Origin of the sequence: Dactylosporangium sp. NPDC005555 (assembly GCF_040605635.1) — a bacterium.
In the GTDB taxonomy this organism is placed as follows: domain Bacteria; phylum Actinomycetota; class Actinomycetes; order Mycobacteriales; family Micromonosporaceae; genus Dactylosporangium.
In genome coordinates this window covers 1-57671 of record NZ_JBEXDG010000026.1, presented here as the reverse complement: position 1 = coordinate 57671, position 57671 = coordinate 1, and the positions used below count along the sequence as shown (strand labels likewise).

Annotated in this window: 37 protein-coding genes (1 of these 37 running past the window's edge); 26 read left to right on the top strand and 11 right to left on the bottom strand. The window is 69.3% G+C overall.

The features are described 5' to 3' along the window. Positions 1-235 carry the final stretch of an HEXXH motif-containing putative peptide modification protein gene (locus ABZS58_RS27360; protein ID WP_354786063.1) on the top strand. The gene continues 1046 nt to the left of window position 1, outside the view, so 235 of the gene's 1281 nt are visible here — the last part of the coding sequence; its start codon lies beyond the left edge, outside the window; it ends in the stop codon at positions 233-235. Positions 236-280: 45 nt separating this feature from the next. On the opposite strand, the gene fxsT is transcribed toward ABZS58_RS27360, so the two are convergent. After that, positions 281-3610 (bottom strand): FxSxx-COOH system tetratricopeptide repeat protein, encoded by a 3330-nt coding sequence (fxsT, locus tag ABZS58_RS27355; RefSeq protein ID WP_354786062.1) that lies wholly within the window; start codon positions 3608-3610, stop codon positions 281-283. Positions 3611-4271: 661 nt separating this feature from the next. Between fxsT and ABZS58_RS27350 the strand changes: the two genes are divergently transcribed. Beyond that, positions 4272-5231 carry an S-4TM family putative pore-forming effector gene (locus ABZS58_RS27350; RefSeq protein ID WP_354786061.1) on the top strand — a complete coding sequence of 320 codons (960 nt, stop codon included), beginning with the start codon at positions 4272-4274 and terminating at the stop codon, positions 5229-5231. A 3-nt stretch (positions 5232-5234) separates the two neighbouring features. Beyond that, positions 5235-6758 (top strand): hypothetical protein, encoded by a 1524-nt coding sequence (locus ABZS58_RS27345; protein ID WP_354786060.1) that lies wholly within the window; start codon positions 5235-5237, stop codon positions 6756-6758. On the opposite strand, the gene ABZS58_RS27340 is transcribed toward ABZS58_RS27345, so the two are convergent. Continuing rightward, positions 6741-7676, bottom strand: coding sequence for a hypothetical protein (locus ABZS58_RS27340; RefSeq protein WP_354786059.1), 936 nt, complete (start codon positions 7674-7676; stop codon positions 6741-6743). The genes ABZS58_RS27345 and ABZS58_RS27340 overlap by 18 nt on opposite strands. Before the next feature lie 111 nt (positions 7677-7787). On the opposite strand from ABZS58_RS27340, the gene ABZS58_RS27335 reads away from it, so the two are divergent. After that, the gene (locus tag ABZS58_RS27335; protein WP_354786058.1) at positions 7788-11969 is read left to right on the top strand and encodes a hypothetical protein; all 4182 of its coding nucleotides are present in this window, start codon (positions 7788-7790) and stop codon (positions 11967-11969) included. Between the two features lie 52 nt (positions 11970-12021). Here the strand turns inward: ABZS58_RS27335 and ABZS58_RS27330 are convergent, their stop codons facing one another. From ABZS58_RS27330 to ABZS58_RS27320, 3 genes are all read right to left on the bottom strand, one after another. Continuing rightward, positions 12022-12756, bottom strand: a complete 735-nt coding sequence (locus tag ABZS58_RS27330) for a phytanoyl-CoA dioxygenase family protein (RefSeq protein WP_354786057.1) — start codon at positions 12754-12756, stop codon at positions 12022-12024. Positions 12757-12940: 184 nt separating this feature from the next. Then, on the bottom strand, positions 12941-14521 hold the full coding sequence (locus ABZS58_RS27325; protein ID WP_354786056.1) for a sigma-70 family RNA polymerase sigma factor: 1581 nt from the start codon (positions 14519-14521) through the stop codon (positions 12941-12943). Between the two features lie 2 nt (positions 14522-14523). Then, complete coding sequence (locus tag ABZS58_RS27320) at positions 14524-14760, bottom strand: hypothetical protein (protein WP_354786055.1); 237 nt, start codon at positions 14758-14760, stop codon at positions 14524-14526. A gap of 592 nt (positions 14761-15352) precedes the next feature. Here ABZS58_RS27320 and ABZS58_RS27315 point away from each other — a divergent pair. The 13 genes from ABZS58_RS27315 to ABZS58_RS27255 all read left to right on the top strand — a co-directional run bounded on the left by ABZS58_RS27315 (position 15353) and on the right by ABZS58_RS27255 (position 38261). Next, positions 15353-17443 (top strand): RICIN domain-containing protein, encoded by a 2091-nt coding sequence (locus ABZS58_RS27315; RefSeq protein WP_354786054.1) that lies wholly within the window; start codon positions 15353-15355, stop codon positions 17441-17443. A gap of 12 nt (positions 17444-17455) precedes the next feature. Further along, positions 17456-18925, top strand: coding sequence for an endo-1,4-beta-xylanase (locus tag ABZS58_RS27310; RefSeq protein ID WP_354786053.1), 1470 nt, complete (start codon positions 17456-17458; stop codon positions 18923-18925). Positions 18926-18956: 31 nt separating this feature from the next. Further along, entirely contained in the window at positions 18957-20444 is a 1488-nt protein-coding gene (locus tag ABZS58_RS27305) for a non-reducing end alpha-L-arabinofuranosidase family hydrolase (RefSeq protein ID WP_354786052.1), read from the top strand. A gap of 60 nt (positions 20445-20504) precedes the next feature. Then, entirely contained in the window at positions 20505-21632 is a 1128-nt protein-coding gene (locus ABZS58_RS27300; protein WP_354786051.1) for a ricin-type beta-trefoil lectin domain protein, read from the top strand. Positions 21633-21634: 2 nt separating this feature from the next. After that, positions 21635-23263, top strand: a complete 1629-nt coding sequence (locus ABZS58_RS27295; RefSeq protein ID WP_354786050.1) for a ricin-type beta-trefoil lectin domain protein — start codon at positions 21635-21637, stop codon at positions 23261-23263. 77 nt (positions 23264-23340) lie between these two features. Continuing rightward, entirely contained in the window at positions 23341-25092 is a 1752-nt protein-coding gene (locus tag ABZS58_RS27290) for a family 43 glycosylhydrolase (protein ID WP_354786141.1), read from the top strand. A gap of 255 nt (positions 25093-25347) precedes the next feature. Then, positions 25348-28188: a glycoside hydrolase N-terminal domain-containing protein gene (locus ABZS58_RS27285; RefSeq protein WP_354786140.1), complete on the top strand. Its 2841-nt coding sequence runs from the start codon at positions 25348-25350 to the stop codon at positions 28186-28188. 26 nt (positions 28189-28214) lie between these two features. Then, positions 28215-29576: a PHB depolymerase family esterase gene (locus tag ABZS58_RS27280; protein ID WP_354786049.1), complete on the top strand. Its 1362-nt coding sequence runs from the start codon at positions 28215-28217 to the stop codon at positions 29574-29576. A 143-nt stretch (positions 29577-29719) separates the two neighbouring features. After that, positions 29720-31234, top strand: a complete 1515-nt coding sequence (locus tag ABZS58_RS27275; protein ID WP_354786048.1) for an alpha-N-arabinofuranosidase — start codon at positions 29720-29722, stop codon at positions 31232-31234. Positions 31235-31433: 199 nt separating this feature from the next. After that, the gene (locus tag ABZS58_RS27270; protein ID WP_354786047.1) at positions 31434-32315 is read left to right on the top strand and encodes a ricin-type beta-trefoil lectin domain protein; all 882 of its coding nucleotides are present in this window, start codon (positions 31434-31436) and stop codon (positions 32313-32315) included. Positions 32316-32785: 470 nt separating this feature from the next. Beyond that, positions 32786-34057, top strand: coding sequence for a ricin-type beta-trefoil lectin domain protein (locus ABZS58_RS27265; protein ID WP_354786139.1), 1272 nt, complete (start codon positions 32786-32788; stop codon positions 34055-34057). A 133-nt stretch (positions 34058-34190) separates the two neighbouring features. Then, positions 34191-36536: a ricin-type beta-trefoil lectin domain protein gene (locus ABZS58_RS27260; RefSeq protein WP_354786046.1), complete on the top strand. Its 2346-nt coding sequence runs from the start codon at positions 34191-34193 to the stop codon at positions 36534-36536. Between the two features lie 183 nt (positions 36537-36719). Then, on the top strand, positions 36720-38261 hold the full coding sequence (locus ABZS58_RS27255; RefSeq protein ID WP_354786045.1) for an arabinofuranosidase catalytic domain-containing protein: 1542 nt from the start codon (positions 36720-36722) through the stop codon (positions 38259-38261). Positions 38262-38299: 38 nt separating this feature from the next. On the opposite strand, the gene ABZS58_RS27250 is transcribed toward ABZS58_RS27255, so the two are convergent. The 5 genes from ABZS58_RS27250 to ABZS58_RS27230 all read right to left on the bottom strand — a co-directional run bounded on the left by ABZS58_RS27250 (position 38300) and on the right by ABZS58_RS27230 (position 42392). Further along, on the bottom strand, positions 38300-39286 hold the full coding sequence (locus tag ABZS58_RS27250; protein WP_354786044.1) for an aldo/keto reductase: 987 nt from the start codon (positions 39284-39286) through the stop codon (positions 38300-38302). Beyond that, the gene (locus ABZS58_RS27245) at positions 39283-40161 is read right to left on the bottom strand and encodes an amidohydrolase family protein (RefSeq protein WP_354786043.1); all 879 of its coding nucleotides are present in this window, start codon (positions 40159-40161) and stop codon (positions 39283-39285) included. The genes ABZS58_RS27250 and ABZS58_RS27245 overlap by 4 nt, the downstream gene beginning before the upstream one ends. Next, on the bottom strand, positions 40158-40910 hold the full coding sequence (locus ABZS58_RS27240) for an SDR family NAD(P)-dependent oxidoreductase (RefSeq protein WP_354786042.1): 753 nt from the start codon (positions 40908-40910) through the stop codon (positions 40158-40160). Before ABZS58_RS27240 ends, ABZS58_RS27245 begins: the two co-directional genes overlap by 4 nt. 5 nt (positions 40911-40915) lie before the next feature. After that, positions 40916-41944, bottom strand: coding sequence for an alcohol dehydrogenase catalytic domain-containing protein (locus tag ABZS58_RS27235; protein WP_354786041.1), 1029 nt, complete (start codon positions 41942-41944; stop codon positions 40916-40918). Between the two features lie 112 nt (positions 41945-42056). Further along, positions 42057-42392 carry a hypothetical protein gene (locus ABZS58_RS27230; protein ID WP_354786040.1) on the bottom strand — a complete coding sequence of 112 codons (336 nt, stop codon included), beginning with the start codon at positions 42390-42392 and terminating at the stop codon, positions 42057-42059. A gap of 663 nt (positions 42393-43055) precedes the next feature. Here ABZS58_RS27230 and ABZS58_RS27225 point away from each other — a divergent pair. The 3 genes from ABZS58_RS27225 to ABZS58_RS27215 all read left to right on the top strand — a co-directional run bounded on the left by ABZS58_RS27225 (position 43056) and on the right by ABZS58_RS27215 (position 50141). Beyond that, on the top strand, positions 43056-45854 hold the full coding sequence (locus ABZS58_RS27225; RefSeq protein WP_354786138.1) for a PQQ-dependent sugar dehydrogenase: 2799 nt from the start codon (positions 43056-43058) through the stop codon (positions 45852-45854). Between the two features lie 66 nt (positions 45855-45920). After that, positions 45921-47618, top strand: coding sequence for a ThuA domain-containing protein (locus ABZS58_RS27220; RefSeq protein ID WP_354786039.1), 1698 nt, complete (start codon positions 45921-45923; stop codon positions 47616-47618). A gap of 108 nt (positions 47619-47726) precedes the next feature. Then, entirely contained in the window at positions 47727-50141 is a 2415-nt protein-coding gene (locus ABZS58_RS27215) for a ricin-type beta-trefoil lectin domain protein (RefSeq protein ID WP_354786038.1), read from the top strand. A gap of 30 nt (positions 50142-50171) precedes the next feature. Here the strand turns inward: ABZS58_RS27215 and ABZS58_RS27210 are convergent, their stop codons facing one another. Next, positions 50172-50930 carry a FadR/GntR family transcriptional regulator gene (locus tag ABZS58_RS27210; protein WP_354786037.1) on the bottom strand — a complete coding sequence of 253 codons (759 nt, stop codon included), beginning with the start codon at positions 50928-50930 and terminating at the stop codon, positions 50172-50174. 223 nt (positions 50931-51153) lie between these two features. On the opposite strand from ABZS58_RS27210, the gene ABZS58_RS27205 reads away from it, so the two are divergent. From ABZS58_RS27205 to ABZS58_RS27180, 6 genes are all read left to right on the top strand, one after another. After that, entirely contained in the window at positions 51154-52464 is a 1311-nt protein-coding gene (locus ABZS58_RS27205; protein ID WP_354786036.1) for an extracellular solute-binding protein, read from the top strand. Next, entirely contained in the window at positions 52461-53375 is a 915-nt protein-coding gene (locus ABZS58_RS27200) for a sugar ABC transporter permease (RefSeq protein ID WP_354786035.1), read from the top strand. Before ABZS58_RS27205 ends, ABZS58_RS27200 begins: the two co-directional genes overlap by 4 nt. 4 nt (positions 53376-53379) lie before the next feature. Continuing rightward, positions 53380-54315 (top strand): carbohydrate ABC transporter permease, encoded by a 936-nt coding sequence (locus ABZS58_RS27195; protein ID WP_354786034.1) that lies wholly within the window; start codon positions 53380-53382, stop codon positions 54313-54315. Between the two features lie 28 nt (positions 54316-54343). Beyond that, on the top strand, positions 54344-55531 hold the full coding sequence (locus tag ABZS58_RS27190) for a mandelate racemase/muconate lactonizing enzyme family protein (RefSeq protein ID WP_354786033.1): 1188 nt from the start codon (positions 54344-54346) through the stop codon (positions 55529-55531). After that, positions 55528-55872, top strand: a complete 345-nt coding sequence (locus tag ABZS58_RS27185; protein ID WP_354786032.1) for an L-rhamnose mutarotase — start codon at positions 55528-55530, stop codon at positions 55870-55872. Before ABZS58_RS27190 ends, ABZS58_RS27185 begins: the two co-directional genes overlap by 4 nt. 117 nt (positions 55873-55989) lie before the next feature. Further along, complete coding sequence (locus tag ABZS58_RS27180) at positions 55990-56760, top strand: FCD domain-containing protein (protein ID WP_354786031.1); 771 nt, start codon at positions 55990-55992, stop codon at positions 56758-56760. Positions 56761-57671 lie beyond the last annotated feature (911 nt).

Here is a 57671-nt window from a genome sequence, read left to right as displayed (position 1 = left end):
GGCGCAGCGGCTGGCTGAGCAGGCCTTAGCCGATACAAGAGAGCAGTTGATGGTCGCCATGGACCAGCTCGAGTCCGCCCCCGAGATCACCAGATGGGGCAGGACGTTCGTTGCCGGGCTGCGGTCGCGGGTACGTCCGCTGATGGACATCGAACTGCCGGCCGTCGCTGTCGATCGGGCTCGACAGCGTCTGGCCGACCGGCACATGCAGTGGCGGGAACTCACGAGGTCGTGAGTGCCCGCCACTGTCGCATGTGCCGTCCGGCCGCATGGTTGCCCGCTACATCGGCGACGGCTCGATGTCGCATTCCGTGCGTACACCCCGACCCGCGTCCACGACCTCCGGGTGTTGCTCACCGAGCCCGCGGCGAAGGTGCCGCAGGCTCTCCGACCGCAGCGCGGTTCCTTCCTCGGACCTGCCGGTCGCAGCGAGATCGATCGCCGTGTTCAAGGCGCAGCCCTGCGTGTAGGGATGCTCGTCGCCGCGGATGCGCTGGGACAGCTCCAGCGTCTCCTTGGACATGGCCAGGGCGTCCTCGTGTTTCTGCTCGAACGCCAGATTGTTCGCGACACTCGTCGCTGCGCAGATGGTGAACGGGTGCTCCGCCCCGAGCGTGGCGTGCAACGCCTGATGGGTCTTGTTGTCCAGTTCGCTGGCCCGCCCCTGCGCACCGAACTTACGCAGGATGATGCCGAGATTGATCTGAGAGGCGAGGGTCAGTGGATGTTCGGCGCCGAACACCGCCTTGTAGCGCTCTGCCGCGCTGTTCGCCAGATTGTACGCCTCGGTGATATTGCCGGTTACCCGCAGGCAGTTGGCGTAACTCATGATCGCGGCGAGGGTGTGCTCGTGCTCGCCGCCGAACTTGCCGTGGAACCGGCGGTAGTTGTCGCGGGCCTGCAGGTTCGCGTCGCGGTACTCACCGAGTTTGCGTAACGCGATGCCGACGGTCCGGCTGGCCAGCAGCACCTCGGTGTGCCGTTCGCCGAGGGCCTCGCTGGCCAGCGGCAGCGCCTGCTGCTGTAGCACGAGCGCTTCCTGGTAGCGGCCCAGTCCGTACATGTCACGGGCGAGATTGCTGATCGAGAACAGTGTCTGTGCGTCGTTCTTGCCGACGGTGCGTTCGCGCTGCGACGCCACGGATTGGTCGATGGCGAGTGCTCCGGCGTAGTCGCCGAGCATCCGTTTGGCGGCGGCCACATTGTTGCGCATGTTGAGCGTCTGCTGGTCCTCGGGCCCGAAAACCTGCAGATGCCGTTGGAGGTTGTCCTCGTCGACGGCGAGCGCTTCCCGGAATCGACCGGCGATGCGCAGATCGAGGGCGATGCTGCTGGCCTGCTGCAGGGTGTGTTCATGATTCGGCCCGAACGCCTCCAGCGACTGCAGACGCGTGAACGCGTCCTCGTCCAGCTCCCGTGCGGTGACGTAGTCGCCGAGCATCCGCAGAGCGTTGGCCAGCCGCCGCTTGATGACGAGCGTGAATTCGTGGTTGTTGCCGAGCCCGCCGTCGCCGGCGGCTCTGGTCCATGCGGTGTGGGCGAGCTGGCCGAGCACTCTGCTCGCTTCATAGTCGCCGGTGCGGTACAGGTAGCGCGTGTAGTCGAGCACCACCCGGCGGGCTTCCATATTCTCCGCGTGGACCAGATCCGCGGCGATGACGTGCGGGCCGATCTCGCCGTAAAGCTTGTCAAAACGGTTATCCATCGGTTCGCGCGGATTCGCGGCCGCCAGGAGCTCCTGGACGTTGTGCAGTGCCTGCCGGCGGTGCTCCTCGAGGAGGTCTTCACGCAGCACGAGTTGCACGAGACGGTGCACCTCGATCGTCTTGTTGTCCGGGTCGATCCGGGCAAGGCCGAGGCGGCGCAGCTCGCGGATGGCTCGCCGCTCGGCGATCGGCTCACTGAGCGCGGAGGCCAGCGGCTGGCTCAGATTCGCCGCGCGGCCGTACCGCAGCAGCGTGGAGGACAGCGGTTCGGCGCCGAGGTACGCGAAAAGTTCCAGCAGCTGCGCCGCGGCCGGGTGTTCGTCGCGCAGCCTGGCTACGGCGACGCGCAGGAAGGCGTAGACGGTGGCTGGATAGTTGGCTGGCTTGCCTTCGTCGAGCAACTCTCGCGCGTGCGTCTCGAAGAGCTCCAGATACTCTTCGACCGGCATGCCGGTGCCGGCCCGCCAGATGGCTGCCTGATCCAGTGCAAGGGGCAGGTCGCCGAGCTTGTCGGACAGGCGGTTCGCGTCTTCGATCGACAGTGACGGGTCACGATGGCGCAGGAGCGAGATGCTTTCGTCGCGGCTGAAGACGTCGATTTCGAGCGAGTTGCCGAGGTGTGCGGTGGACCACGCCTGGTTGCGGCTCGTCACGATCACGTGCCCGTTGGCGGTCGGAAGCAGCGCCGCGAGATCGTCGGGCTCGTCGGCGTTGTCGTACACGATCAACCAGCGCAACGGGCTGGCGGCCAAGGCGTCGAGGACCGTCCGTGCCGTCTGCTGCATGTCTTCACTCGGGGCCAGCCCGAGCCGTTCCGCAAGTGTTGCCAGCGATGACCGGACGATGGGTTGCTGCTCTGCGGATACCCACCAGACCAGGTCGTAACTGGCTGCATGACGGTAGACCCATTCGACCACGAGCTGCGTTTTCCCGACGCCTCCGAAGCCGTGCAGTGTCTGTGGCACCACAGAGACCTTCGTCTCTGCGGACAGCGCTCGGCTGAGATTCGAAAGGTATTCGTCTCTGCCGATGAAATCAGGGTTCCTGAGCGGGACTCCGCCCCAGATCAAGCGGACGCTCTCCTGCTGCAAGATCGGGGGAGCCACAACGGCGGGACCCATGACATCTCCAGGATCAAAATCGGGTGATTCGGACAAGTTACCCTCTTGGGCGACATTCAGGAGTTCTGAAACGCCGCCATTCGCACCAGAGGGTTCGCCCCCAGCACCGACAAGATCCGTGTTTGTGCACAGCTGCCGCACTGTCGTCGTAGGCACTCCCAGGCCCACGGCAACGGCGTCGATCCACTCGTGCAGCGCATCGCGCGCGTCGAAGTCGGTGGCATGAGCCAGCCGGTCCACGAACGCCAGCAAGGTGGGCACGCCTTCGCGTGCGGTAGCGGCGCGTTCGGCCCGCTGTACCAGCAGTGCCGGAGTTCCGGGTGATCTCGGCTCACCCGGCGAGGATGAGAACATTGATCGATGGATGCGGTCGGCGCGTCCGATGTGCAAGCGAGCGATGATGTCGACCAGCGCCTTGCGTTGGTGTCCTGCCAGGACCTGGCCGCCGCCCAAGACGACGGGCCGGTCGCCGGACGCGGCCTCGGCCTCGGCGACGACGTCACGGATTCTGGTCGCGTGCCGGCCACGGCCCAGGATGGCGGCGACCACGTCGGCCAACGACGACAACCCCGATGGGTGCGTCTCGCACGCCGTAATGATCGACCAAATGTCATGGTGGGCATCCGGATAACGTTGGATCACGAGCGCTTCGCCGAGTTCCCCCTGCAACTCAGCCACATACATGGTGCGCGTCGCTGGATCGGCCATCGCCGGCGCCTGCATGAGGGCGTCCCGAAGTTCTTCCTTCAGCCGCAGACTGAGCCGCGCACGGTGTTCGCTCATCCGGCACCGCATTGCACCCGGACGACCTTCGATGACGGGATCTGGCGAGGCGTCGGCGTCCGGGCTGCATTGAGCCCGCCCATTGCTGAGGGTCCATCCATCATCCGTCGTCGGACCTCACGGGGAGCGAAGCGAGAAGAAGACGCCATGTTTCCATCCGCCCGGAACTATGTGCAACTTAGGTTTGCGCGTTTGCGATCACCATTTGCGCAGGGAGCCGTCGATGTGTCCCCAACCGCGCTCTGCACGTTGTGATCAAAATGTTGTTGTGACCTGTGGTGTTCAGTCATCGTATCCATCAATGTGACATCCGCACTGACCTGCACCGGATAGGATTCTGGTGAAGTTGCCGCAGTAGGCGCACGGGTTGGACGCGCCGGCCGTGGCTTCATCCGCGACGCCGCCGCAGCATGGACGAACGGGTCGCCGGGACGGCCGAACGCCACCAGAAGGCATCGGACGACGAACGCGGCCGTCGTGCAGGATCGCGCCGCGTACCCGGCTGCCGGACGCCGCAGCGGTGCAGGCGACAGTGGACGATCAGGGCCCTACCGACGCGGTGCCTGGCGGGCGGGACCGCCATGTCCGCCCTGCCCGGTCCATTGCACACCGTGAGTACCGTGATGGTAGCCGAATGTGTGACACTCACTGGACGCCGTCGATGCGGTCGGTGGATGGTGAGAACGATAGGAGCAATACCGGGGAGGCTGAGGTGGCGGAGCACGGCGACATCGGCGCACGGCAGAACAGCGACCGTTTCCTGACGTTGCACCGCGCGATCAGAGTGGCGCACCGGCGTGCCCAGCGCGCGCAGACAGCCAGCATCGTGATGTCGTTGCTCGTGGCGTGTCTGAGTATCGCCACCCCGTTTGCGTCCTGGACAACGCCGTATGTCGTGCTCATCGGCGCGGCGTGGGCCGCTGTCTACGCGGTTGTCGTGGTGCCGTGGGCGGGTCGTTATCTGCGTACCAGCGCCACCCTGCAGGAGATGTACGACGTCGGCTTGTTCGGCCTGCCGTGGAACACCGTCGCCGTCGGTGACCCTGTTCCCGAGGACGAGGTCAGCCGGCTTGACCGCCGGTTCCGCGAGAACCCGCGTCGGTTGCATGACTACTACCTGGTCGCGCAGGTGCGGCCGCCCTATGACGTTCTGTTCTGTCTTGAGCAGAACCTCGCCTGGGGCACCCGGGTCAGGCGCAGGTTCGCCGACCTCATGGTCGCTGTCGTCGTGCTGTGGTGTGTCGCTGGTGTCGCCGGAGCGGTCGCCATGCAAATCACTGTCGCGGATCTCGTGGCGCAGTGGTTCATCGCATCACTCGGCCTGCTCCTGCTGTGCCTGGACATCTACCGGCTGCAGGTGTCCGCCACCACCGAGCGGACAAGGGTGCTCGGCCTGCTGCGGTCCATCGGCGGGCGGAACGACCTCGCCGCCGGTCCGGAACTGACCGCGTTTTTCCGGCAGGTACAGGACGTGCTGTTCCAACTGCGGCGGAGCCAGCCGCGGGTGCCGACCTGGTTCTTCAACCTGTTCCACGACGACGACCTTGCCGACTTCCAATTCAAGATGCGGGCCCTCGAGGAACGGGTCGGCCGCACGCCGCAGCCCGCCGGGTCGTCCTGACAGATGCTGGTCGAGCACGTCGGGGCAACCGCCGCGGCAGCGCTGCGGCTCTGGGAGGTCGACCAAGGTGTCATCGTCGACGTGCCGCCGGTGCTGTGGCGCCCGGCAGCCGGCTACACCGGCGCGATCGTGCGCCGGATCATCGTGTCCGACGACTCGACCGGCGTCCGGCGCGACGTACTGCTGAAGGTGTGCCCACCCGGCCGTGCAGAGGGCGCCGGACATGTCCGCGCCTGGCGGGACAGCGAAGGCGAGCCCGACGTACGCGCTCGCCTGGTCGAGCCGTACCCATCGGGCTGGCCCACCGCCGACGGATCGATCCTCTTGATGCAACGGCCCGCCGGCGGCGTCATGATGCTGTCGGAACTACCGACGGACGGCATCGCCACCGTGACCCGTGCGGTCGTGCGCTGGCTGACGACCGTATGGAACCGCGGTGAGCGGTCCCGGCGAACCCAGGCCCCGCTCAGCGGGCTGCTCAGCGACCAGCTTGCGGAGACCCTGCTGCGGCACGGCTCGATCACCCGGTGGGAGAATCTGACATCGCTGCGCGGCCGCGAGCAGCCATGGTTACGCCTGGACCCTGACGGCCCGCCACTGCCCAATCCGCTGTTCCTCACCACCGCAGCGGCGCCGGTACACCGATTCGGCGTCAGAATCGGCCGGGCGCACCGGGACCTGCACCTTGACAACATCATGGTCGCCCCGTCATTGGACGACTTCCAGCTCATCGACCTGGCGACCTACCGCACTGACACGCCGCTGACGGTCGACCCGGCGGTCCTGCTGCTGTCCGCGGCGCTGCAGGCCCTGCCCGACGCACCGGCTGGCCGGGCCGCCACTCGTGACGCGTTCCTCGATCCGGCGTCACCAGGACTCGCCGGTTACCGGGAGTGCGTCGAGGCGATCGGCGAGCGGTGGGACATGGCATGGCACACCGCCTGGCTGACCGCGATCATCGGCGCGGCGCTACGGTGCACCACATATGATGGGCTTGCGGCGTCGACGCGGTGGTGGTGCCTTGAGCTGGCAAGCCACGCCGCCGACCGGATCCGCACCGAAGCCGGCGTGCCTCTAGGACCCGCCGACGATGCGCCGCTGGTCCTCAACCCGTTCCGGGACGGCGTTTCCGGCGCGCCCCAACCGCCGCCGTCACCGGTCGCGCCCCTGTTGGTCCGGGCGGCAAGGGCAAGGGCCGCCGGCGCGACGGACGTCGCCGTGCGGCTTTTGCGAGAGGCGCTGCGCCGTGCCGTCACCGAAGCGTTCAACGATGATCCTCCGGCAGTCACCGTTGACCGCTTGCAGGACCTGGCGCACGACGCGACACGTATTTTCGGTGCCGATCACCGGATGGTGCTGGAGATCGACCTGCGGAGGGCCGACGTCATGAACACCGTGCGGGGCCGGCGCGGCGAAGCGCGCCGCCTGATGGTTGATATGCTGCACCGCGCCGAGCACCGGTACGGCACCGAGCACCAGGTGACGATCCGGATCGGGGCGATCCTGGACTCACCCAAGTTCGAGTAGGTCGTCGCCGAGCGTCGACTCCGGCACCTCGAACGCGCCAACCCGGCGGGCGGCCTCGACCAATTCGTCGTACGTGATGACCTCGATGCCCGCCAGGTGACTGCTGTACGTGCGTAACGTCCGACGCACCAGGTCCAGCGGCAACTCCGGCGGTACGTAGTCGTGATGACCGACCACGACCGTGGCGAGCGCCCGACGGGTCGCCGCCGACTTGAACTCGGCGTGCTGGCCCAGGTCCGCGGCGAGAGCATCCAACCATTCGAGCTGGGTCACCGCCGCGCTGACCGCCTCCAGCACGGCGGTGCCGACCTCATGCCGCCCGCCACCGACGGGGCGGATCAGGTCGAGCACGTTGGCGGCTGCCACCTCCACGACGTGAAACGCCCCGTCAGCGCGGGTCAGCAGCACGGGGATCATCGACTCGAGGTCGGGGAATTTCCCCTGGGTCCGTTTGTACAGCCCGCCGAACATCCACGGCTGGTCACGGACCACCGCGCGCAGGTCCTCGACCGTGCAGTCGGACCGGCGCACCGTCTCGTCGAGCCGGGCCAATCCATGCCGCCGCCGAGCATGGATGATCATGCTACCGAGCTTCCCGGCGACGGACAGGTCGACGACCGCGTCCAGGAGATCCGGTCTGATCAGTTCCTGCATGACCAGCTCGAGGTCTTCCGGGCGGTGCTCGCCGCGCCGGCCCTGGGCGACGAACTCGTCGGCCGCGCTCCGCCGGGCCGCGCCGCCGGCACTGCCGGCGTCGTGCCTCGCCTCGGCCAATGCCGCCACGGTTTGCTCCTGCCGCCACGCGACGTCGTCGCTCACGGCAAGCGCCCACGCCGGAGTGACCCGCACAGAATGCGACTGCAGGTCGATCAGCGCGAGACCGTCGCTTTTCAACGCCGGCACCCGGATCGTCGCCATCCCGGCACCATACCGGGGTCGGGAACACGTCAGACAGCAAACCGCCAAGGTGATCAATGGATCCCGTTACTGTGATGTGCCGAGCGGTCCAGGACGCAAGGGAGTTGTCCGGTGCTGACGCCGATGCTGATCTTCACGGGACGGCCTGAACCTTCGGCGCTCGCCGTCCTTGTTGCCAGACGGACGCTGCTGACCACGAATCCCGGAACGGCACAGGTCGCCGTCGGCGAGCAACGGTGGCCCGTCACCGTCCGGTGGGCCGGCCACGGCGTGGCGCTGCTGGACTTCCCCGCGTCGGACCCGGCATTTGAGGGCGGCATGATCCGCTTCGGCATGCTCGGCGACACCGGCACCTGGACGCCGAGTTCCAACTCCCCGCCGCTGCGCCTCCATCCACTCGCCGGCGACGGCGACCGTCTCCTGCCGCGCCTCGACGGCGCCGCCGTCCCACTGCCCGGCCATCCCGTGTACTGCGGCGATCTGCTCACCGGTCTGCTGCTGCGGCCGGACGGCGGCCCACCAACGGTAGCGACCATCGAAGCACTCGCCCGCGACCCCCGCTTCCGCACGGCGCTCGAGGCGGCCACCGGGCGGCGGCTCGTCGTCGAACCGGTAGCGCTCCGGACCGTGCTGCGGCCGTGGACGCCGCCGCAGCCGCCCGACGGCCCCGCGCAGCGGCTCGACCCACGCCACGAGCTGGTTCCGTTCATTCCCCGACCCGCCGTCCAGGAGCCGCTGCTGGCATGGTGCCGGTCCGGTGCGGCACTGTCCGTCGCCGTCCTTACCGGCGCTCGCGGCGCCGGTAAGACACGGGCCGCCCGGCAGCTCGCCGCCGACCTGCAGCCCGGCTGGGTCGTGGGCGCGCTCAGCGAAACCACACCGGAACGCCGCACGGCGCTGTTGCGCGACGTGAACCGTCCGCTGCTGCTGCTCGTCGAGCACCCCACCCGGCAGATCCCGCAGCTCGCCGGAATCATCGCGGCCTTGGCCGAGAACGCGGGTGGGCACGCTGTACGGATCTTGCTCGTCGCGCGCGAAGCAGGCGCCTGGTACGAGCGGCTGCGGCAAACAGTGGGCCACGCCGTGTTCGAGACCGAACCGATTGTGGTGCCCCCCGTACCGCAGGGGCGGCTCCGGCAGCAACTGTTCGACGCAGCCCTCAAGGCGTTCGACCGGCCGGGTGATGTGACGGCGCCCGACCTGGCAGACCCGCTGTCGTTGCACCGCGCGGCCATGTTCGACGGGGCCACCGACGGCAGGGCGGAACTCGTCGAAGGGGAACTCAGGGCATGGCACCATGCGGCCGACGCGCTCGGAGTACCGAAGGACGCCCACGCACGGCAGACGGTCCTGCTCGCGGCGCTCACCTGCCCGCCCCGCACCGAACGCGAGGGCCGGGACCTGCTGGACCGGCTGCCGGGAGTTCGGACCGGATGGATCGAAGAGTTCGCCCGGTGGCTCCCGGTGGTCCTGCCGCCCGCGGACCCGGCGGCCTGGCACTGGTCCGGCCCGGTACTCGACACACCGCTCCGAGACGTGCTCGCCGCTCTGGCCGCCCGCGAACGGCAAGGACCATCGGTCCCACGGCTGCTCGGCCGGCTCGACGCGGCCCAGGCCGAGACGGCGCTGACACTATTGTTCGAGACCGCCGACCGAGACCTGCTCGACCTGCTCGGCCAGCTCGTCCCGCAGTTCCCGCAGACCCTGCGCCCGGCCGCGCTCACGGTCACGGCCAGCGACCGATCCGGGCTTCAGGCCCTTGCGCCACTGCACGCGAACATCACCGACGGCACGACCGACCCGGACGACCTGCGACGAATCGCCGCGCAACTGCCGCATCACCTCGGTGCGATCGCTCCACTCGCCCGGGACGTCGCGGAACGGCTGGCGGAGCACTACCGGTCGACCGCCGAACCCGGCCTCGGGCTCCCACGGGCGCTGCTCCTGGCCGCCCGCGCGCAAGCGGCACTCGGCAATCCGGACCGGGCCGTCGGTCCCGCAGCCGAGGCCCAGTCGCACTTCACGGCAGCACTCCGCGGGCCGGACAGCGTCGCGGCGCGCCCCGGCCTCGTCGCCGCGCTGCGCCTGCACGCCATGCTCCTGATCAGCAGCGGGCTCGTCGACGATGCCGCCGCGAAGCTTCACGCGGCAGCGGAACACTGTGCCCGGCTGGCCACCGCGCTGCTGGCCCCCGAACGCGACGGCATGCTCGGGGAACTGCTGGAGGTCGCCACCGCCTCGCTCGACCAGGCGCCGGAGGAACCCGACCGGGCGCTGCGCATGCTGCAGACCGCGCGGGACCTCGCTATCCTGCCGCCCCAGGCAGGCCCGGCCCGGCACGCAGAGATCTGGCGGCTGCGCGGATGGGCCCTGCTGCTGCTCGGCGAGGACGCCGACGCCCGCGACGCCATGTCCAGAGCGGTGCGCGCATACCGGGACCTCGAGGTCGGTAGCCCGGCCGCCTTCCGACCGGCGCTGGCGGCGGCACTCGACGGCCACGCCGCCATCCTGAGCGCCGGCGGTGACCTACCGCAGGCCGTGGTGACCGGTTTGGAGGCTCTGCACCTGCAGCACCAGGTGGCGGCGCAGGTACCGGCTGCCCGCCCGGCGCTCGCCCGCATGCTGCTGGCGCAGGCGGCCCGGCTCGCCGCGGGCGGCAACTCACCCGCCGCCCTGGACCGCACGCTCGAGGCGCGCGACCTCACCGGCGACCTGATCCAGGAGGACCCCGGCGCACACCGTCAGCTCCAGGCCGCGGTCGCGAACGCCATGAGCCTCAGACTGGCCGAGCGTGCCGATTGGGACATGGCGGAGCAGCGCGCCACCGAAGCCGTCATCGCGTACCGCCAACTGGTCGTCGAGCAGCCGGCCTACGAGCCGCTGCTGGCGGCGGCGACCCACAACCGTGCAGCGATCCTGCGCCGCCTGGCGCGACTCGACGCTGCCGCCGACGAGGCCGGCGCCGCGGTCGGCACGTGGCGGCAGGTGGCACGGCGCGAGCCGCGGCGAGCGCCGGAGCTGGCCGCGGCGCTGCATCAGCTCGGCGCGATCCACGCCCAGGCCGGTGCTGCCGCCGACGCGTACGCCGTGACCAGCGATGCTGTCGACGTGTACGCGTCGCTCGGCCCACCGGCACGCCAGGTCAGCGTCGACGAGCACGTCGCGGCGCTGCAAACCCTCCGTGGCATCGTGGCCGGGCGTGGCGACGTCCACGAGCTCATCGCAGTGTCGGACCGGATCGTGGACATACGGCGCACGGTCGGGCACCGCGACGGAGCCCGGTTCCGTCGGGACCTGGCGGAGGCGATCGAGGATCGAGTCGACCTCCACCGGTCGCAGCCCGCACCCGACCGGCTCGTGCTGATGCCAATGCTCGACGAACTCATCACGCTGTACCAGGAGCTCGGCGCGACCGACGAACACTTCGCCGACCGCCTGGTGCTCGCGCAACTGGCACGAGCCGAGGAGCTCGCCCGCCAAGGCCACCATCCGGAGGCAGTCGCTGCCGCCACTGCGTTGCGCGACACCCCGAACCCGGAGCATCAGTCCGCCGCGCTGCAGCTTCTCGCCGCGGAACATGCGGCAGCAGGCCATCCCGTCGAAGCCATCGCGGCCGCCGGCGAGCTCGTCGACCTACGACGGCGCGGCGGCCAGGACCATCTGGCTGCCGCGCTGCTGCTGCTGTCGAGATGCTGTGAGGGTACCCAACCGGACGCCGCGCTTGCCGCCGCATCCGAAGCCGTCACCATCACCCGGCGCGCCCTGCATCTGCGGCCCGAGCAGCGTCCGTCGCATGTGGAGGCACTGACCCGCCGAGCGGTATGCCTCGTCGCAGACGGTCAGCGGGAGGAGGCAGTGATGACACTGATGGAAGCGGTTGAGCAGCTCACGCCCCTCACCGCCGACGACCCGGGATACCTCCTCCAACTGGCGCAGAGCTCAGCGTGGCTGGCTGGCCTGGAGTTGTCCGCCGGACAGCACACGAAGAGCCTCAAACACCGACAGGACGCGGTGGATCACTTCCGCGAGCTGGCATCGGCCTCGCCCGACCTCCGGACACGGCTCACGGACGAGCTGCTCCAGCTCGCCGATCAGCTCAACGGCGAGGAAGAGCACTCGCGGGCGCTCAAATGCACGCAGGAGGCCGCCGCCCTGGCCCGGTTCGACGCCGACAGGCCCCGGCTGATCCGTGCCCTGCGGATGCTGGCGCATGACGGCCCGCAGCTCGACTGGCGGCGACGCAAGATCCGACAGGACGCGGCAGCGGAACTCGATCAACTCCGTCGCGAGTGATCCCTGCATGACGTGGTCTGGGGGAGTCCACAGTGGACAGGTCGGCGACTGTCTAGCGCACCGACCTGCGGGCCCCGTCGAACTCGTAGAGCTCGTCCTGAACGTAGTCGCGCCACGTGTCGTCGTGGCCGTCTACCTTCAATCGGAAGTAGACGGTTTTGCGGATCATCGGCGACGTGTTTCCACCGATGTTGTGGGACAACAGGTACGAGGAGAGGATCACGTCACCTGGACTGGCGAGCACGGGGGTCGGGCTACCGTGCGGGATGTCCGGATAGGCGCCGTTGGCCGTCAACGCCTGCACGCCCTCCCGACGGAACAGCTCGGCGCAGGCACGGTGCGTACCGGGCCATACCATCAGGTTCCCCATCTGTTCGCGGCTCTGATCCGAAAGCACCACGCCGATCAGCATGGTGAACGTGCCGGGTCGGCCGTCGGGTTCAGTGGGCGGCAGACCGTCCAAGTGCCCCCGGCCCGGCACATGCGGGAAGGGCGGGAACGTCAACGCTACCTGCAGCACCGGTGGCGCGCCGATCTCGCGCGGGGCGGTGAGAGCCTCGGCCCACGCCATCGCCGCCGACCCGACGAGCAACGCGGCGAGTTCGGGCTCATCGGCTGTCTCCAACCAATAGAAGTGGTGGCCGGTGTGCCCATCCGCGGGTGGCCGCTCGGTCAGCAACGCGTCGATTCGGGCAACCGCGCGATCCCGCAGCGCCGCCGGCACGACATCGCGCAACACCGCATAGCCGTCCCGGGCAAATTCGGCGAGTTGTCGGTCGGTCCACATGCAGTCACTTTGGCAGGTTTCGATACTTGACGCGATCGATTTCTCGCTGCTGTTGACGCTGGGGTGGAGCGACAGGACGGCCGAGCGGCAGTCGATCCGGCCGGGCTGTCACCCGTCAGCTGGTCGATGACGGACGAGCTCAGGGCGTACGGATCGACGCGGCGGCGCAGGCGATGCTTGCGGATCAGGGGGTCGGGGCCAGGGCAGGTCGGACCTTGAACGAGCTCTCGGTCCAGAATGTGGTGGTGCCGTCCGGCCGGTCCACCCAGAGTTGGTCGCCGCGGTGATGCAGGTACCAGCCGGGATAGATCTGCGCCTCCAGCAGGATCGTGCCGGCGGATGGACCGGTGCGCGGGCAGAACGTCGCGTCGCCGCGGAACGTGGCGGTGCCCTCGTCCCGGTTGAGCTGGAAGCGCCAGGACGCGTGCCGCAGGTATCGGCCGTCCTCGGCGCGGAACGTGAAGCACGCGGTGTCCGCCAGGCCGGCAAGGACCGAGAAGGTCGCCTGGTGCCGCGCGGCGCCGGGGCTGTCCGTGCGGACCGCCGCGAGGACGCCGAGACTGTCGGCGGTGGTGACGAACAGGCCGGGCCTGTCGGCGGATTCGAGTGACACGGGCCGGCCCGGCGTGAGGGACTCCGTGCGCGGTGTCGGTGAGCCGGCGGTGGATACGGCCGGTGGTTTCGGTGTCGATCCGGCGGCCGGTGGTGCGGTGGAGGGGGAGGCACGGACGGCCGGAACCGTCGACGGGGCCGCCTGCAGGCCGTGCGAAGGCGGTGTGGAGGCGGGAAGGGCGGTGACGGTGACGGCCGCACCCGCAGCGACGGTGGCGGCGATGGTCGCGGCGATGGGGTGAGCCGTCACCGCTTGGAGGAGCTGGCCGAGCAGTCCGGCCTTGACGGTCGCGCCGACGCCCCCGGAGGTGGTGGCTGCGAGGGAGCCGCCCGCCGTGACCGCGGTGCCGAGCGCGGTCTTGCTCGTCAGCGCCGCGGTGAGCGCGACCGGGACGGGCAGCAGAGCGAATCCGGGCAGCAGTCGTTCCACCGTGATCAGGCCCTCCGCGGCGCGGCCGCAGACCTGGCAGGAGCGGATGTGCCGCGCGATGCGTTTGCGCCAGAGCGGGCTGGGTGTGCCGTCCCAGCCTGAGACCAGAGCGTCGAGCGCCGGGCAGCCGGGGGCCGCGGCCAGTGCGGCGACGAGCTCACGGCTGACGTCCAGCTGCTGGCGCATGCGTTGGATGCGGACGGCGGCGTGCGCGATGCTGACGTCCAGCGCCGCCGCCAGCTCACGGCGGGTGAGGGCGCCGGCGGTCTCCAGCCACCACAGCGACAGCAAGGCCCGGTCGTCGGGGTCGAGCCAGCGGCCGGCTCGGGTCACCTGGCGGCGCTGGGCTGACAGCTCCAGCTGCAGCATCGTGACGTCTTCGATCTCGGCGTCGGCGTCGGGCATCCCGGCCGCCTCGTCCAGCGGTGTCGCCCGGCGGGCTGCGACAGATCGGCGGCGCAGGTGCGTGCTCACCTGGTGCACGGCGATCGCCGCCAGCCATGGCCGGAAGCTTTCCGGATGCTGCAGGGCCGGCAGTTGGCGCAGGGCGCGCATCATCGTGTCCTGCACGACGTCGTCGGTGTCGGGGTGCCCGTCCAGCGCGCGGCGCGCGATGGTGTACACCAGCGGCAGGCCGATCGTGACGAGCTCCTCCAGGGAGCGGTGGTCCCCGTCCTGCGCCGCGAGCACGAGGCTCGTTTCGTTCCTGCCGGTCGTTCGCATCGTCACATCGCAGTCACTGCAGCATCGTCCAGCCGCCCGTGACGGCCGGGCAGGTGTCCTCCCGGCTCCACCAGCGGCCCTGCGGCCTCTCGCATGGTCGTTGACTGTCGCCGACGACCGGCCGCGACGTCAAGCAGCGACCCGGTCTCAGCGATGCGACCTTCTGGGTCGGTCACGGATAACAGAAATCTTCGACGAAGTTGGTCGTGGAGCAGGAAGTCGGTCGGATCGGCGATCATGGGATCCTCCCGGGAAACGCGCCGGCGACAGGGTGCGAATCGTGGAACCGCGCCTTCCGCATTCCTGTTTGTGGTTGGGTGGCCGGCACGGCAGCGACTTCGCGGCTGCTGTGCAAATAACGGAAATGTGGCCGGGGATTTACGTTGCGAGACCCTGGAAGTTCGGGGGGTCTGACCAGCGGTGATGCAATCAAATGAGATTTGAAAAGCTGTTATTCGAGGGCATTGGCGGAAGTCGCCCCGTGAAATTTTCTGCACGCATGTTCTGCCGTCCTTTTGCTGGGTGCGCATGCGATGACGTGCCGAAAGCCGTCGGCAGGCGTGCGGCAAAAGCGGTCCTGGTCGAATCGGATCGGTCGAGCACTTGAATGTTCGGGATGGGTCTGGCAATCTCGCGGCCTAGATGTGAGCGCTCGCACGCCATCGATCCGCCGTCGAAACCGTGCCGCGCGTTCCGTCATGCAAGCGATGTGAGCGTTAACAAAGCGGTGCCGGCCCATCCCGCCAGGAGGGCACGCGCAGCGCTTCGCCGGACGTGCGCGTCCGGCTCACCGGCCGCCAGCGGTGCGGCTCTCGAACGAAGGAGAACCCCATGGAGGGTCACAGTCAGGCGCCGCCGGTCACGAAGCGGCGGCACGGTTGGCGATCGGGCCTCATCGCGGCGTTGGTGACCGCACTGGTCGGTGGTGCCGTCGTCGTGGCGAACATGACGTCGGCGTCGGCGGCGACGGTCGACACGAGCGCCTGGTACGTGCTGGTCAACCGCAACAGCGGCAAGGCCCTCGACGTGTACAACTTCTCGACCGCCGACGGCGGGCGGATCACGCAGTGGACCCGTGGCGACGGCGCGAACCAGCAGTGGCAGTTCGTGGACTCCGGCGGCGGCTACTACCGGCTGAAGTCGAAGCACTCCGGGAAGGTCCTGGACGTCTCCAACTCCTCCACCGCCGACGGCGCCGCGGTCGTGCAGTGGGCCGACGGCAACGGCACCAACCAGCAGTTCCGGCTCGCCGACTCCGCCGACGGCTACGTCCGGCTGCTCAACCGCAACAGCGGCAAGGCACTGGAGGTGCAGGGCGCGTCGACCGCCGACGGCGGGAACATCGTCCAGTACACGGACTGGGGCGGCACCAACCAGCAGTGGCAGTTGGTCCGGGTGGGCGGCACCAACCCCTCCACACCGTCCGGCCAGTACACCAACCCGGTGGTGTGGCAGGACTTCGCCGACGGCGACATCATCCGCGTCGGTGACGCCTACTACTACTCGGCGTCCACCATGCACTACTCGCCGGGCGCGCCGATCCTGCGCTCCTACGACCTCGTCAACTGGGAGTACGCCGGGCATTCCGTGCCCAGACTGGACTTCGGCTCCAGCAACTACGACCTGACCGGCGGGCGGGCGTACGTCAAGGGCATCTGGGCGTCGACGCTGAACTACCGCAAGAGCAACAGCACCTACTACTGGCTCGGTTGCGTCGAGTTCAACCGCACCTACGTGTACACGTCCTCCGCGGTGGACGGCACCTGGCAGAAGCGGTCGCAGATCAACAACTGCTACTACGACGCCGGCATGCTCGTCGACGACAACGACACCATGTACGTCGCGTACGGCAACAGCACCCTCAGCGTCGCCCAGCTGTCCGCCGACGGGCTCAGCCAGGTCCGGACGCAGCAGGTGTTCACCACACCGTCGAGCGTCGGCACCCTGGAGGGTTCCCGCTTCTACAAGCGCAACGGCAGCTACTACATCTTCGTGACCAGGCCGGCGAACGGGCAGTACATCCTCAAGTCCAGCAGCCCGTGGGGCCCGTACGAGATGCGGCAGGTCCTGCTGAACATGCCCGGCCCGATCTCCGGCGGCGGCACCCCGCACCAGGGCGGCCTGGTGCAGACGCAGAACGGCGACTGGTACTACATGTCCTTCGTCGACGCGTTCCCCGGCGGCCGTGTCCCGGCGCTCGCGCCGATCAGCTGGAGCGCCGACGGGTGGCCGAGCGTGCAGACCGTCAACGGCGGCTGGGGCGCCACCTACCCGAAGCCGAACATCAGCACGTCGAAGACCGTCAAACCGATGATCGGCGCCGACACGTTCACCGGCACGGCCCTCGGGCCGCAGTGGGAGTGGAACCACAACCCCGACACCTCGAAGTTCTCCACCGGCAGCGGGCTGCGGCTGCAGACCGCCACAGTCACCAACGACCTGTATGCGGCCCGCAACACGCTGACGCACCGTATCCAGGGTCCGACGTCGACGGCGACGGTCGAGCTGGACTACAGCGGTCTCGCCGACGGTGACCGGGCCGGCTTGGCGATGCTGCGTGACTCATCGGCCTGGATCGGGGTCAGGCGCGACGGCACCACCACCCGGGTGTCGATGGTCAACGGCCTGACCATGAACAGCAGCTGGGGCACCAGCAGCACCGGCACGGAGGCGGCGAGCGCACCGGTGTCCGGCGGCCGGATCTGGCTGCGGGCCACCGCCGACATCAGACCGGGCTCCGGCCGGCAGGCGCGGTTCTCCTACAGCACCGACGGCGTCAACTTCACCGCCCTGGGCTCCGCGCTGACGCTCAACAACGCCTGGCAGTTCTTCATGGGCTACCGCTACGCGATCTTCAACTACGCCACCCGGGCCCTCGGCGGCACCGCCACCGTCAGGCGCTTCGACATGACCACCCCGTAGGAAGGCCAGACCATGACGTACCCCAGACGATCGCGCCGGCTGCGCGTGATCCTGCCGCTGGTCGCAGCCTCCGTGCTCGCCGCCGGTGGGGCGGTGTTCCTCAACGGCTCCGCCGACGCCGGCACCACCCTCGGCGCGTCCGCCGCGGAGAAGGGCCGCTACTTCGGCGCCGCCGTCGCCGCCGGCAAGCTCGGCGACGGCACGTACACCGGCATCCTCAACCGCGAGTTCAACTCCATCACCCCCGAGAACGAGATGAAGTGGGACGCCACCGAGCCGTCGCAGGGACGGTTCTCCTACACCGGCGCCGACCGGATCGTCGCGCACGCGCAGGCCAACGGGCACAAGGTCCGCGGGCACACCCTGGCGTGGCACTCGCAGGAGCCGGGCTGGGCACAGAACATGTCCGGCAGCGCGCTGCGCAGCGCGATGGTCAACCACATCACCCAGGTCGCCACGCACTTCAAGGGCAAGGTCTTCGCCTGGGACGTGGTGAACGAGGCGTTCGCCGACGGCGGCTCCGGCGGGCGTCGGGACTCCAACCTGCAGCGCACCGGCAACGACTGGATCGAGGTCGCGTTCCGCACCGCGCGTGCCGCCGACCCTGGCGCGAAGCTCTGCTACAACGACTACAACACCGACGGCATCAACGCCAAGAGCACCGGCATCTACACCATGGTGCGGGACTTCAAGGCTCGCGGCGTGCCGATCGACTGCGTCGGCTTCCAGTCGCACCTCGGTGGCCTGCCGTCCGGGGACTACCAGGCCAACCTGCAGCGCTTCGCCGACCTCGGCGTCGACGTGCAGATCACCGAGCTCGACATCTCCGGCAGCAACCAGGCGCAGGCGTATGCCGACGTGGTCAAGGCCTGCCTGGCGGTGTCGCGCTGCACCGGGATCACCGTGTGGGGCATCCGGGACAGCGACTCGTGGCGGACCGGCGAGAATCCGCTGCTGTTCAACGCCTCCGGCGCCAAGAAGGCTGCCTACACCTCGACCCTCAACGCGCTCAACGCCGGCACCAACCCGGGCCCGACCGGATCCACCGGTGTGGACACCAGCGCCTGGTACGTCCTGGTCAACCGCAACAGCGGCAAGGCCGTCGACGTGTACAACTTCGCCACGAACGACGGCGGGCGCATCACGCAGTGGACCCGGACCAGCGGGGCGAACCAGCAGTGGCAGTTCGTGGACTCCGGCGGCGGCTACTACCGGCTGAAGTCGAAGCACTCCGGGAAGGTCCTGGACGTCTCCAACTTCTCCACCGCCGACGATGCCTCGGTCGTGCAGTGGGCCGACGGCAACGGCACCAACCAGCAGTGGCGGCTCGCCGACTCCGGCAGCGGCTACGTCCGGCTCATCAACCGCAACAGCGGCAAGGCCCTCGAGGTGCAGGGCGCCTCGACCGCCGACGGCGGCAACGTCGTGCAGTACGCCGACTGGGGCGGCAACAACCAGCAGTGGCAGCTCGTCCGCGTGTGACAGACACCCCATCGAAGGAGCACACCCCCGAATGAACACCCAGCGAAGCAGACGACGGCTCGGTATCGCGGCCCTGGCGGCGGCCCTGGTCGGCGCCGGCATGATCGTCCTGAACATGACCTCGGCGTCGGCGGCCACCGTGGACACCAGCGCCTCCTACGTGCTGGTGAACCGCAACAGCGGCAAGGCCCTCGACGTGTACAACTTCGCGACCAACGACGGCGCGCGGATCACACAGTGGGCCCGCAGCGACGCCAACAACCAGCAGTGGCAGTTCGTCGACTCCGGCGGCGGCTACTACCGGCTGAAGTCCAAGCTGTCCTCGAAGGTCCTGGACGTGTACAACTTCTCCACCGCCGACGGTGCCTCGGTCGTGCAGTGGTCGGACCTCAACGGCACCAACCAGCAGTGGCGCCTCGCCGACTCCCCGGACGGCTACGTGCGGCTCATCAACCGCAACAGCGGCAAGGCCCTCGAGGTGCAGGGCGCCTCGACCGCCGACGGCGGCAACGTCGTGCAGTACGCCGACTGGGGCGGCAACAACCAGCAGTGGCAGCTGGCCCGCGTCGGCGGCACCACCCCGACCACGCCGGGCACCACCACCGGCGGCACCTGCACGCTGCCGTCGTCGTACCGCTGGTCGTCGACCGGTTCGCTGGCCAACCCGAAGTCGGGCTGGGTGTCGCTGAAGGACTTCACCAACGTCGTCTACAACGGCAGGCACCTCGTCTACGCCACCACCCACGACACCGGGTCGACGTGGGGCTCGATGAACTTCGGGCTGTTCACCAACTGGTCCGACATGGGCTCCGCGAGCCAGAACGGCATGAACTTCGGTGCCGTGGCGCCCACCCTGTTCTACTTCGCGCCGAAGAACATCTGGGTGCTGACCTACCAGTGGGGTGGGGCCGCGTTCAACTACCGCACGTCGAGCGACCCGACGAACGCCAACGGCTGGTCGTCGCCGCAGACGTTGTTCTCCGGCAGCATCTCCGGCTCCGGCACCGGTCCGATCGACCAGACGATCATCGGTGACGGTTCGAACATGTACCTGTTCTTCGCCGGCGACAACGGCAAGATCTACCGGGCGAGCATGCCGATCGGGAACTTCCCGGGCAGCTTCGGCTCCTCGTACACGCAGATCATGAGCGACTCGACGAACAACCTGTTCGAGGGCGTCGAGGTGTACAAGGTGCAGGGCCAGAACCAGTACCTGATGCTCGTCGAGGCGATCGGCGCGAACGGCCGCTACTTCCGCTCGTTCACGTCCTCCAGCCTGAACGGTTCGTGGGCCCCGCAGGCCGCGACGGAGAGCAACCCCTTCGCCGGCAAGGCCAACAGCGGCGCCACCTGGACCAACGACATCAGCCACGGCGACCTCGTCCGCAGCAACCCCGACCAGACCAAGACCGTCGACCCGTGCAACCTGCAGCTGCTCTACCAGGGCCGCTCGCCGAGCTCCGGCGGTGACTACGGCCTGCTGCCGTACCGCCCGGGCGTGCTGACCCTGCAGCGCTAGTCGTTCCCCGGCCGGCCGCCTCCCGGGGCGGCCGGCCCTCCCTTTTCAGGAGGCACCGCCATGCGCACGGTACGACACTGGCTCATCGCCGCGGGCCTGACCGCCGCCCTCACCGCGGCCGGCGCCGCAGCCCTGACCGCACCCGCCTCGGCGGAGTCCAACGGCGGCGTGCGGATCATGCCGCTCGGCGACTCGATCACCGAGGGCACCCAGGTCCCCGGTGGCTACCGCATCGGCCTCTGGCAGCGGCTCGCCGCCGGTGGCTACCGCAACGACTTCGTCGGCTCCCAGTTCAACGGGCCCGCATCGCTGTGGGACCACGACCACGAAGGCCACCCAGGGTGGCGGATCGACCAGATCGACGCCAACATCACCGGCTGGCTGCGCACCACCACCCCGCGCACCGTCCTGCTGCACATCGGCACCAACGACATCCTGCAGAACTCCAACATCAGCGGCGCGCCCGGCCGGCTCTCCACCCTCGTCGACCACATCACCGCCGCCGCGCCGAACGCCGACGTGTTCGTCGCCAGCATCATCCCGCTGAGCAACAGCGGTCAGGAGACGGCGGCCCGCACCTTCAACGCCACCATCCCGGGGATGGTGCAGAGCAAGGTCAACGCCGGCAAGCGGGTCCACTTCGTCGACATGCACGCCTCCCTCACCACCGGCGACCTCATCGACGGCGTCCACCCCACCGCCGGCGGCTACGACAAGATGGCCGCCACCTGGTTCACCGCACTGCGGGCCGTCCCCGGCAGCATCGGCGACCCGGGCACGCCGACAACCCCGGGCACCCCGACCGGCGGCACCGGCAGCGCGCTGGCGAGCGCCGCCTCCGGCCGCTGCCTCGACGTGCCGGGGAGCAGCTCGGCCAACGGCACCCAGCCGATCATCTGGGACTGCAACGGCGCGGCCAACCAGCGCTGGACGCTCAACGGTCAGGCGCTGCAGTCGCTCGGCAGGTGTCTCGACTCGCCCACCGGCGCGGCCGCCGGCAGCAAGGTCCAGCTGTGGGACTGCCACGGCGGGACGAACCAGCGCTGGAACCTCAACGCCAACGGCACGATCAGCAACGCGCAGTCGGGCCTGTGCCTCGACGTCGCCGGCAACGCGACCGCCAACAACACCCCCGTGCAGCTGTGGACCTGCACCGCGGCGGCGAACCAGCGCTGGACAAGGAGATGAGCATGAAACGTACCGGTGTGCTCCTGGCCGCGGTGGTCCTGCTGACCGCCGGTGTCCTCGCCGCGGTCGTGCGCGGCCCGGACGCGCAGGCCCTCGAGAACGGCGTCGCCCGTACCCCGCCGATGGGTTGGAACAGCTGGAACACGTTCGGCTGCAACATCAACGACGCGTTGATCCGGCAGATGGCCGACGCGATCGTCAGCAGCGGCATGCGCGACCTCGGCTACAAGTACGTCGTCGTCGACGACTGCTGGATGAACTCCACCCGCGACGCGCAGGGCAACCTGCAGGCCAACGCCAGCCGGTTTCCCAACGGGATGAAGGCCCTGGGCGACTACCTGCACTCACGCGGGCTGCTGTTCGGCATCTACCAGGCGCCGCTGGACAAGACGTGCGCGCAGTACTTCGGCAGCTATCCCGGCGCGACCGGCGCGCAGGGGCACGAGGCGCAGGACGCCCGTCAGTTCGCCGCGTGGGGCGTGGACTACCTCAAATACGACTGGTGCTCGCCCAGCGGCACGATCACCGAGCAGGTCACCACCTTCGCCAAGATGCGCGACGCGCTCGCCGCGACCGGCCGGCCGATCGTCTACAGCATCAACCCGAACAGCATCCACGCCAAGACCGGCCCGCAGCGCAACTGGGGCGACGTGGCCAACCTGTGGCGCACCACCGAGGACATCACCAACACCTGGGACTCGGGCCAGACCAACGGTTACCCGATGGGCATCCAGAACATCGTCAACGTCACCGTCCCCCTCGCCGCCTACGCCGCGCCGGGCCGGTTCAACGACCCCGACATGCTCGAGGTCGGCCGCGGTGGCATGACCGACACCGAGATGCGCAGCCACTTCGCGCTGTGGGCGATGATGGCCTCGCCGCTGATCGCCGGCAACGACATCCGCTCGCAGAGCGGCGCGACGGCCACGATCCTGAAGAACCAGCAGCTCATCGCGATCAACCAGGACTCCCTGGGCCTGCAGGCGACGCAGGTGTCCAACGACGGCACCCGCCGGGTCCTGGCAAAGCGGCTCGCCGGCGGTGACGTCGCAGTCGCGCTGTTCAACCAGAGCGGATCCGCCACGACGGTGAGCACCACTGCGGCGGCGGTCGGGAAGTCGGGTAGTTCGTTCACGTTGCGCGACGCGTGGACGAACACCACGAGCACGACGACCGGCGGCATCAGCGCGACCGTGCCCGCGCACGGCACCGTCGTGTACCGGGTGAGCGGCGGCGGGACCACCACGCCGCCGACCGGGTCGACGCTGGTCAGCGCCGCCTCCGGGCGTTGCCTCGACGTGCCGAACGGCAGCACCGCCAACGGCACGCAGCCGGTCATCTGGGACTGCAACGGCGGCATCAACCAGGGCTGGACCGTCAACGGCGGCACGCTGCAGGCGCTCGGCAAGTGCCTCGACGCTCCTGTCGGTGCCACCGCCGGCGCCAAGGCGCAGCTGTGGGACTGCAACGGCGGCACCAACCAGCAGTGGACCCTCAACGCCGACGGCACCGTCCGCGGCACCGCGTCCGGGCTGTGCCTGGACGTCGACCACAACTTCACCGCCAACGGCACCGTGGTCCTGCTCTGGACCTGCACCGCCGCCGCCAACCAGCGCTGGACGAGAGGATGAGCATGCGACGACTCGCCGGCCTGCTCACCGCGGGCCTGCTGATCCTGGCCGGGACCGCCGCCGTCGTGGCCGTCTCGATGCCGTCGGCCCGCGCCGACAACCCGATCGTGCAGACCGTCTACACCGCCGACCCGGCACCGCTCGTGTACAACGGCCGGGTCTACCTCTACACCGGCCACGACGAGGACAACTCGACCTACTTCACCATGAAGGAGTGGCGGGTCTACTCCTCCGCCGACATGGTGAACTGGACCGACCACGGCTCGCCGATGAGCCTCGCCACGTTCAGCTGGGCCAGCGCCAACGCGTGGGCCGGCCAGGTGGTCAACCGCAACGGCAAGTTCTACTGGTACGTGCCGGTGACGAACCGCGCGACCGGACGGATGTCCATCGGCGTCGGCGTGTCCAGCAGCCCGACCGGCCCGTTCACCGACGCGATCGGCCGTCCCCTGGTGGAGAACAACGAGATCGACCCGACCGTCTTCATCGACGACAACGGGCAGGCATACCTGTACTGGGGCAACCCGAACCTCTGGTACGTGCGGCTGAACACCGACATGATCTCCTACTCCGGCGGCGTGACCCAGATCCCGCTCACCACCTCGGGATTCGGCGTCCGCACCGGCAACGCGAGCAGGCCCACCCTGTACGAGGAAGGGCCCTGGGTGTACAAGCGCGGGAACACGTACTACAACGTGTTCGCCGCGAAGTGCTGCTCGGAGTTCATCGGCTACTCCACCGCCCCGGGCCCGACCGGACCGTGGACCTACCGCGGCACCGTCATGCCGACGCAGGGTGGCAGCTTCACCAACCACGCCGGCGTCATCGACTACAGCGGCGGCTCGTACTTCTTCTACCACAACGGCGCACTGCCGGGCGGCGGCGGCTACACGCGCTCGGTCGCGGTGGAGAAGTTCAGCTACAACGCCGACGGCACCATCCCGACGATCACCATGACCAGCACGGGCGCGCCGCAGATCGGCACGCTCAACCCGTACGTGCGGCAGGAGGCCGAGACGATCGCCTGGGAGACCGGCATCGAGACCGAGACCTCCAGCGAGGGTGGCATGAACGTCGGCTGGATCGAGAACAACGACTCGATCAAGGTCAAGGGCGTCGCGTTCGGCGGCGGTGCCGCGTCGTTCACCGCCAGGGTCGCCTCCGCCACCAGCGGCGGCCGCATCGAGGTGCGCCTCGACAGCGTCAACGGCCCCCTCGCCGGCACCTGCACCGTCGCCGGGACCGGCGGCTGGCAGAACTGGACCAGCGTCACCTGCCCGGTGAGCGGCGCGACCGGCACCCGTGACCTGTTCCTGAAGTTCACCGGCGGCAGCGGCAACCTGTTCAACGTCAACTGGTGGCAGTTCGCCGGGGGCGGGAGCAGCGACGGGAACCTGATCACCAACGGCAACATGGAGAGCGGCACGTCCGGCTGGGCGATGTTCGGCAGCGGGACGCTGTCGGCGAGCGGCGCCACCGCGCACGGCGGCAACCAGTCGCTGCAGGTCACCGGGCGCACCGCCGCGTGGAACGGCCCCGGGCAGGATGTGACGTCCAAGGTGGTCAATGGCCGGACCTACACGACGAGCGTCTGGGTCCGTACTGCCAGCGGCAGCCCGAGCGCCAAGGCGATGCTGGCCGTCACCGCAAACGGCACGACCAGCTACATCCAGCTGGCCCCGGCGACCGCGGTGAACTCCGGCGGCTGGACCCTGCTGTCCGGCACGTCGACGGTGTCGTGGACGGGCACGCTGACCGGCGCCACCTTCTACGTGGAAACCACCAGCGGGACGGACAACCTCTACCTCGACGACGCTTCGATGCAGTAGCGAACGGGATCCGCTTCCCTGGGCAATGCGGTGTCGCAGCCGGGTTGTCCAGGAAAGCGCCCCGACAGACGCTGGTTCAACGGCCAGGCCAACCAGCGCTTCAGCCTCAACTGACACGCAACGTCGCCGGTGGTCGCCGGTGGCCGTACGGGCACCGGCGACCACTGTTCCGAAACCCGCGCTCGACCGGCCGATCCGCCACGGCAAAAGGAGCATCCCGTGCAGCACGAGCACACCGGACACCACACCCCGTCGTTGTCCGACCCGACCCGCAGACAGGTGCTGATCGCCGGCGCCGTGATCGCCGGCGCGGCGCTACCACTGCCGTGGACGGCGTCGCCGGCGTCGGCTGCGGCCCCGCCGGAGGTCAGCACCGCGAACGGTCTCGCACTGTGGTACGAACAGGCCGCCGGCACCGACTGGCTGCGGGCGCTCCCGGTCGGCAACGGGCGCCTCGGCGCCATGGTGTTCGGCAACGTCGACGTGGAGCGGTTGCAGCTCAACGAGGACACCATGTGGGCCGGCGGCCCCTACGACCAGAGCAACCCGCGCGGCGCCGGCGCGCTGGCGCAGATCCGGCAGCTGGTCTTCGCCAACCAGTGGGGCCAGGCGCAGACCCTCGTCGACCAGAACATGCTGGGCATCCCGTCGGCGCAGCTGGCCTACCAGACCGCCGGCAACCTCCGGCTGACGTTCGGGGCAGGCGGCTCCGGCGTGTCGCAGTACACGCGGTTCCTGGACCTGACCACGGCCGTGGCCGGCGTCAGCTACCTGCAGAACGGTGTGCGGTTCCGGCGGGAGGTGCTCGCCAGCGCGCCGGACCAGGTGATCGCGATCCGGCTGACCGCGGACCGGGCCGGGTCGATCACCTTCTCCGCGGCGTTCGACAGCCCCCAGCGCACGACGCTGTCCAGCCCGGACGCGGTGACGGCCGCCGTCGACGGGGTCTGCGGCGACCAGCGCGGGCTGACCGGCAAGGTGAGGTTCCGCGGGCTCGCCCGCGCGGTCGCCGACGGCGGCACCGTCAGCAGTTCCGGCGGCACGGTGCAGGTCCGCGGGGCCAACAGCGTGACGCTGCTCGTGTCGATCGGCACGAGCTACGTCAACTACCGTGACACGAGCGGGGATCATCAGGGCAGGGCCCGCGCTTTCCTCGACGCGGCCGCCGCCCGGACCTGGGACCAGCTGCGCAGCCGGCACGTCGCTGACTACCAGCAGCTGTTCAACCGCACGACGCTGGACGTCGGCCGGACGTCCGCCGCCGACCAGCCCACCGACGTGCGGATCAGCCGGCACGCCTCCACCGACGACCCGCAGTTCTCGGCCCTGCTGTTCCAGTTCGGCCGGTACCTGCTGATCTCGTCCTCGCGGCCGGGGACCCAGCCGGCGAACCTGCAGGGCATCTGGAACGACTCGCTGAGCCCGTCGTGGGACTCCAAGTACACGATCAACGCCAACCTGCCGATGAACTACTGGCCGGCGGACACGACGAACCTCGCGGAGTGCTTCGAGCCGGTGTTCGGCATGATCCGGGAGCTCGCGGTGACCGGGGCCCGCACCGCCCAGGTGCAGTACGGCGCCGGGGGATGGGTGACCCACCACAACACCGACGGATGGCGCGGATCGTCGGTCGTCGACGGCGCGCTGTGGGGTATGTGGCAGACCGGCGGTGCGTGGCTGTCCACGCTGATCTGGGAGCACTACCAGTTCACCGGCGATGTCGCCTTCCTGCAGGCCAACTACCCGGCGATGAAGGGGGCCGCGCAGTTCTTCCTCGACACCCTGGTCGAGGAGCCGTCGCTGCGCTACCTGGTGACCAACCCGTCCAACTCCCCGGAGCTCGCCCACCACTCGGGCGTCAGCGTGTGCGCCGGGCCGACCATGGACAACCAGATCCTGCGGGACCTGTTCAACGCGGTCGCGCAGGCCGCACAGGTGCTCGGCGTCGACGCCGACCTGCGGACCCGGGTGCTGGCCACCCGCGACCGGCTCGCACCGATGAAGGTCGGCTCCCGCGGCAACATCCAGGAGTGGCTGTACGACTGGACCGAGACCGAACAGAACCACCGGCACGTCTCGCACCTGTACGGCCTGCACCCCAGCAACCAGATCACCAGGCGCGGCACCCCCACGCTGTACAACGCCGCTCGGCGCACCCTGGAACTGCGCGGCGACGACGGCACCGGATGGTCCCTCGCCTGGAAGATCAACTACTGGGCCCGGCTGGAGGAAGGGACCCGCGCGCACGACCTGCTGCGCCTGCTGGTGACCACGGCCAGGCTCGCGCCGAACATGTTCGACCTGCACCCGCCGTTTCAGATCGACGGCAATTTCGGCGCCACCTCCGGCATCGCCGAAATGCTGCTGCACAGCCACAACTCCGAGCTGCACGTGCTGCCGGCACTACCGGCCGCCTGGCCCGCAGGGCAGGTGCAGGGCCTGCGCGGCCGGGGCGGCTACACCGTGGGAGCCCGATGGAGCGGCGGCCAGGCCTCCGAGATCACCATCCGGTTCGACCGGGACGGCACCGTCAAGATCCGCAGCCGGTCACTCACCGGGACGGTCACGGTCGTCGACACCACGACCGGCGGCACCGTCACCGTCACCCGGCCGGAGGCCGACGTCATCCAGCTGCCCGGCCTGGCCGGCCGCAGCTACCGCGTGACGGCGCAGGTACAGGCGCAGACGTGGGTGCGCATCGGCAACGCGACCACCGGTCTGGTGCTCGACAGCGGCGGCAACGTCGCCTCCGGCTCCGTGCTCAAGCAGTGGAACTGGGACGGCAGCGGCAACCTGCAGTGGCAGCTGGCCGACCTCGGCAGCGGCTGGGTCCGCATCGTCAACCGCACCAACGGCCTGGTGCTGGACAGCGCCGGCAACACCGCCAACGGCGCACCGTGCCGGCAGGCGACCTGGACCGGCGGCGTCAACCAGCAATGGCGGCTCAACGACACCGGCAACGGCCGCCGGCAGATCATCAACCGCGGCACCGGGACCGCGCTGGACGGCATGGGCAACGCCTCAGCCGGCTCCACCGTCGTGTTGTGGGCGCCCAACACCAACACCAACAACCAGTGGACCGTGACCGCGCTCTGAGCGCATACCGCAGCAAGGAGATCCTGATGCGACGCAAATTCCGGGTGCTGCTGCTCGCCGCGGCACTGCCCCTCATGATCGCAACCGTGCTGCTGGCGGTCCGGCCGGCAGCGGCCGCCGGGATGACCCGGGTCACCAACTTCGGCAACAATCCCACCGGCCTCAACATGTACATCTACGTGCCGGTCAACGTCGCTCCCCGGCCGGCGCTGCTCGTGCTCGTGCACTACTGCGGGGGCTCCGCCGGCGGCGTCTTCAACGGCAACGGCCACGACTACGTCAACGCGGCCGACCGGTACGGCTTCATCATCGTGCTGCCCGAGGCGACGCGCAGCGGCAACTGCTTCGACGTGTCGACGCCGGCGGCCCTGCAACGCAACGGCGGCAGCGACTCCACCGGCATCATGTCGATGGTCGCCTACGCCCGCGCGAACCATCCGATCGACGCGTCGCGCATCGTGGTCTCCGGCTTCTCCTCCGGTGCGATGATGACCAACGTCCTGGCCGCGCAGTACCCCGACGTGTTCGCCGCCGCGTCCGCGTTCTCCGGCGTCCCCGCCGGCTGCTTCGCCACCACCGACGGTTCGCTGTGGAACAGCCAGTGCTCCGGCGGCACCATCATCCGCACCGCCCAGCAGTGGGGCGACACCGCGCGCACCATGTACCCCGGCTACACCGGCCGCTACCCGCGGATGCAGCTGTGGCACGGCACGACCGACACCACCCTCGCCTACCCGAATTTCGGCGAGGCGGTCAAGCAGTGGACGAACCTCAATGGGCTGGGCCAGACCCCGGCGTTCACCGACCATCCGCAGTCGAACTGGACCCGCACCCGCTACGGCAGCACCGGCACCCAGGCGACCGTCGAGGGCATCAGCATCACCGGCGTCGGGCACCAGCTGCCGATGTCCGGTCAGCTCGCATACGCCGTCGCCTTCCTCGGCCTGGACGGCGCGGGCATCCCCACCTCCCCGACCCCTACTTCGCCGGGCCCGACGACCAGCACCGGCGTGACCACCACACTCGTCGGCGCCGCCTCCGGACGCTGCCTGGACCTGCCCGGCAGCAGCGCCACCAACGGCACCCAGCCGCAGTTGTGGGACTGCCACGGCGCGGCGAACCAGCAGTGGACCCGTAACGGTCGGTCGCTGCGCTCCCTCGGCAAGTGTCTGGACGCGCCGCTGAACGCGACCGCCGGCGCCAAGGTCCAGCTGTGGGACTGCAACGGTGGCCTGAACCAGCAGTGGGACCTCAACGCCGACGGCACCATCCGCGACACCCGGTCCGGGCTGTGCCTCGACGTGGACCGCGCGGCCACCGCCAACGGCAGCAAGGTCATTCTGTGGACCTGCACCGCGGCGGCCAACCAGCGCTGGAGCCGCCGCTGACAAGCGCCGCGACCCTGCGCACCGGTACCTGGACCGCCACGATCCGGTGCTGGTCATTGCCGGGCGTCATTGATGAGATATGCGCTGGAACGCGGCGCCGGTGACGTCGGCCGCCGCGACGACACATCAGTCCAGGAGGATGCATGCAGCTCGCGAGCGTCACGGTCGATCCCGCGTTCGTCGTCGGTCCGGTCCGCCGGCGGACGTTCGGGTCGTTCGTCGAGCACCTCGGCAGATGCGTCTACACCGGGCTGCACGACCCGGCGCACCCGACCGCCGACGTGGACGGCTTCCGGGGTGACGTCGTCGACCTGGTCCGCGAGCTCGGCGTCAGCACGGTGCGGTATCCGGGCGGGAACTTCGTGTCCGGGTACCGGTGGGAGGACGGCGTCGGTCCGCGGGCGCAGCGGCCGGTGCGGCTCGACCTCGCCTGGCACTCGACAGAACCGAACACGGTCGGCGTCGACGAGTTCGTCCGCTGGGCCCGCCGGGCCGGCGTCGAGCCGATGATGGCGGTCAACCTCGGCACGCGGGGCATTCAGGAGGCGCTGGACCTCCTCGAGTACTGCAACGTGCGCGGCGGCACGGCCTTGTCGGACCTGCGGCGGGGCAACGGCGCCGAGGAGCCGCACGGCATCCGGATGTGGTGCCTCGGCAACGAGATGGACGGCCCCTGGCAGACCGGGCACAAGACGGCACACGAGTACGGGCGGCTCGCCGCCGAGACCGCCCGGGCGATGCGGCAGATTCAGCCCGACCTCGAACTGGTGGCGTGCGGGTCGTCCGGCTCCGGCATGCCCACGTTCGGGGAGTGGGAACGGATCGTCCTCAGCGAGGCCTACGACGTCGTCGACCTGATCTCGGCGCACGCCTACTACTGCGAGGACGACGGCGACCTCGCGTCGTTTCTCGCCTCGGCCGTCGACATGGACCATTTCATCGAGTCGGTCGTCGCCACCGCGGACGCCGTCCGGGCGGCCCGCAAGGCGGACAAGCGCATCCATCTCTCGTTCGACGAGTGGAACGTCTGGTACGTCAAGCGTGCCGAGTCCCGCCCGCCGGCCGGTGACGACTGGCCGGTCGCGCCGGTGCTGCTGGAGGACCGGTACAACGTCGCCGACGCCGTCGTGGTCGGCAACCTGCTGATCTCGTTGTTGCGGCACACCGACCGGGTCCACGCGGCGTCGCTCGCCCAGCTCGTCAACGTCATCGCACCGATCATGACGGAGCCGGGCGGCCGGTCCTGGCGGCAGACGACGTTCCATCCCTTCGCGCTGACCGCCCGGCACGCCGCCGGTGAGGTGCTGCGCGTCGCGATCGACGCACCGGTCCACGACACGACGCGGTTCGGGGCGGTGCCGGTCGTCGACGCCGTCGCCACGTACGAGCCGGACACGGGTGGGTTGGTGCTGTTCGCCGTGAACCGGTCGACGACCGGGCCCGTCGGCCTGACCGTCGATCTGCGGGGCCTGCCCGCGCCGCAGATCGTCGAGGCGCTGACCCTGTCCAACCCCGACCACACGTGGACGGCGACGGCGGACGACGCGACGACCGTCCTGCCCCGCGGCAACCCGTCGGCGATGCGGCACGCGGACGGAATGCGGGTCGAGCTGCCGCCGGTGTCCTGGACGATGCTACGCCTGGAGTTCCCCGAGTGATCACGACGTGATGCGGTCCGCATCGAGACATGCAAAACCTTGCCCTTCATACGTATGATGTCTAGTCTTTGAATGGGCCTTTCGCCAGGCGAGGGACAAGGCGGCGGCCGGTCGACGGCGGTGCCGGTCGACGGCCGCGGCATTGCGGCCGGCACCTGCTGTCGATGCGGCGCACATCGCGAAGTGGTGCCGTCCTACCGTGCCTGCGAGACATCTGCGCGATACCTGCGGAGGTCCGGTCCGGGCGGCAGCAACCCTCCGCCGCGGTGCTCGACGCCCGGACGGCGAGACGCCCGACATCCTGGTGTATGCCGACTACGTCTGGCCCGCCGCGGCCTACGGCATCGCCGTGAACTCCGGGTTGGAGGACGCGTACCGTGACCTCGCGGTGCCGGGTCAGGTCGCTGTGCCGAACTACGCGCTGCCGGCCAGCACCTTCGTCACCAGTGGCACGGCCACGATCCCGATCCGCAGTACCGGCGACGCCACCAGGACCGTCTGGCTGGCCCCGTCGGGCACGACCAGCTTCGCCGCCGGTCCGACGATGGCCAGGGCGGGCGGCACCGCGACGTCCATCGCCGCGCCGACGTCGTCCGGGGAATACCGGCTCTACGTAGTGGATGCCCAGGGGAACCGCTCGGCCGAGTCGAAGTGGATCGTGCGGCAGCAGGGCGGCAGCAGTGGTGGCCAGCAGAACGTCATGATCGCAGGGGGCGCGTCCGGCCGGTGCATCGACATCGGTGGCACCAGCCCGGCCAACGGTGCCCAGGCCCAGCTGTGGGACTGCAATGGTGGCAGCAATCAGCGGTTCACCAACACCTCGGGCAAGCAGCTGCAGGTGTTCGGCACCAAGTGCCTCGACGCCAGCAACCGGGGGACGACCAACGGCACCGCCGTGGTCATCTGGGACTGCAACGGTCAGAGCAATCAGCAATGGAACCTCAACGCCAACGGCACCATCACCGGAGTGCAGTCCGGGCTCTGCCTGTACGCCAACGGGGCCGGCACCGTCAATGGCACAAGGCTCATCCTCTGGTCGTGCAACGGCGGCGCCAACCAGCAGTGGAGCTTGCGCAACTGACCCGACCGGTCCGCCGTGCCGTGCCACCCCGGGCGTGCGCGGCGGGCCACCCGGGCGGGCGTCACGGGCTTCGCCGAAAGTTACATCCGTGGCCACGGCGTCATGAGCGCGGTAGGTGCACGGCTCATGCGCCGGACGAGTGACGATCCTGGTCGATGCGATGCCCGGGCTCGACGCCTGGCGTCCGCGCGGGCCGGCGCGGCACAAAACAAGGCTTTCATCGACAATCCTGCATCTCTTGACAGCACACATCATACGACTTATGTTTCGGCCGAGTTCGATGCGGCGCCGGCGCGGCCCGACCCCGCCCAGTGGCGCCCCCCGGCCGCACCTGCACAGGCAGCGCCATGCCGCCAACCGAAGGAGACATCGTTGTGAGCACTCGCCAGAGACGACGCTTCGTGCCGCGCTGGCTCGCGGCGCTCGGCGCCGTGGCCGTCGTGGCCTCCGGGATCGTCGCCGTGACGACGATGACCATGCCGGCCGCGTCCGCGGCCACGACGGCCGGCTGCGGCAAGACCCCAACGCTGCGCAGCGGCACCCAGACCATCCAGAGCAGCGGCCAGAGCCGCAGCTTCATCCTGCGTATCCCGGACGGGTACAGCAACACCCGCCCGTACCAGCTGATCTTCGGCTACCACTGGCGCGGCGGCACCATGAACGACGTCGCCTCCGGCGGCACCAGCGGCACCTCGTGGGCGTACTACGGGATGCAGCAGCAGTCCAGCAACAGCGCGATCCTCGTCGCGCCCCAGGGCATCGGCAACGGCTGGGCCAACTCCAACGGCCAGGACATCACGTTCACCGACGACATGGTCCGGTTGATCGAGAACGACCTCTGCGTCGACACCACCCAGCTGTTCGCCATGGGGTTCAGCTACGGCGGCGGGATGAGCTACGCCGTCGCCTGCGGCCGGGCCACCGTCTTCCGGGCGGTCGTGGTCTACTCCGGCGCGCAGCTGTCCGGGTGCAGCGGCGGCACCCAGCCGATCGGATACTTCGGCATCCACGGCATCTCCGACAACGTCCTGAACATCTCCTCCGGGCGCGCACTGCGCGACACGTTCCTGCGCAACAACGGCTGTGCCGCCCAGAACGCTCCGGAGCCGGCGGCCGGCAGCGGCCGGCACATCACGACCACCTACTCCTGCCGCGCCGGGTACCCCGTGCGGTGGGCCGCCTTCGACGGCGGTCACGGCCCCGGCCCCGTCGACGGATGCTCCGGCTGTGAAGACGGCACCAGGACGTGGACCAAGGCGGAGGCCTGGCAGTTCATCTCCTCCTTCGCCGGCGGCACGCCGCCGAGCTCTCAGCCGCCGAGCAGCCCGCCCGGCAGTCAGCCGCCGGGACAGTCGAACGTCACGGTCGTCGGCACCGGATCCGGCCGCTGCGTCGACGTACCCGGCAGCAGCACGACGAACGGCACCCAGGTGCAGCTGTGGGACTGCCACGGCGGCACCAACCAGCGCTTCACCTACACCGCCAACCGGCAGCTGACGGTATACGGCAACAAGTGCCTGGACGCCAACGGCCAGGGCACCGCCAACGGCACCACCGTCGTCATCTGGGACTGCAACGGCCAGCCCAACCAACAGTGGAACCTCGCGGCCAACGGCGCCATCACCGGCGCGCAGTCCGGGCTGTGCCTGGACGTGAGCGCCGCCGGCACCGCCAACGGCACGAAGATCCAGCTGTGGGCCTGCCACGGCGGCACCAACCAGCAGTGGAGCCTGCGCGGCTGACCGGTCACCGGTGGCGCCGGCCCGATCGAGCCGGCGCCACCCCTGCGAAAGTCGGTGAGGAACTCGCATGGAAACGAGGAGCGGCCGAACGGTCCGATGGAGGCGTTCCGGGCGCGGGGCGGCGGCGATCGCGATGGTGGCCCTGGTCGCGGCGGCCGTGCTGGTGGGCCTCGGCGCCCCGGCCCGGGCAGCGACCGCGATCACGATCAACGGCTCGTCGGGCGGACGAGCCCTCGACGGCATCGGCGCGGTCAGTGGGGGAGGAGGCAACAGCCGGCTGCTGATCGACTACCCGGAGCCGCAGCGCAGCGACATCCTGAACTACCTCTTCAAGCCAGGCTACGGCGCGGCGATGCAGATCCTGAAGGTCGAGATCGGCGGCGACACCAACTCGACCTCAGGCGCGGAGCCCAGCCACGAACACACCCGCGGGGCCGTGAGCTGCAACCGGGGGTACGAGTGGTGGCTGATGGAGCAGGCCAAGGCCCGCAACCCCAACATCAGCCTGGTCGGGCTGGCATGGGGTGCCCCCGGCTGGATCGGCAACGGCAACTTCTGGTCCAACGACTCGATCGACTACCTGCTGGCGTGGCTGGACTGCGCCGGCACGCACGGGCTGACGATCAACTACCTCGGCGGCTGGAACGAGAAGGGCTACAACGTCGCCTGGTACAAGAACCTTCGCGCAGCACTGAACTCGCACGGCTACAGCGGCGTGAAGATCGTCGCGTCGGACGACTTCGGGTGGTCGGCCGCCGATGACGCATTGCGCGACAGTGCGTTCGCCAGCGCCGTGTCCGCGTTCGGCAGTCACTACGTGTGCGGGTACCGCAGCGCCCAGAGCAGCTGCCCCAGCTCCAACAACGCGCTGGCCACCGGCAAGGCGCTGTGGGCCAGCGAGAACGGCTCCGACGACTACAACGCCGGCGCGCAGGCGCTCGCCCGCGGCATCAACCGCGGCTACGTCGACGGACGGATGACGGCCTACATCAACTGGCCGGCCATCGCCGCCATCACGCCGAACATCCCCTGGGCGACCACGGGTGTGGCGGTGGCGTCACAGCCGTGGTCGGGCGCCTACGCGATCGGCAAGAACGCGTGGGTGATGGCACAGACCACCCAGTTCACCGCTCCGGGCTGGCGCTACCTCGACAGCTCCAGCGGCTACATCGGCGGCAACCGCAACAACGGCAGCTACGTGTCACTGCGTTCACCCGCCAACGGTGACTACAGCACCATCATCGAGACGATGGACGCCGGTGCGGCGCAGACACTCAACTTCACCGTCACCGGCGGGCTGTCCGCCGGCACGGTGCGGGTATGGTCCACCAACGTCCGATCCAACAGCGGCGCCGAGCACTTCGTGCGCGGCGCCGACATCACACCCTCCGGTGGGGCCTTCTCCCTCACCGTCCAGCCCGGCTACGTGTACAGCATCACCACCACGGCCGGGCAGGGTAAGGGCACGGCGCTCAGCCCGGCACAGGGCAATCTGAAGCTGCCGTACAGCGACACCTTCGACAGCTACGCAGTCGGCCGCGAAGCCACATACCTGATGGACCAGCAGGGCTCGTTCGAGGTCGCAGCCTGCGGGGGCGGCCGCACCGGGCGTTGTGTGCGGCAGATGTCGGACCAGACGCCGATCTACTGGACGTCCGGTCACGCCGAACCGTTCACGCTGCTGGGCGACCTGACCTGGCGCAACTACACCGTCTCGTCGGACGTCATGCTCGAGAAGTCCGGCCACGCGCAGCTCATCGGCCGCGGCAACACGTACGACCACCAAGGCCCGCAGAACCTGAACGGCTACTACTTCCGGGTCACCGACACCGGCGCCTGGTCCATCCGCAGCAACGACACCGGCGGCAACTGGCGGACCCTGGCCAGCGGGACCACGGCGGCGCTGGGCGTCGGGCGCTGGCACATGCTGTCGCTGACAATCAACGGCAGCACGCTGACCGCGTCCGTCGACGGCGCCGCCGTCGGTTCCGTGTCGGACTCCACCTGGGTCGCCGGCCAGATCGGGTACGGCACCGGTCAGGGTGTCACAGCGCAGTTCGACAACCTCACGGTCACCCCGGCCGGCACCTCTGGCGGTTCGACCGGCGAGGTGCGCGGCGCCGGCTCCAACCGGTGCCTGGACGTCAACGGCGCCAGCCAGACTGACGGCGCGGTCGTGCAGATCTGGGACTGCAACGGTGGCGCGAACCAGCAGTGGACGCTCACCGCGAACAACCAGCTCACCGTCTACGGCAACAAGTGCCTCGATGTGGCCGGCACGACGCAGGGGTCCAGGGCACGGATCTGGACCTGCAACGGCGGCACCGGCCAGCAGTGGCGCGTCAACGCAGACGGCTCCATCGTCGCCGCCGGCTCCGGGCTGTGCCTGGACGTCAACGGCGCCGGCACGACCAACGGCACCGCAGTCCAGATCTGGACCTGCAACGGGGGCAGTAACCAAACCTGGATCCGGGCCTGACAGCCTGACCACCGGCCGGCGGCGCAACGGTCCGGCCGTCCACATCGGACGGCCGGATGAGCGATCACACCACCGAGCGGACGTCGTCTCTTCGAAGGAGGGCCACATGCAACACACCCCACCGGCCGCCGCACGACGCTGGAACCGATACTGATGGGCCCGCGCCACGACGCCATGCCGCCCATGGCCAAGACGCCGAACGGCCCCGCCGGACATCCCGCCGCCCGCCGGGCCGCCCCCGAAACGGCCGCTGCGACGCCTCCCCGCAGCCGCCCCACGATCCTGGTGCTCGTCGTCATGCTCCTGCTCGCCGGCGTCGTCGCGGTGCCGCTGAGCCGTGCCGCCCTGGCCGCCGACGCGCCCCAGCAGATCATTGGCTCAGGCTCCGGCCGATGCGTCGACGTGCCGAACGCCAGCACCACCAACGGCACCCAGGTCCAGCTGTGGGACTGTGGCAGCGCCGTCGGCCAGTCGTGGACGTACACCGCGGCCAAGCAGCTGACCGTGTACGGCAACAAATGTCTCGACGCCAGCGGCCGGGGGACCGCCAACAACACTCCGGTGATCATCTGGGACTGCAACGGGCAGACGAACCAGCAGTGGACCGTCAACGCCAACGGGTCGATCACCGGCGTGCAGTCGGGCCTCTGCCTGGATGCCACCGGCCGTGGCACGGCGAACGGAACGAAGATCATCCTGTATGCCTGCGGCGGCCAGAACAACCAGCAGTGGACCCTCACCGCACCGCCCTCGGGGACCACCGGTGGACCGTGTGACATCTACGCCACGGGTGGCACGCCGTGCGTCGCCGCGCACAGCACCGTGCGAGCCCTCTACGGCGCGTACAGCGGCAATCTGTACCAGGTGCGGCGCTCCTCGGACAGCACCACCCGAAACATCGGCGTGGTGGCCGCCGGCGGCACTGCGAACGCGTCTGCTCAGGACTCCTTCTGCGCCGGTACGACATGCGTGATCACGGTGCTGTACGACCAGTCCGGGCGCGGCAACGACCTGTGGTATCAGGGATCGAGCGTCGTGCCCGGCTCGCCGCAGAGCAGCCCGGCGAAGGCGACCACCGAGTCGCTGACCGTCGGCGGCGGCAAGGCGTATTCGCTGTACATCAACCCCGGTAACAGCTACTGGCGTGACGGTCACCTGACCGGCGTGCCGACCGGCAGCGCGCCCGAGGGCATGTACATGGTGACCAGCGGCACCCACGTCAACAGCGGCTGCTGCTTCGACTACGGCAACAGCGAGACGACCCGCAAAGCGGACGCGGCCGGTGCCATGGACGCGATCTACTTCGGCACGAGCTGCTGGTTCGGTGGCTGCTCCGGCTCCGGCCCGTGGGTGCAGGCGGACCTGGAATGGGGCCTGTTCCCGGGTGGCAGCAGCTCGTGGAACCCCAACCAGCGGGCCTTCACCAGCAAGTTCGTCACGGCGACGCTGAAGAACAACGGCACGTCCCGGTTGGCCATCAAGGGCAGCAATGCCCAGGCCGGTAATCTGTTCACCCTGTACGACGGCGCGTTGCCCAACGGCTACAGTCCGATGAAGAAGCAGGGCGCGATCGTGCTCGGCAGCGGCGGCGACTGCTGCAAGCCCGACGGCGGCGCCAACCAGAGCGCCGGCACGTTCTACGAAGGCGCGATGGTGGCGGGCTATCCGTCCGACGCGACGGAGAACGCGGTCCAGGCGAACGTCGTCGCAGCCGGCTATCGCTGACCGCAGAGGGTGAACCCCGTCGCGTGTCGCGGCGGGGCTCACCCTCTCGCCGGTGCCTCGATCAGGCCCGTGGCTCGGAGGGCGGCCCAGAGCACGTCCGGGACGGCGGTCTCGGCGCGCTGCAGGGTCTGCAGGACCTCGGTCTGGTTGCGCATGCCGACCACCGTCGCCACGACGGCCGGGTGTGCGCGGACGAAGGCGAGTGCCGCAGCGGGCAGCGTGACGCCGTGCGCCTCGCAGATCTCGGCGATGCGGTGCGCGCGGTCGATCAACTCGGCGGGTGCCTGCCGGTAGTTGTAGGTGGCGTCCGCCGGCGGGCGGTCCGTGGCGAGCAGGCCGGAGTTGTAGACGCCCGCGATCACGACACCGACCCCGCTGTGCTGCGCGGCGGGCAGCAGGTCGTGCAGCGCACCCTGTTCGAGCAGTGTGTACCTGCCGGCGCACATCACCAGGTCGATGTCGGCCTCCTGGACGAACCGGGTGAGCATCGCCGACTGGTTCATTCCCACCCCGACGGCTCCGATGACGCCCTGGTCGCGCAGCTCGGTCAGCGCGGGCACCGCCTCGGCGGCGGCCTGCCGCCAGTGCCCGTCCGGGTCGTGCAGGTAGACGATGTCGATGCGATCGAGGCCCGTGCGGGTGAGGCTCGCCTCCAGCGAGCGGAGAACGCCGTCGCGGCTGAAGTCCCACTGCCGTCGGTGCGTCGCGGCGACGTCGAAGCCTTCCGGGTCGCGCAGGTGCGCCGTCTGCGGCGACGGAACGAGCATCCGTCCTACCTTCGTGGAGATCACGAAGTCGTCGCGCGGCCTCGCGCGCAGCGCGGTACCGAGTCGCCGCTCGGACAGCCCCAGCCCGTAGTGCGGAGCGGTGTCGAAGTACCGGATGCCGGTGTCCCAGGCGGCGTCGACCGCCGCGGCGAAGGTCTCGTCCGTGGTCGCGTGGTACAGGTTGCCGCCCTGTGCGGCGCCCAGACCCAACGCGGTGAGGCCGATCGTCGGCCTGCGCGGAAGCGCCCGGCGCGTCACGACGGCCTCAGGCGGTAGATCCTACGGGCGGTGTCACCCCAGATCATCGCCTGTTCCGCCGCATCCAGCGGATGCAGCAGCTGTGCGAGTGTCTCGATCCAGCCTTGGTATGACGTGGCGAGCAGGCAGACCGGCCAGTCTGAGCCGAACATGAGCCGCGACGGGCCGAAGGTGTCCAGTGCGTGCTCGACGGCGGGCCGCAGTTCCTGCGGTGTCCACGAGGCCCAGTCGGCCTCGGTCACCAGGCCGGACAGTTTCGCGGTCGTGTTCGGCAGCTGGGCGAAGGTGCGCAGGTCCCGGGCCCAGCCGCCGTGCCTCGAGCAGGGCAGCGCGGGTTTACCGATATGGTCCAGGACGAACGCCACGCCGGGCAGGTCACGGGCGAGCCGAGCGGCCGCGGGTAGCTGGTGGCGGCGGATCACCAGGTCGAATGCGAGGCCGGCCTCGCCGGCCGCCGCGACGCCGCGGCGCAGGTCCGGCCTGTCCAGAAAGCCGGGGTCGGACTCCTCCTGCACGAGGTGGCGGACACCGACGAGCCGGTCCCCTCCCTTACCGGCCCGCAGCCGGGCGATACGGTCGGCGACGTTGGGTGCCATGAGGTCGACCCAGCCGACGACGCCACCGATGAGGTCGGCCTTTTGCGCCTGGCGCAGCAGGTCCGTGGTCTCCGCCTGCGAGGAGATGCTCTGCACGACGACGGTCTGGGTGACGCCGGACGCGGCGGCCTGCAGGGTCAGGTCCGCGACGGTGAAGTCGGCGTTGATCGCCTTCATCGTCGTGCCGTTGATCCATGGCTGCGGGTGGCGGGCGCGGACCCACAGGTGGTGGTGGGCGTCGATGATCTGCCGCGGTGCTCGCGCTGCGCTGTGGTTCATCGGCCGAGCCAGCCACCGTCGACGGGGAGCGTGATGCCGTTGACGTAGTCCGACGCCGGCGCGGACAGGAACACCGCAGCCCCGCCGATGTCCTCGGACCTGCCCCAGCGGCCGGCCGGGATCCGTTCCAGGATGGACCGGTGGCGCAGCGGGTCGTCGCGCAGTGCCTGCGTGTTGTCCGTGGCGATGTAGCCCGGCGCGATGGCGTTGACGTTGACGCCATGTCCGGCCCATTCGTTGGCCAGCGCCTTGGTCAGTCCGGCCACGCCGGACTTCGCGGCCGTGTAGCCGGGGACGTTGATGCCGCCCTGGAAGCTCAGCAGCGAGGCCGTGAAGATGATCTTTCCTCGGCCGCGCCGGACCATCTCCCGGCCGATCTCGCGGCTGAGCAGGAACTGGCTGGTGAGGTTCACCTGGATGACGTGGTCCCAGAGCCCGTCGGAGTGCTCGGCGGCCGGGGCGCGCGCGATGGTGCCGGCGTTGTTGACCAGGATGTCGATCGGCCCGAGCGTGTTGAGGTCCGCGGCGAGCCGGTGGACCGCCGTGCGGTCGGCGAGGTCGGCCGTCAGGGCGGTGAAGGCGCGCCCGGCCTGCCGGACCCGCCGTTCGACGTCGCTGCCGGAGGGCTCCAGCTGCGCGGAGACACCGATGATGTCCGCGCCGGCCAGGGCGAGAGCCTCGGCGATGGCGAGGCCGATCCCGCGCCTGGCGCCGGTCACGACGGCGGTGTGCCCCGAGAGGTCGAACATCGGGTTCACCGTGGCTGCTCCTGCCAGTCGATAAGGACCTTCATGACGCCACCGCCGGACTCCAGCGCGGTGAACGCGTCGCCGACGGTGTCCACCGGCCCGATCCGGGAGATCAGCCGCTGCACGGCGACCTCGCCCGTGGCGATGAGCCGGATCGCCTCGGTCATGTCGTCGCGTTGATACAGGCGGGCGCCGAACAGTTCGAGCTCGCGCCAGAAGAACCGGTGCAGGTTGACCGGGCGCAGCTGCGGATGGATGGCCACCATGACGAGGCGGCCCCGGGTGGTCAGCACGTCGACGGCGGTGGTGACTCCGGCGGCCGAGCCGGAGACCTCGAAGGCGATGTCGGCGCCCGCGTTCATGGTGCGGTCGTTCACCGTCGCCACGACGTCGGTCGCCGCCGGGTCCAACGCCTCGACACCGAGTTCGCCGGCGACGCGGCGGCGGAATCCGTCCGGTTCGACCACAACGACCCGTGCGCCGCGGTGCTGCGCGACGGCGGCGATCAGCAGGCCGACCGGTCCGCCGCCGACCACGACGACGTGGTCGTCGGTGCCCACGTTCGCGCGGCGCACGTCGTGGACGGCGACCGCCGTCGGCTCGATGAGGGCCGCGTGCTCCAACGGCAGCTCCTCCGGCAGCGGGAGCACCAGATCCGCGGGGACGTTCCACAGCGACTGCATCGCACCGGGGGAGTCGATGCCGAGGAACTGCATGCCGTGGCAGATGTGGGAGTGCCCTCGCCGGCATGCGGCGCACCGGCCGCATGACCTCGTCGGCATGACGGTCACCGGCTGGCCGACGGTCCAGCCGGTGACGCCCGGGCCGAGCTTGGCGATCCGCCCCGACATCTCGTGGCCGATCACCGCCTCGGTGCCGACCCGGGCGTCCATGTCACCGTGGTAGATGTGCAGGTCGGTCCCGCAGATGCCGGTGTAGGCGATCGCGATGCTCAGCTCGCCGTGGCCGGGCTCCTCTTCGGGGCGTTCTTCGATGTCGAGCGTGCGCGCCCTGCGATAGACGACGGCTTTCATCGGTCTCCATACGGTGCGGTGGACAGCCGGGCTCGTGGACCGCGAAAACGTAACTCGTATGACGTATTCAGTCAACACGGATCGCGGCGACGGTCGCCCCTCGCAGAAGGGGTCAGCCGACCAGGGCGGGCCGCACCCGGAACGAGTTCTCGGCCCAGAACGCTGGGGTGCCGTTGGCCTGATCGACCCAGAGTTGGTCGCCCCGGCGGGGCCGTACCACCCGGGATAGATCTGCGCCTCGAGCAGGGTGATGCCCGCCGCCGCGCCGGCGCGCGGGCAGAACGGTGTCCTGCACGGCGTCGTCGGCGTCCGAGTGACCGTCCAGCGCGCGGCGCACGATGCTGTATGCCAGCGGCAGGCCGGCCGCGACGAGGTCGTCCAGGGCCCGTGGGTCTCCGGCCTGTGCCGCGAGCACGAGGTCAGATTCGTTCCGGTTGGCAGTTCGCATCGTCACATCGCAGTCACAGAACCAGTTTTCCGGCCGCAGGTGACGGCTGGCGGCTGTCCTTTCCAGGCACTGCCCAAGGGCTCGGGGTCCGCGTGGCCGTTGACTTTCACCGATGATCGACCGTCTCGTCAAGCGGCAGCCCGGATTTGGTCAGGGCGGCCATTTGCACCGTCCGCAGATAACAGAAATTCGCCGATCAACGATGACGCCGCGGACCGGCCGTGCTGTCGGCGTCGCGAACGCCGTGGCGCTGGGCGCCCGTTGCCGATCGGGGCCGGCGCTCCGTGCACGGCGACGCCAGGTCACCGGCGGCACCGACCTCCGCCGGTGGCGCGGCCCCGGACCCGTCGAAGGTCATCCACGGCATTGTCGTGACAGCGGCATCGGCTGCGACGGGCTTCCGCCTGGCGTCGATCATCGTGACGCTCCTTGACGCCGGGGGTGGTATTTCGGTCACGCTACAAACATATGACGTATGTCGTCAATCATGTAACGTGCCTCGATGTATCGATGACCGCCGGGTCGTGGCCGCCGTCCGTCCGGCGTGGCGGCATCGATGCATGGCAACCGGCGCGGCGGCGCGCGCCCATCTGACCCGCACTTGTCAGGAGGGTTCCTATGTACCGAACACCACCCCGATACCGACGAGGCGCGGCGGCGGTGATGCTCGCGCTGGCCGCTGGAAGTTTCACGGCCGTCGCCGCCACACCCACGCCGGCCTCCGCGGCCATCAATGCCGCAGACTTTCAGCAAGTGACCCTCGCCAAGGGGCTCTCCGAGGTCGGCGAGCCGCTGACGATCTCGGTCCTGCCCGACCGCTCGGTCCTGCACACCGCCCGCAACGGCACGCTGCGTCGTACCGACGCCAACGGCACCACGAGCGTGATCGCCAACATCCCCGTCTACACCCACGACGAGGAAGGCCTGCAGGGCGTCGCGGCAGACCCGAACTTCGCCAGCAACCGCTACATCTACCTGTACCACGCGCCGCCACTGAGCACGCCCTCGGGTGATGCGCCGGCCACCGGCACGGACGCGACGTGGGCGACATGGGCCGGGGTCAACCGCTTGTCCCGGTTCACGTTGAACTCCGATTTCACGGTCAACATGAGCAGCCAGGTCAACGTCCTGGACGTGCCCGCCAACCGGGGCATCTGCTGCCACGTCGGCGGCGACATCGATTTCGACGCGGCCGGCAACCTGTACCTGTCGACCGGTGACGACTCCAACCCGTTCGACTCCGCGGGCTACTCGCCGCTGGATGAGCGGACGAACCGCAACCCGGCGTACGACGCGCAGCGGTCTGCGGGCAACACCAACGACCTGCGGGGCAAGATCCTGCGGATCAAGGTCAACGTCAACGGCACGTACAGCGTCCCGTCGGGCAACCTGTTCGCGCCGGGCACCGCCAACACCCGGCCCGAGATCTACGCGATGGGCTTCCGCAACCCGTTCCGGATGAGCGTCGACAAGGCCACCGGCATCGTCTACGTGGGCGACTACGGCCCCGACGCCGGCACCACCAGCGCCAACCGCGGCCCGTCCGGGCAGGTCGAGTTCAACCGGATCACGTCGCCCGGCAACTACGGCTGGCCGTACTGCACCGGCAGCAACAGCACCAGCGAGACCTACAACGAGTGGAACTTCGCCACCAACAGCACCGGCGCCAAGTTCAACTGCTCGGGTGGGCCGACGAACAACTCGTTCCGCAACACCGGCCAGCAGACCCTACCGCCGGCCCGTGCGGCGTGGATCCGGTACGCGGGCGACGCGGGCAGCCCGTCGGAGTTCGGCAGCGGCTCCGAGTCGCCGATGGCCGGTCCGGTGTACCGCTACGACGCGAACAACCCATCGGCGACGAAGTTCCCGCAGTCGCTGGATGGCAAGTTCTTCGCCGGCGAGTTCGGCCGCGGCTGGATCAAGCCGATCGTCGTCAACAGCGACGGCACCCGGGGCGCGATCGACACGTTCCCGTGGGTCGGCAAGCAGGTCATGGACATGCAGTTCGGTCCCGACGGCGCACTGTACGTCCTGGACTACGGCGCGGGCTTCGGCAACGGCGACGCGAACTCGGCGCTGTACCGCTTCGACTACGTCGGCAGCGGCAACAACCGGGCACCGACCGCGGTCGCCGGTGCCAGCACGACATCCGGCGCCGCGCCGCTGACGGTGAACTTCTCCTCCGCGGGCAGCAGCGACCCGGAGGGCGGCACGCTGAGCTACTCGTGGGCGTTCGGCGACGGCACCACCTCGACCGCGGCGAACCCGACGAAGACCTACACCACCAACGGCACCTACAGCGCCACGCTGACGGTGCGCGACCCGCAGGGCGCCACCGGATCGGCCGGCGTGCAGATCAGCGTCGGCAACACCGCACCCACCGTCGTGGTCAACACGCCGTCGGCCGGACAGCTGGTCTCCTTCGGCGACAGCGTGCCGTGGAGCGTGACGGTCACCGACCCCGAGGACGGGGCGATCGACTGCTCGAAGGTCACCATGACCTACGTGCTCGGTCACGACCAGCACGCGCACCAGATCACCTCGCAGACCGGCTGCTCCGGCACGATCAACATCCCGGTCGACGGTGAGCACGACGACGCGGCGAACATCTTCCCGGTCTTCGACGCGCAATACACCGACAACGGCGGGCTGACCGTCCACGCGCAGAACATCCTCCAGCCGCGGCACCGCCAGGCGGAGCACTACAAGAGCTCCTCCGGCGTCAGCCAGTACTCCAAGACGACGGCCGAGGGTGGCAAGACCGTCGGCGACATCCACAACGGCGACTGGATCTCCTTCGACCCGTACAAGCTGAACAACGCCACCTCGGTCCAGGTCCGCGCGTCCTCCGCGGGCGCCGGTGGCACCGTGCAGGTCCGCACGGGCTCGCCGACCGGCACCGTCATCGGCTCCGCGACAATCCCGGTAACGGGCTCGTGGGAGACGTTCACGACCGTCACGGCGGCGATCTCCGGCGCACCTACCGGGACCACGTCGCTCTACCTGACGTTCGCCGGCAGCGGCACCGGGCTGTTGTTCGACGTGGACAGCTTCACCTTCGGCACCGGCACCGCGCCGTCCGGCGTCGGCCCGGTCAAGGGCCTGGCCGGCAAGTGCCTCGACGTGCGCGGCGGCGCTTCGACGGACGGTACGCAGATCCAGCTCTCCACCTGCTCGGGCAGTGCCGGGCAGACATGGACGCGCAACGGCCAGACACTGCGGGCGTTCGGCAAGTGCCTTGACGTCAACGGCGGCTCAGCCGCGGACGGCGCGAAGGTGCAGTTGTGGACGTGCAACGGCGGCGGCAACCAGAACTGGGCGGCGCAGTCGGACGGCACGCTGCGCAACGCGCAGTCGGGCAAGTGCCTGGACGTGTCGGGCAACAACTCCGCCGACGGCACGGTCGTGCACCTGTGGACCTGCATCTCCGGCGCTGCGAACCAGAAATGGACCCTGCCCTGACCTGACGATCCCGGGCCGCCCGTGGATGCGGGCGGCCCAGCCCCAACTTCCGAAACCGGAGGAACCATGCGCAGACTTCTCGCCGGTGCGGGCGCCGTCCTGGCCCTCGCCGCCGGCTCCCTCGCCACTTCGCAGCCGGCATCGGCCGCCGACGTGCCGTACGACGTCCTCGTCTTCTCCAAGACCGCCGGCTTCCGGCACGACTCGATCCCGGCCGGGATCCAGGCGATCCGGGACCTGGGCGCGGCGAACAACTTCACCGTCACCGCGACCGAGGACGCCGCCGCGTTCACCGCCACGAACCTCGCCCAGTACGAGACCGTGGTCTTCCTCAGCACCACCGGCGACGTGCTCAACACCACGCAGCAGACCGCGTTCGAGTCCTACATCCGCGCCGGCGGCGGCTACGTCGGCGTGCACTCCGCCGCCGACACCGAGTACGACTGGTCTTTCTACGGCACGCTGGTCGGCGCGTACTTCGCATCGCACCCGGCGATCCAGCAGGCGAACGTCAAGGTCGAGAACCGGGCCCACCCGGCCACGGCGCACCTTCCGCAGACCTGGACCCGAACAGACGAGCTGTACAACTACCGGACGAACCCGCGCGCAGGGGCCCGGGTGCTCGCCACGCTGGACGAGTCGTCGTATTCCGGCGGCTCGATGGGCGCCGACCACCCGATCACCTGGTGCAAGACGATCGACAGCGGCCGGTCGTTCTACACGGGCCTCGGGCACAGCCAGGCGTCCTACGCGGAGTCGGCATTGCGCGCCCAGCTGCTCGGCGGCATCCGGTACGCGGCCAAGCGGGCCCAGGCCGACTGCCGGCCCGAGAGCGGGTACACGACGCTGTACAACGGCTCGACCACCGGCTGGGCGCAGGCGGGCCCCGGCGGATTCACCAACAGCGATGCCACTCTCACCTCCACGGGCGGGCTCGGCCTGCTCTGGTACAACGCCCGGCAGTACGCCTCCTACTCGCTGAAGGCGGACTGGCGGCTCACCGGCGACAGCAACTCCGGGGTTCAGGTGGGATTCCCCAACCCGGGCAACGACCCGAACGTCGCGATGAACCAGGGTTATGAGATCCAGATCGACGCCACGGACTCCGCGGACCGCACCACCGGCGCGATCTACGGGGTCAAGTCCGCCGACATCGCCGCCCGGGACGCGGCGCTGAACCCCGCGGGGGAGTGGAACACCTTCGAGGTGCTCGTGGAGGGGCAGCGGATCAGGGTGTACCTCAACGGCAGTCTGATCAACGACTTCACCAACACCGATCCGAACCGTAACCTCGACGGGTACATCGGCGTCCAGAACCACGGCACCGGTGACGTGGCCGCCTTCCGCAACATCCGGATCAAGGAGCTCGGCACCCAGCCGTCCGGCGTCGGCCCGGTCAAGGGCCTGGCCGGCAAGTGCCTCGACGTGCGTGGCGGGAGCTCGGCCGACGGCACGCAGATCCAGCTGTACACGTGCCAGGGCAACGCGGCGCAGACATGGACGCGCTCCGGTCAGACGCTCAAGGCCCTCGGCAAGTGCCTGGACGTCAACGGCGGCAGCACGGCGAACGGCGCGAAGGTGCAGTTGTGGACGTGCAACGGCGGCGGCAACCAGAACTGGGCGGCGCAGTCGGACGGCACCCTGCGCAACGCGCAGTCGGGCAAGTGCCTGGACGTGTCGGGCAACAGCTCCGCCGACGGCACGGTCGTGCACCTGTGGACCTGCATCTCCGGTGCGGCGAACCAGAAATGGACCCTGCCCTGACCTGACCCGTCCCACACCGAGGGGGCGGCCGGATGACCGGCCGCCCCCTCTAGCATTCATGAGACGTCATACCTATTATGTTTCGCACACCCCTGAAGGAGCTTCCTCATGCCGCTGAGACCAGCCCACCCATCACCACGGCCGCCAGGCAGGACCGCCGCGCTCGCCAGAACCGCCGCCGCCGTCCTCATCGCCGGCGGCGTGGCGGTCCTGCCGCCGCCCGCCGCAGCCGCCGTCATGCAGACGCTGTACGCCGCGCCCACCGGCTCCGGCACCGCCTGCACCGCAGCCCAGCCGTGCTCGCTGTCGCAGGCGCAGACGGCCGTCAGGGCGAGCGCAGCGAACATGACCGGCGACATCGTCGTGCAGCTCGCCGGCGGCACGTACACCCTCAGCGCGCCGCTCACCTTCACCGCCGCCGATTCCGGCACCAACGGCAATACCGTCGTCTGGCAGGCCGCCGCCGGGACCCGCCCGATCATCTCCGGCGCGCAGAAGATCACCGGATGGACCGTGTCGGACTCCGCCCAGAACATCTGGCGGGCCGACGTCGGCACCGGTTTCGACACCCGCCAGCTCTACGTCGACGGCCGCATCGCCACCAGGGCCCGCACCCAGGTCAACCGCGCGGACTTCACCGCCTCGGCGACCGGGCTCAGCTTCACCAACGGGGCGCTGTCCTACCTCAACAACCTCGCCAACAAGAGCCGGGTCGAGGTGGAGTCGGTCAACTCGTTCACCGACCGGTACGTGCCGGTACAGGCGATCAGCAACAACACGCTCACCATGCAGCAGCCCGCGTGGAACAACAACGCCTGGGGCTACGACACGCTCACCAGGCCGTTCCGCAGCGGGCCGATGTATCTGGTGAACGCCCGTGAGTTCCTGGACGCCGGGGGAGAGTGGTACCTGGACACCGCGGCCGGCGCGCTGTACTACAAGCCGCTGTCCGGACAGAACATGGCCACCGTCGATGTCCAACTGCCGCGGCTGGAATCGCTGCTGCGCGTCGGTGGCACCTACGCGGCGCCGGCCCACCACCTGACATTCTCCGGCCTGCAGTTCTCCGGCACCAGCTGGCTGCAGCCCAGCAGCAACCAGGGATACGCCGACCAGCAGACCGGCGCGTACATGTACGGCACCTGGAACCGCCCGGCCGACGCGCTCACCTCGTGCCAGTCCGGCTGCCAGCTCTTCGAGGCGACCCGCCCCGCCTGGCGGCAGATGCCGGCCGCGGTGCAGGTGTCCGCGGCCAACACCGTGTCCTTCACGGGCAACCGGTTCACCAACCTCGGCCAGGTCGGTCTCGGCATCGGCAACGACGCCAACGCGCACGGCACCGGTGTCGGGCTCGGCGCCCGCGACATCGCGGTGACCGGCAACGTGTTCGAGTACACGTCGGCCGGAGCCGTCATCGCCGGCGGTGTCCAGGCCGACGCGCACCACCCCGGCGACAGCCGGATGACCAACAGCAACATCACCGTCAGCAACAACGTCGTCCACGACGTCGCCACCGAGTACCGCAGCCACGTCGGGTTGCTCATGACCTACACGGCCGGCTCGACGATGGCGCACAACGAGCTGTACAACCTGCCCTATTCCGGGATCGCCCTGGGCTACGGGTGGGGTGCCAACGACGCGGGCGGCAGCCAGGACTACACCGACCGGGGGCTGTACAACTACCAGCCCCGGTACACCACGGCCACCATCGCGGCGAACAACCGGGTCACGGCGAACTTCGTGCACGACGTGGTCCAGCAGATGACGGACGCCGGCGCGTTCTACCACCTCTCGGCGAGCCCCGGCACGACCGTCAACGAGAACTACTTCCGCAACAGCAACGGCTGGCTCGGCCTGTACTTCGACGAGGGTTCGCGCTACGTCTCCGCAGCGAACAACGTCTTCGACAACACCGGAACCTGGGCGTACACCCAGGAGTGGGCGAACAACAACACCGGCAACCTGACCCTGACCAACAACTGGACCACGAACAACGGCAGCAACGTCAAGACCGGCACCCGGGGCAACACCAACAGCGGCACGGTCGTGGTGAGCGGCGGCAACTGGCCGACCGGCGCCCGGACGGTCATGGCCGCGGCCGGCGTCCAGGGCACCCAACAGCCGGCGGACACATTCGCGCTGCGCGGCCAGGCGTCCGCCCGGTGCCTGGACATTGCCGGGGCCTCGCAGAGCAACGGCGCCCTCGCGCAGATCTGGGACTGTCACGGCGGCACCAACCAGCGGCTCACGCTGACGGCCACCGGTGAGCTGCGCCTGTACAACGGCAGCAAGTGTCTCGACGTGCTCGGCCGCGGCACCGCCAACGGCACCGCGGTGGACATCTGGGACTGCAACGGCCAGACCAATCAGCAGTTCCGGCTCAACAGCAACGGCAGCGTCACGGCGGTCGGGGCGAACAAGTGCCTGGACGTCAGCGCCTTCGGCACCGCCAACGGCACGAAGGTCCAGATCTGGGACTGCCTCGGCGCCACCAACCAGCAGTGGAGCAAGGTCACGTCGTAGCCGTCGGCCCACGGTCGCGGGCCGGGTGACTCACCGTTGCAGCCGCAGCGCGTCGCCCGGCCCACCACGGCGGGCCAGCCAGGCATCGGTGATGTGCGCGAACATCGCCTCCGCGGCGCCGGCCGGGTCGTGCGCGGCGATGCGTTCGTACACGCGCCGATGACCCAGGTTCGACGCCACGCACAAGGCCCGTTCGGTGCGCCCCACGTACCGCGCGGTGTGGATGACCTGGCTCTGCAGTGCCTTCACCACTCCGCGGGCGATGCGGTTGCCGGATGCGTGCATGACGATGTCGTGGAAGGTGCGATCGTGCTCCTCGTACGTGACACGGTCGCCGACGAGCTCGTCCATGCGGTCCACAAGGGCCCGGAGCTGGTCGACCGTGTCCTGACCGGCGCGCCGGGTGGCTTCACCGGCCATGTCGGACTCCAGCAGCCGCCGGGTGACGACGACATCGTCCAGGACGTTGAGCGTGTCGTCCTCGGCGATGCTCGCGGCGAGCACGAGCTCGTCGAGCATGTTCCAGGTGCCCGGCGGTGTGACGATGGTGCCGCTGCCCTGGCGGACCTGCACCAGCCCCTTTTCCTGCAACAGCTTCACCGCCTCCCGGACCACGGTGCGGCTCACCGAGAACGTCTCGCACAGCGCGGGCTCCGGCGGCAGCGGCGTGCCCGGCAGGTGCAGTCCGCGCACGATCCGGCCCACCAGCTCGGCGGTGATGGCCCTGGCGAGGTTCGCCGGCCGCCGTGTCCAGGCCGGTGATGGTGCGGCCATCTGCGATCCCGTCATAGTGCCTCCCGTGCTCCGTGGCGTGCACTGCGACGCGACGCCACTCGAGTATATGGAACTCATGACGTCAGACGTAATACGAATATGTTACGGCGCTTGCAGACGTCATACGTATGCCCTATATTTTGGGCCCAACGCATCGGTGGGTCTCACAGTCTTCGACACAAGGGACGCGAATATGGTTGGAAAGGCACAGCACGGACAGGCCCGGCGATGGGCCGGTGTGGCGGCACTGGCTCTCACCCTCACCGTTTCGGCCTGCGGGAGCGACAGCGGCACAACCTCCGGTTCCTACGGGTTTCCGCAGGCGGCTCAGGACGACAAGGCGAAGATCACCGTATGGGTAGACGCCGACCGGTCCTCGGCAGTCGACGCGTTCAAGAAGGCCAACCCCGACGTGCAACTGGAGGCCGTCACCTACGACGGGTCGGCGAACGGATCGAACTCGTTCCGCACCAAGATGCAGCTGTTCGACCGCGCCGGCAGCGGCTGGCCCGACGTGGTCTTCTCCACGCAGAACAACGACGCGGCCTGGGCCAGCCAGCAGAGCAACGGCAAGCAGGCCTTCGCCGCCGTCCTCAACCAGGGTCTCGTCGCCAAAGAGACAATGGACCGGTTCACCGCCGGCGCGCTCAACCCGTGCACCGTCGAAGGCAAGGTGTACTGCCTGCGCAACGACCTCGCCCAGGTGGTGCTCTGGCACAACAAGGCACTGCTGGACCAGTTCGGCTACACCCTGCCGACCACCTGGGAGGACTACCAGGTCCTCGGCGAGAAGGTGGCCCGCGAGCACCCCGGCTACATCGTGGGCGCCGCCGGCGACGCGTTCACCCCGGAGATCTTCCTCTGGAGCAGCAAGTGCCAGGCCAACGGCATCACCGGACCGAAGACGGTGACCGTCAACACCGGCACCACGGAATGCAAGCGTGCCGCCGCGATGCTGGACACCCTGATCAAGAACGGCACGGTGCCCACCGTCAGCGTCTTCTCTCCCGAGTTCGTGAAGAACTACGCGAACAAGGTGCTGCTGATGCCGGGCCCGGCCTGGTACGCCGGCGCCATCTTCAACAACCCGCAGTCGCTCAACGTCCCGAAGGGGCAGCTCGGCGTGGCCGCGCCGCTGGCGTGGAAGGGTGAGGAGGCGGCGACCGGCAACGTCGGCGGCGCCACCTGGTTCATCAGCAGCCACTCCAAGAACCTCAAGACTGCGCAGAAGTTCGTCGAGTTCGTCACCACCGCCGACGACTACCAGGTGAACGTCGCACCGGGGTATCCCGCGTACGCGCCCGCCGCCGACAAATGGATCAAGAAGCAGGAGTCGAGCGGCTACTACGCCACCGACCTGCAGGCGATGGTCAAGGCCGGGTCGCAGATCTGGAGCGGGTGGGGCTCGGGCATCTTCAGCCAGGAGGCCATCTGGGCCAAGACCGTCACCCCCGCGATCGTCAGCGGCAAGAGCCTGGTCGGTCTGCTCCCTGAGTGGCAGACCGCCATCAAGAACCAGGCCCAGGTCGACGGATACACCGTCACATGACAATGGCATACGAGGCCGCCCGCCGACCGGGCGGGCGGCCCCGCCCGACGCAGCACCGCAGCGCGGTCAGCTACGCCTTCGTCGCGCCCTACGCCGTGCTCGCGATCGCCTTCGGCATACTGCCGGCCGCCTACGCCCTCTATCTCGCGTTCACCAACGGCGACGGCACCTTCGCCGGCATCACCAACTTCACCAAGGTCGTCGGCGACTTCCGGTTCCTGCCCGCCGTCGGGCACGTCGCCTGGTACCTGGCGATCTGGCTGATCTCGCTGGTGGTCCTGGTGACGTTCCTGGCGATCGTGGTGCACGCCGTCGGTGCCCGCTGGCTGAGCCGCACCCTCCGGCTGGTGTTCTACCTGCCGGGCGCGGTCGCCGGCGCCTCCAGCGTGCTGCTGTGGCTGTTCGTGCTCGACCCGACCGCCAGCCCGGTTTCAGGGCTGCTGCGGCTGTTCGGGTTCGACAGCTTCAACCAGGTCATCGCACCCGGACACCTGCCACTCATCTTCGCCGTCATCGCGTTCTGGACCGGCGCGGGCGGCTGGATCGTCATCATGTACGGCGCGCTCAACAACATCAGCTCCGAGGTGATCGAGGCGGCGCGCATCGACGGCGCCGGGCCGGTGCAGATCGCCTGGCGCATCCAGCTGCCGCTGCTGCGCAAATGGATCTCGTACATGGGCATCATGTCGCTCGCCGCCGGCACGCAGCTGTTCGTCGAGCCGCAACTGCTGTCGCAGGCCAGCAACGCGATCGTGCCCAACGACTACTCGCTCAACCAGCTCGCGTACCTGTACGCGTTCCAGCAGAACGACTTCAACGCCTCCGCCGCCATCTCGCTGCTGCTGCTCGTCATCGCCCTCGCGTTGTCGGCCGTCTTCGTGACGCGCGGTGGCCTGTTCGAAAGGGGCTGAGCCAATGGCGACAGTGCTCATCCGGCGACCGCGTCAGGTGCCGGCCGGACCTGCCACGGGTCACCGCTCCGGTGCCGGCGGCGGCGCGGGCCGCGCGCTCGTCGCGGTCGTGCTCACCGTCTTCGTGCTGTTCTTCGTCATCCCGATCGTCTGGCTGCTGCTGGCCACGACGAAGTCGGCGCACGAGCTCCTCGTCGGCAGCCCGTTCCTGCCCGGCACCCCGGCCGACCTGGCCGGCAACTGGCGTCAACTGTTCGACTTCCAGGACGGTGCGGTGACCGCGTGGGTCGGCAACTCCGCACTGTACGCGGTGGGCGCCCTGGTGATCACGCTCATCGCGAGCATCCCTGCCGGCTACGCCATGGCGATGACCGACTTCCGGTTCCGCCGCTCGCTGCTGGTGCTGACGCTGATCGTCATGCTCATCCCGAACACCGCGCTCGTGCTGCCGATCTTCCTCGAACTCAACGTGGTCGGGTTGATCGGCAGCCCGCTGTCGGTGATCCTGCCCATGTCGTTCTTCCCGTTCGGGGTGTACCTCACCTACATCTACTTCTCCACCAGCGTCCCGCGGGACCTGCTCGCCGCGGCGCGCATCGACGGATGCTCGGAACTCGAGGTCTTCACCAAGGTCGCGCTGCCGCTGGCGACCCCGATCGTCGCTCTGGTCGCCTTCTTCAGCTTCGTGCAGAGCTGGAACAACTTCTTCCTGCCCTTCGTGATGCTGCCGTCCAGCGACGGCTACCCGGTCCAGGTCGGCCTGACGTCGCTGCTCGCCTCAACGCCGGCGTTCAACCCCAGTTCCGCCGGTGCCCAGTCGGTGCAGCTGCCGACGCTCGCCCTGGCGACCGTCGTGTCCGTGCTGCCGGTGCTGATCGTCTTCGTGTTCGCCCAGCGGTTCCTGGTCGCGGGCATGACGGCGGGAGGCACCAAAGAGTGAAACCGAACTATGCCGCGAAGGAGCACGTGTGAAAGTCACCGGATACCGCAGCCTGACGACGAAACATGACTGGGGGCGGCTGATCGGCGACGCCAATGGGGTGATGTCGGAGCCGCGTACCGACGTGCACGTGCTGATCCTGGAGACCGACACGGGGCTGGAGGGCATCGGGCTCGGCCAGCACGGGGACATCGACCGGGTCTTCGGCGCCGTCGAGGGCGAGGACCCGCGGGCCGTTTCGGCCCTGTACGACCGGATGCTGAACTGGGTGTTCAAGACCGGGCACGCGGGCGCCACGTTCGGTGCCATCGGCGCGATCGACATGGCGCTGTGGGATCTCAAGGCGAAGGCCGCCGGTGAGCCTCTGTGGCGCACGTTGGGCGCGTTGGACCGGTTCGTGCCCGGCTACGCCTCCGGGCTGGACATCGCCCTGGACGACGACGCCCTGGTCCGCCTGTACGAGAAGTTCGCCGACCGGGGGTTCAGCGCCGCCAAACTCAAGGGCGGCCACGACGTCCAGCGGGACCTGCGCAGGCTCGAAGCGCTGCACGAGGTGCTGCGACGCAACTCGGCGCAGCCGGCCCTCATGTTCGACGCCAACGAATCATGGAATCGCACACAGGCGGTACGGTTCGTGACGGCGCTGGAACGTGGCGTCGACCTCACCTGGATCGAGGAGCCAGTGCGCCGCTGGGACGCCGCAGGGCTCGCCGCGGTCCGCCGCGGCATCCGGGCCGCCGTGGCCACGGGGGAGAACCTCACGGGCCTGGAGCAGTACCGGCCGCTGCTGGACGCCGACGCCGTCGACATCGTCCAGGTCGGCAACGTCTGGGGCATCACCCACTTCCTGCGGGTGGCCGCGCTCGCGCACGGACACGACCTGCCGGTCAGTGCGGTGGCATACCACGCCAACCCGTCGGCGCACGCCGCCGCGGCCGTTCCCAATCATCTTGCCTTCGAGGTGCAGGACGTCTCCTCACCGATCGGCCTCACCGTCGACCAGCAGTACGAGGACGGCGGCATCGTGCTCGGCGACGAGCCCGGCCTGGGCATCCGCGTCGACGAGGCGCGCATCGTCGCCCTGCAGGTCGCGAGCCCGCCGGTCGCGGTCGCCGGACCGCACGTCCGGCCGTCCCGCGCCGGGTTGAGGATCATCCCTGAGGTCCGCGGCGAGGAGCGTCGGCCCGTGCCGGCGGCCGATCGGGTGGGCCGGTGAGCGCGCAGCGGCGGGTCGAGCGGCACGCGTTCATTGTCGGCGTCCGCCCAGAGCGGCGGGAGGAGTACCTGCGACTGCACCGCAACGTGTGGCAGCAGGTCGAGCAGACGCTGCGTGACGCGCACATCACCAACTACTCGATCTTCATCGTCGGTGATGTGCTGTTCGCCTACTACGAGTACGTCGGCGACGATCACGCCGCTGACCTGGGCCGCGTCGCGGAGGACCCGGTGAGCCGTGAGTGGTGGACGTACACTGACCCGTGCCAGACCCGCATCGTCGAGGAGCGGACTCCCGGTGCGCTGTGGCAGCCGCTCGAGGAGGTCTGGCATCTGCCGTGAGGGGCCAGGCGTGTCGGGCATGCCGAAGCGGCGAGCGGGACGTCACATGCGCCCGCGTCGCTCGGTAGACTCTGGCCGACCCGCAGCACCTGGCCGCGGCGGGTCGGCGGAGGGCACATGACGGCATCACAGCATTCGACCGTAAATGGGTCACCACCTCCTGGGTGGGTTCGAGGACCCGCCAGCCTTGCGAAGGCGCTCACCGCCGAGCTGGTGGAGCGCATCGTCGGCGGGACCTACGAGCCGGGCAGCGCACTGCCTCCGGAGCCCGTGCTGTGCGAGACGTATTCCGTCAGCCGGACCGTGGTGCGCGAGAGCGTGAAGATCCTGCAGGAGAAGGGGCTGGTCCAGGTCCGGCAGGGCAGCGGCACGGTCGTCAACCCGCCGGCGATGTGGGACCTGCTGGACGAGCTGGTGCTCGCCGCCGCGATCGCCGTGGACGAAGACCTGACGGTCCTCGACGACGTGGTGGTGACCCGCCGGCTCCTGGAGTCCGACATGGCGAACGTGGCCGCTCGGCTCGCCGACGAGCAGGCGTTGCAGCGGATGCTCGCTTTCGTGGAGCTCATGGACGAAACCGTGGGTAACGCCGACACCTTCCACGAGCACGACGCCGCCTTCCACGATGTCGTCATGCAGGCGTCCGGCAACCGGATCGGCCGGGCCGTGGTGCGGTCGCTGCAGCACCAGGTCGCCAACATCGACCGTTACGTCGGCAGGACGGACCGCGCGCTGCGGGAGGAGGCCAACCGCGGCCACCGACGCATCTATGAACGCATCGCCGCGCAGGATGCAGCGGGCGCGGCGGAGGCGATGTTCGCGCACATCACGGACGCGTGGCTGGTTCGGCGCGGCGACAGCGCGGATCCTGACCGGCTGCACCGGTAGCGGCACCTCACCGGCGGCTGTTGCCGCACCGGACTCCTCCGGCCTGGCCTCGGGCACCGGGCCGCGGGTGAGGGTGGCGTGTCGCATGGCACGCCGGTATGTCGGCTGCGTGGTGCAGCCCGCGCCGGCGCAGTGCCTGATCATCCTCAACGCTCTTCCGCAAGACGTTCTGCCAACCGGCCCGCGCGGTCGTCGCGATGATGCGGCGGCAATGGGCGGACGGTTGCTCTGGAGTGGCGTGCCACGGGTTTCCAATCTCCGTGAAAGGCAGGACCAAGTCAAGGGATCGCCGCTCTTCCGTATCCCTATTTTTGCCCCTTGGGGTATGGCGACTCGCTCGTCTCTCCGCGGATAACAATAAGTACGTGAGCATCTGGCCCAGCGCGTACTGCAAATTCTTTCAAGGAAACTGTTATGACCGCCAGGGACGCCGAGTCGTCGCGAAAATTTCGGACCGCAATCCGGTGAACTTTCGGGCAAGCCATTGTCATGCCGTGCCCACCTGCGCAGATGAGGGTTGTCCACCGCATCGGCCCGGTCCGGACTGAATTCTGGCGTTGTCTCTCTTGAATGTTCCGGGGTGCTCTGGCATCCTCGCGGTCCACAGCGTGAGCGGTCGTTCTACGCTCGCCGATCGCCGGCCTGACCCGGCGCGTAAAGATCGCCACCCGGCCGATTCTGTGAACGCTCACGCGACACTGCTGTTTCCTGAAGCAGGGAGGCGCGGTCGTCGCCGCCGTCGCCACGTACGAGCCGGACACGGGCGGCGTACGGGCCGAACTGCCGCCGGTGTCCTGGACGATGCTCCGTCTCGACGCGGCGGTGTGACGGCGGGAGGTGCCGCCGTCACACCCCCCAGCGGGGGGAAGCCGGGGGGGAGGCGGGGTTGGGAGGGCGATAGAGGAGTAGAG

What these genes read in the sequence shown, in the direction of transcription:
- ABZS58_RS27220 (WP_354786039.1), top strand. Translation starts at nt 45,921, where the DNA reads ATGCGCAGACTTCTCGCCGGTGCGGGCGCCGTCCTGGCCCTCGCCGCC.
- ABZS58_RS27240 (WP_354786042.1), bottom strand. Translation starts at nt 40,910, where the DNA reads ATGTTCGACCTCTCGGGGCACACCGCCGTCGTGACCGGCGCCAGGCGC.
- ABZS58_RS27295 (WP_354786050.1), top strand. Translation starts at nt 21,635, where the DNA reads ATGAAACGTACCGGTGTGCTCCTGGCCGCGGTGGTCCTGCTGACCGCC.
- ABZS58_RS27290 (WP_354786141.1), top strand. Translation starts at nt 23,341, where the DNA reads ATGCCGTCGGCCCGCGCCGACAACCCGATCGTGCAGACCGTCTACACC.
- ABZS58_RS27200 (WP_354786035.1), top strand. Translation starts at nt 52,461, where the DNA reads ATGACAATGGCATACGAGGCCGCCCGCCGACCGGGCGGGCGGCCCCGC.
- ABZS58_RS27305 (WP_354786052.1), top strand. Translation starts at nt 18,957, where the DNA reads ATGAACACCCAGCGAAGCAGACGACGGCTCGGTATCGCGGCCCTGGCG.
- ABZS58_RS27350 (WP_354786061.1), top strand. Translation starts at nt 4,272, where the DNA reads ATGCGGTCGGTGGATGGTGAGAACGATAGGAGCAATACCGGGGAGGCT.
- ABZS58_RS27210 (WP_354786037.1), bottom strand. Translation starts at nt 50,930, where the DNA reads ATGACGGGATCGCAGATGGCCGCACCATCACCGGCCTGGACACGGCGG.
- ABZS58_RS27245 (WP_354786043.1), bottom strand. Translation starts at nt 40,161, where the DNA reads ATGAACCACAGCGCAGCGCGAGCACCGCGGCAGATCATCGACGCCCAC.
- ABZS58_RS27230 (WP_354786040.1), bottom strand. Translation starts at nt 42,392, where the DNA reads ATGCGAACTGCCAACCGGAACGAATCTGACCTCGTGCTCGCGGCACAG.
- ABZS58_RS27260 (WP_354786046.1), top strand. Translation starts at nt 34,191, where the DNA reads ATGGTGGCCCTGGTCGCGGCGGCCGTGCTGGTGGGCCTCGGCGCCCCG.
- ABZS58_RS27225 (WP_354786138.1), top strand. Translation starts at nt 43,056, where the DNA reads ATGCTCGCGCTGGCCGCTGGAAGTTTCACGGCCGTCGCCGCCACACCC.
- ABZS58_RS27265 (WP_354786139.1), top strand. Translation starts at nt 32,786, where the DNA reads ATGACCATGCCGGCCGCGTCCGCGGCCACGACGGCCGGCTGCGGCAAG.
- ABZS58_RS27325 (WP_354786056.1), bottom strand. Translation starts at nt 14,521, where the DNA reads ATGCGAACGACCGGCAGGAACGAAACGAGCCTCGTGCTCGCGGCGCAG.
- ABZS58_RS27330 (WP_354786057.1), bottom strand. Translation starts at nt 12,756, where the DNA reads ATGTGGACCGACCGACAACTCGCCGAATTTGCCCGGGACGGCTATGCG.
- ABZS58_RS27180 (WP_354786031.1), top strand. Translation starts at nt 55,990, where the DNA reads ATGACGGCATCACAGCATTCGACCGTAAATGGGTCACCACCTCCTGGG.
- ABZS58_RS27195 (WP_354786034.1), top strand. Translation starts at nt 53,380, where the DNA reads ATGGCGACAGTGCTCATCCGGCGACCGCGTCAGGTGCCGGCCGGACCT.
- ABZS58_RS27320 (WP_354786055.1), bottom strand. Translation starts at nt 14,760, where the DNA reads ATGATCGCCGATCCGACCGACTTCCTGCTCCACGACCAACTTCGTCGA.
- ABZS58_RS27275 (WP_354786048.1), top strand. Translation starts at nt 29,720, where the DNA reads ATGCAGCTCGCGAGCGTCACGGTCGATCCCGCGTTCGTCGTCGGTCCG.
- ABZS58_RS27235 (WP_354786041.1), bottom strand. Translation starts at nt 41,944, where the DNA reads ATGAAAGCCGTCGTCTATCGCAGGGCGCGCACGCTCGACATCGAAGAA.
- ABZS58_RS27315 (WP_354786054.1), top strand. Translation starts at nt 15,353, where the DNA reads ATGGAGGGTCACAGTCAGGCGCCGCCGGTCACGAAGCGGCGGCACGGT.
- ABZS58_RS27340 (WP_354786059.1), bottom strand. Translation starts at nt 7,676, where the DNA reads ATGGCGACGATCCGGGTGCCGGCGTTGAAAAGCGACGGTCTCGCGCTG.
- ABZS58_RS27310 (WP_354786053.1), top strand. Translation starts at nt 17,456, where the DNA reads ATGACGTACCCCAGACGATCGCGCCGGCTGCGCGTGATCCTGCCGCTG.
- ABZS58_RS27215 (WP_354786038.1), top strand. Translation starts at nt 47,727, where the DNA reads ATGCCGCTGAGACCAGCCCACCCATCACCACGGCCGCCAGGCAGGACC.
- ABZS58_RS27345 (WP_354786060.1), top strand. Translation starts at nt 5,235, where the DNA reads ATGCTGGTCGAGCACGTCGGGGCAACCGCCGCGGCAGCGCTGCGGCTC.
- ABZS58_RS27280 (WP_354786049.1), top strand. Translation starts at nt 28,215, where the DNA reads ATGCGACGCAAATTCCGGGTGCTGCTGCTCGCCGCGGCACTGCCCCTC.
- ABZS58_RS27300 (WP_354786051.1), top strand. Translation starts at nt 20,505, where the DNA reads ATGCGCACGGTACGACACTGGCTCATCGCCGCGGGCCTGACCGCCGCC.
- fxsT (WP_354786062.1), bottom strand. Translation starts at nt 3,610, where the DNA reads ATGAGCGAACACCGTGCGCGGCTCAGTCTGCGGCTGAAGGAAGAACTT.
- ABZS58_RS27255 (WP_354786045.1), top strand. Translation starts at nt 36,720, where the DNA reads ATGGCCAAGACGCCGAACGGCCCCGCCGGACATCCCGCCGCCCGCCGG.